We start from the raw sequence: 57,671 nt of genomic DNA, 5'->3' as shown, positions 1-57,671 counted from the left end.
AAAAATGGATGGCTATCTCAGGCTGCTCGAAGAAAATCCTGGCCTTGAATCTTCAATGCAGTGGATTGAGGAATCAGTGTTGTTCAAAGCCGAGCACTGCCAGGGGTTGCCGCCAAGACGTGAGCGGATCGCAAGGTCGTTCGACTGGTTTGTCGCGGCGGCGGATGGCGGGCACATGCTGGCGATGCTGAGCTTCTACAAGGATGCGATCCGCCAATACCATGAGCTCTTCATAAGAAATCCGGACATGCTCTATGCCTTCCACGAGCGCTCACGCGAATACATTAACCGCCTTCTCGAAACGGGTCACCCTGAGGCGTTTGAACTTATGGCTTTGGCAATCCATCAAGACATTGTTTTCCAATACGATGGAGTTCGATCACTGGCCTTTCTCCTGGTGGCCAATCAACAAGGGTTACCGCAGATGAGCACGCCTTGGAGTCTGCAGGATGAAATCGAGTCGACGCTTTCTATAGAACAGCAAAGGCTTGCCCGTGAATTGGCCGACGAGATTTGTGAACGGTATTGCGTTGTGTCTGCTTATGATTAGCCGCGGCGTAGCTCAACGGTCCGAACTCATAGGGTATAACCCCGCCTTCTGGTATTGGTTTTTGCGCTTTCGTCTAGCATTTCTTCCGCGATCGTTGACTTTGAAAGAGTCAAGGTAGTTCACAAATTACTCTCGCATCCTGAGATCATGATCTGCCTTGTGTAGCAAGTCGATGACCTCTTGGATCTTGTTGGCGCGTGAGCAGAACCGCCAATGTTGGTCGGCTTTAGCTTCGGCTTCCTTTTTCATTTCCTGGAGGGTAATTAGATACCCGAGGCTCAATTCCGGGTAAGGGATCAAGGTGTAGAGCAGGAGAAACTCTCCCGAGAAACTCGGGTCGTTGAGCAACGTGAACATTCTTGGAAATAGTTTCTGAGCGACGGGCTCTGCCGGCTTGGTTTGCAGCACAGCGCCCAAAGCCTGATGCACTAACGCCAAATCTGTCGCGTTTAGGGCAATATCCACCAATTGACGTTCGACATCCGCAATGGCAATACCATCTCTGGCAAGGACGCTTGACGGCCTGAGCCACCCAAGCACTTTAAGGTTTGCGTTGCTTTTGAGTATTTCCAGCAACCGATGCTCCATATGATCGGCTTCTCCGACCGGCCAAGCTTCGTTGAGTGCGTACGCCGCTAATACTGCGAGCTCCGGGTCATCGGACTCCGCAAGGTCATCAATGATGGGTCGAATGCGAAAAAACTCACTGGTAGCTCGTTCGGTTTCGGACCCCCAAGACCCATGAAGTGCGGATGGATCGAGTGACGTACCGTTTGGCGGTGGCGGACCCCTTGGCACAACGTCTGAGGTTCTAAATCCGTAAAGCGAAGCCCACTGCTCGAATATGAAAAGTGCGCGCTTTTGCACTTCGATATCTGGGTACTGGAGAGCGACTTCAAAGAAATCGATTGCAGTGGCGCCCGCCGCATCAGTTCGCATCTCTCGAGCCAGCCTGAGTACTGCTAAGGCTCTTCGAGGCTCAGCATTTTTCAACTCCTCGATTGCCCACTCGAGCCCGGCAATCTCTAACCAGGACTGTCTCGACTCCCTTCTGGGGTTCAACAACTCGAAGATTTTGTCGGGCAGAGCATCGAGACATGGATGAACATCTCTACGTCGACCCATTTGCCAGATGTTCTCTACCTCGGCCAATGCGTCAACGCATGCCCCTCGTGCTGCAAAAAAATCTGCCGCACCGCCCGATGCCGCCACAAAGCGTCGGCCAGTTTCGGTGCGGCCAGGATCTAACCGGTCGAGATCCTCGGTAATGAACATGCCGTCGGGTTTCACCACAAAGACGACGGGGTTGAGATGGTTTTCGAAAACAACGATCAAGTGTCGATTCTGGGTCGCCAAATCGAATTGCTCGAATACGCTGATCTGACCAAATCGACTAGGGGCTGAAGCTTCCTCGGACAACCGCAGCGGATGTTCTGCGGATACGACCTTTTCATTGATCATCAATTGACCGACCAATACGAAGAATCCCTCGCTGCTGGTTGGCTCCCGGCTTAGCTCGAGTATATCGACGGTGACGTTATCGAAATAGACCGGAAAGTAACTCGGCAGACGCCAACGGATCGTTCCGCCTGGAGAGGCGGAAATTCTCGGAGGTCTATCAGATCCCATAACCTCCGAGATGGGTGCCGGTGCTGAACCAACGGCCACAACCGACAGCAGGATGTACAGCAACGCTTCCATAGGTCTGTTGAGTGAGAATTCGAACGTTAAGTTCCCAAACGGCCGGAAACGTTGAGCGGGTCTTCCGATTTGGACGAACTGCTCAAATAATTGCTATTCGACTGTCGAATTGCTGAAACACCGTGGTGTCACGATGCTAGCCCTGAAAAAGTGTGGCCCAGTCCGTGAACCAAGGCGGGTCTTTTGAATGACACACGTTGGCCCTTTAGTCTGAATGCACATCTCATGAATTGCTTTGGGTGCGCAAGAATCGTTGGCGTCGTCATTGTGTTGGCAGCGTGCACGGCTTCTGGCGAGGAGATCAGCGTGAAAAAGAGTGCGGACATTACTGACCAAATTACTGAGCAGGTTTCAGATGAAATTCGTCATCTGCTGGAGCGATACTTCTTCGAGTCGCTCGAGGCCATGGAGCTCACGCTTGCTGTTGCCAGTGGCGGCAGACGCACTGTGGGATTTCGTTTTGCCGGTCCGAGCGGCGAGCTTGGAGTCGACACGGAAGTCCACGTCTTGGTTTACTCGATTGATGATGCCCCTTGGGAGGTCAGCGAAATCAATCTCTATGGTGAATACCTCTTGCCGGGCGAAAACGACCCGATTTCTTTTGTGGGTGCTTTCACTCCTGAGTCTCTAGGAGAGGTGGTGGACCATTCCAGGCGATTTTGGTCCAAAACCGGCGGGGGAGAAATCAAGATTGAGCAGGTGGCTACGAATCGGCTGCCGCCCCTTCGATCGCTTCCTGCATACCTAGAAGGTAAGAGTCCCAGAGACGTGTACTCCGTTTCAGCATCTAGCGTTGAACCACCGCCGCTGCCGGAGGTTGCCCACAATACCGCAATGATCGGTATCAGCGGTGGGTCGTCGCTTACCCTCAGGCTCGAACGTGCAATAGATGACAGCCTGGCCGTCACTGACGCGAATGCGGGTATATACCCAAATCCAAACCCTTCATTGCTCCGACTAATTCAAGCAAACCTGGAACGGCCGCTGAACCAAAAGGAAACCACTGAACGAATGACGGCCGCTCGGGCGGTACTTCCCGAGAGATTAAGAGAAGCTGATGTGGATTTGGGTTGGATATTACTGCGGGGCCAATGGGATCAACTCTTTTGCCATGTTGAGGCCGATCAGGACCCGGGTAAGTTTGTGATTCATCAGCTCCACTGTAGCCGCTTGGCAGGCACTGACGAGCCTTGGCGGTGTGGCTATCTGGAGATACCCCGCGACTTCGGTATTCCTAACTCTCGGTAGCCTCCCGGCAACGAAAAAGTGTGCCGGTGTTGCTTGTTGTGAAGTGGTATGCCGGTTCGGAGAAAAAATGAATAGTCTCGAGAAAGCACCGGGCGGTTACGGGCAGTTCCTACTATTCGGCATCATTCGGCGATCCGCTGATTGGATACTTTGTGTTTGCCTTCTAGGTCCCGTAGTCGCCAGTGCGCAATGCAGCGACGAACAGCAGGTCATCGACCGTTACTTGTCTGAGGTTAAGCCTGAACGGGCTGGGCCAGGTCATGTAATCGCATTTGACCGCGGACCTGTCGCCGGTGCCTCGAGAGATGCTCTGGTGCTTCTTTACACTTTTCAGATTTCATCCCAGCGAGAGCGGTTCCCTCAATACCTCACGATCTTCAAGCCACGAGATGGTAACTGCGTTGCCAGCCAGGCAGTTTCGGTGGGCTTTCGCGGTGTCCAGCACTTCACCGAAATCGACTTTGAAGACAAGAAGGTCTGGCTGTCGGGAATGCAATGGGTGTCCGGTGACGCAATGTGTTGCCCCTCGATTCCAATAAAGCTTGGCTTTTCTTACAACGGCAAGGGGGCGCCAATCCCTCTTGCTGGCAAAAGGTAGCTGTGACCTAAGATCAGTTCGCCCGGAGCAGTCACTGCCCATTTCCTGGGAAGTCGAACTTCAACGTAAAAGGCACGCGTACCGGCTGACGATCGGAGTTGGACGCCGTAGGTCGAAAGCGCATGCGCTTAACTGCCGTTACCGTAGAACGATCAAATATACCTTCCGGTACAGATTCGACGATTTCTATGTCCCTGGCTTTGCCCTTAGAGGTGATAGTGAATCTGACTTTGACATAGCCCGAGGTTTGATTGCGGATCGCCTTCCGTGGATAGGTGGGAGGTTCATTGCGGCTCCATTCCCAGTATTCGGTGAAACCGTCGAGGTCTAGCGGTTCATTCTCAGCTGCCGCGCCAGGTGAGCTGGTTCCCGCTTGCAGTCCCACGACCATGAGGAAAGTGAATAGCCAATGAAGGTGGCTCGCAGGCCAGAGTAACGAATTCTTCTGTTCTCTCATTGCGATCCTTAGTCTGGCCAATCGATTTCGTTGTGGCCACTTCCCATGATTTTGTCAGGGTTCTCGTCCAGGATGGCTGAAACTCTGATGGTGTGATCAACCGAGCCTCCGCCGTCACTCACGTTTAGGCGCCAGAGCAGAATTTCACCTAGTTCTGATGACAACTTGATGTTGGGTTGCACACTGAGAGAGGCGCCGAAGGCCCTTCCGATTTTCAGCGGGTTGCCAGCAGAGGTTGCTCCACTTGCTAACGAGTTAATGCCAACCCGCAGCCAGCTTTGGTCGTCGTCGACGGGTTCTATCTTCAATATCAAATTAAACTGGCCAGCGATCCAGCATTTGCCGAGTCGGATTTTCTCGACTTGCTCATCATCGATGAGGTGAGTGGCTTGTATGCCAAGACAAAAGTCCTCTTCCGTCTCGAACTTCATGATGGCTACGTGGACGTCTCTAGGGAGCAAAACCTGAAGGTCGCCAATATCTAAGGGCCCATAGTGCTGCAATTCAAGATCGACGGCGCTGGCAGGTTGGAAGAGCAGAAACAGCAAGAGAAACAGTAGTCGACTCATTTGAGAGAGTTTCCACGCGATTTGTGTGCACATAGCGATTGCGTCCTGTCTTCTCTGAGAATCATTACGTGCTCTATTCTGCTTCAATCGACTCAAGGACTGAAGATAGGGGCTCAAATGATTGATGAAACATGCGTATGGGAAAGTCAAAGTAGGCATAGACCCATCCATCATCTAACCGCAAGAAATAGTGCGTGATGAAGATACCGTTATGACTTCCTGAGCAAGCCCTCTTGTTGGTGCCGGTCTCAACACACGTCAGGCCTAACGACTGCCAGTAGGCCTTTTTATCTTCATAAACAGGTCCGGACAGTCGAACCGTTAGCGCTGAGTTTTCCCCGATCGGGGCATTCAGCACTTTGACGCCATGATCATTCGATCCGTAATACCAGCCGGTGGGAACGAGAAGCTTGAATCCCTGATGGTCTAACACTGTTGGGGCTTTAGAGAGGCACAAAAGCGGATCGCCTCGGCCACCGCTAATTGGCTGGTCACAGCCTGCCGCCGACAGCTGGAGCGATGAAAGCAGCAGAAGCAAGGAAGTTACGCCGCTCCATTCGCGGGCCTTTGCGATCGCTGGAACACGTCGCGCTAGTTTTCGTCCCACGGACATACCTCTTGACTCAAGCCCCATGAGCCAATTGTTAATTTGTTTCTGATGTGACAGCCTTCTGATCTTAGCGTTCGCGCTTTCTATGAATCCGCCGGTGGACTTGACTTCGAATGACATTTTCATCTTCGATCTGGACGGCACTCTGGTTCAGAGCGTCGAATTCGACGACGTCCTCTATCAGGAAGCGGTGTCAGAAGTAGTCGGAACTCGCAATTTCGATACAGATTGGGAGTCTTATCGGCATGTCACCGACTCCGGTCTGCTGACGGAACTGCTTGCGCGGCTTGGACTGGAGGCTAATCTTCGGGTCATTAGTGAAGTCAGAACACTGTTTACAAGCAAAATACGCTCGCACCTCGAATCCGGCGGTGAATGTCAAGCTGTGCCAGGCGCGATCGACGCGATCGGCACCTTGCGACAAGCCGGCGTCCCGTATGGGGTGGCAACCGGCGGCTGGGGCAGCACAGCTCGACTAAAGTTGAAATTTGCTGGGTTTGACGTCCCGCGGTTTATATCCAGTGGCGACGACTCATCATCGCGCACAGGAATCATGCGCCATTGCCTGCGGCAGATCGGCGGCAAGGGCGAGCAAGCGGTTTACTTTGGTGACGCGGTCTGGGATGTCAAGGCCACCCAGGAGCTGGGCTGGCGGTTTGTCGGCATAGGGGATCGGGTGAGGCCATTGGCCGAGGTCACGTTGGACGATTTCAAGGATTCCACCTGGATGGACTCAGTTGTAGCGAAGCACTAAGGCAAAGCAATCGGCGTAACTCTGAAACTCAGTACATCCAACGATTTTAGGGCTTTTCTGGTCCTAGCTGAGATGAATCAGTTCTGATCTGATAGACAGTGTCAGAGTTGATCGAATCCAGTCCCTAAAGCAGACGCTCACGATTCCTCGCCCACTCCTTGATTGATAGCAGACTTCGGACGTAAGCGGCTAGTCGGGTTCTCGATTCTCGTCCGCCGCTGCGAAATAGGCTAACTGGTCAGCGTAAGCTTTCTGGAATGCGGGTCGATCAGTCGCTCGGGCAACATACGCACGACATGCGGGATAACCTTTCAATCCGCCAAATCGGTCGACTAGCCGCAAGACGTCAGACATGAGGATATCGGCTACTGAAAACGACTTGGCTAGCCATTCTCGGTTATCGACGTATTTCTCCATGTGATCGAGACGCCCAGAAAGAAACGCGTCCAAAGTCTGTCTTCCGGGCGTTTCCATCTCATCGTTCGATATTTTGAAGATGAAGAATGGTATCGCAGCCATCTCTACTGAGTTCAGTGCTGCAAACACCCACTCAACGACCTCGCTCCGACCCTTTGCATCTGAAGGCAAGAGAATGTCGTTCTTCTCTCCGATGTATAACAGGATTGCTCCGCTTTCGAAAATCGACACATCGCCATCAAGCAGCCATGGAACCTGTCCGAAAGGGTGATGAAGAAAGTGTTCCTCGCCTCGACTATGAAATGACGTACCTTCTACCCGGTAGGGAATACCAGCTTCTTCCAATGCCCAGCACACTCGAAGATCGCGGACAAATCCTCGCGGAAACTCCGGTACCCAGTCGTACGTTTTAACAATTAGCTGGCTCAATTCGTTCTGTCAGACCGTTCAAGTAGGCTTCGCTCTGGCATGGCGGGAGATCGAAATCCAATTAGATTATGGTCTACCAAGGTCAAGGTTGATAGGGGTGCCCCCATTTCCTGCTGAACGCATTATGGGCGCGCAATTCGGAATGCGATCACCTTCCCTGAGTTGGCTTCAATGGCAAAAAACACCATGCCGTTTCTCACCCAGCGGCCCGTTAAGGCGCTTCCCATCTCCCGAGCGCTGCGGGCGAATAGCGGCCCCATTGGGTCGTTGATTCGAAGATCGATAACCTCTGTAGTATCGGGTAAGTCATTCCAGTCCAATCGAGCCGTGAAAAGGCCCTCGGGCCCTGGATCCGACGTCTTAGTAATTTCAAGGATGTTTGGGCAGCTCAAATCTGAAGCGCGAAGCACCCTTCGTTCCAATACCTGACCATTCTCACCGTCGAGGAGCTCAAAGACGGTCCCAACCGCTGCCAGGCTCTCGCGGGTTTCGTTGGCCGGAGTGCTTTGCAGAGCGGTACGAATCCATAAATCGGTTGCGTCGCCGGAAACAACAGGTCGCACCCAACCTACCGATTCGGTGCACTCTGCGAGACCGGAAAGCGAAAGCGTTCCGGCATCAGCTTCCGCGACTAGTTGGAACGTTTGTGCGCGAAGCTGGTGAGTTTGACTGTCGGACTCTCTGACGGACCAATAGACTTGCACGGTCCCTTGTGCGACGCGCGCGGTAAGGAATGAATCACTGATTTGATTCTGGGAGCGAAAGCGCGGATCACGTGCCAGTACCAGTTCCCCGTTTCGGCCGACAAACTCCCCCGAGGCATCCAGCACCACGGCAACCGTACCGTTCTGTGACCCGGGTTCCGGCAGTCGCGTCGTCCAGAACGCTCGAATCTGATCTCCCTGAACCACCACAGAGCTTAGTTCGTAAACCAGTCCAGGGTTACTGCCGGATAGTTCTGCAGAGATAAGTTCACGCGGCGCTGTCCATGGTTGGACTAGGCTGCCGTCCCTCTCTCGTAGCAAAATGGCCGGTGAGAAGCAGCTTCGGTCGTTACATCTCGTCCCCACCTGAACCAGGTGGCGTCCCAAAAGAGCGCCGTGCAAAAGCTGGCTACCTCCGCCGAAGTTGATGGGTTCAGTGGTAAACATGCCCGTTTCTGCGTCGTACAGTTGAGTAGCGGTTCGGAAATCGTCCAAAGACTCGTCAAAACTCGTGTAAGACCAAGCTATCAAGTTTTCTGACACGCTCACTGCCGGGTGGAACACCAAATCGCCGTCGACCTGATCCGCAGTGTCGACAGGTGTTGATTGCCCAGAGCCAGGATCAAACAAGCCGAACCGCCCGACGATTATTCGAGTGGGGCCTGCACCAAGTGCCAGTGAATTGATGGCGAATGCGATCCGCCCATCTTTTATCCAGGCGATCTGAGGAGCGTGGCCTCTCGTGCATGCGCTGACCGGCGAACCGCTGCTTACGAGACTTCCGTCGGTTGTAAAGATGTCAATTTGACATTCGAGAGGGCCGAATAGCCCTACGCCAATGGTCCCACGAAGTACTGCGATCTGATTGCCTTGAGCGGAGACATCGAGAATGTCGGTTTCCGGCGACGAAAGGGGAGCCGGTTGAAACGAGTCCCTCAAGATTCCATCGGCTCCGAGAACGTCAACTCGATATCTTAGGCCTGCTGAATCCGACCGGATTTCCCAGACGACCCAGCGCAAACCATCTTCAGTTTGAATCCAGCGCGGAGCGGCTTGGCCGTCGGCGCTGCCAAGTAATTGCGGGTCTCCGACAGGTTCCAGGTTCGCTAAAGCAGTGCCGAGCCAAAATACGCCGAGCAAAAACGATCGCCATTTCATTTTCTTACCCTCGATTGATGTCCGGACTGTACTCTCTGATTATGAATAATCACTGAAGACTAAACCGAACCTGGGTCCAAGAGGACCCATCGCTGGTAAGGGTTCAGAGCGTTGAATTCATCCTGGGTTTGGGCGCTTCGTACGATTAAAAAGGAAACGGTGAGTTAGCCAGAATGCTCGTTTTAAAACGAGCATAGACTGTGCGAGATTTGTGCGAGTGAGTTGTGTTTAGTGCTGCTCAGTGGTGCATTTGCAACGGGCGCCCCTGATTTAAAAGATAATTAAAACAATAAGTTAAGTTCCGAAAATCGTTCTCCGGAGGCAGAGGTCAGGGGTTCGAATCCTCTCGGGCGCGCCAATAAAATCAATATATTACCGCTTCAGCATTGCATCTACTAACACGCTTTTGGCACGCAACTGGGCAAAAAAAGAGTCGATGGCTTTGGCCGCGTTCTGTAGGTATGTGGGGTCGTACGGTGCGTAGATCTCCGTGATTGAGAGGTCTTGGCGCTTGTGGCCCAGTTGGGCCGAGATCTCCCAACCGGACACACGCTCCTTTCGCAGCCAGCGTGCCATAGTGTGACGCAACGAATACGGATTGACTTGGTTGTCGAGCTGGGCGTTTTTCCGTGCTGTGCGCCAGGACGTTCGCACGCCTTTTAGCGGTGTGTCCCGTAACCCCACTAGGTACAGTGGCGAAATCTCAGTTTCAATACTCTCGATCAACGGCACGATGCTCTCCGGCATGCGCAAAGTCGGGCGGTACTTTTTCGTTTGCGGTCGGTCCTCCGGGTTGAGGACTATCAGGCGATCCTCCACTTTCATGCGATCGCGCGTTAGACCGAGAACGGCATCAGGGCGCGCGGCAGTGGCGAGCATCAGCGTGATAAACATGGTGAGATTCGGGTTCTTGGTATTGCTATAGAGCGCTACAATTTCCTTGAGCTCAAGGGGGCGCCCTTTGGGGGGTGCTGCTTCATTGGAGCCAGTGGATATCGGCATAACAAAGGGCGCACTGGCAATTTCGCCACGTTTCCAGGCGTAGTTAATAGCGGCGCGGCCATCGGAGACGACACGCTTCGCTGATGTTTTTTTCATCCCCTTATCGAGAAGCCAGGTGTGGAACTCCCGTTGTAATTCCGCGTTGCCTATCTCTTCAATTGTTTTCGTGCCGAAGAAATCTAGCCAATACGCCAATGAAATACTGATGCGCTCCGCGGATACGACGTGTTGCCCGTGCTGATCGTAGTAGCGCGCCGCCACGTCAGCTAAGCGAACATCGCTGGCTGCTTGTTTTGACGCCGAATGGTTAATAACAAACCAATCAGTCAAGGCTTCTTTGGCTTCTTCAAGATCCGTCGTGCTGAGGCTAACGCGCTTTGTTTGTCGAGTTGCTTGGTCGAACCAGGTTCGACACCAGGCGCGGCTATTTCCTCGTCGGGAGAGCCAGTAGTCGCCGATTTGGAAGGTTCTGTTCGTGTACTTGGCGATGATACATTCTCCAGCAGGTACTCGAGTAACTGAAACCCAAAGTACGCTAGCTTTCTCTCAGAAACACGGATGTAGGGGATTTTACCACCAGTCCGAATTCGCTTTAATGTAGCTGGCGAAATATCGAGTAGCTGAGCAGCTTGGGATTCGCTATAGCGTCGATATAGCGGTATTTCCATTTCGCGCGCCATCTCGACTAAGCGGTCATCATCTCCACTTTCTGCCATGTACTAGGCGCGCTCATATCTGTAGAGAGTAGTCACTAAGCATAACAAATAGGCGTACAATTGGCGCCAGGTGCACAACCCCAAATAGGGTGCGAGGTTGTTGTGTCAAAGGAGAATGAAATCCTCAGTGCCAGTGACGTAGCTAGCGCCATTACCGCGTGTGATCAGAGAAGAAGTGATTTAGCAGGGCGGCTTGCCAACCTGCGTCTATCACTTCACCAGCATGAGTCGGTAACCAATGTCCTCTCGCTGGATTCGATTGGCCCCGAGTACGGTACGTCAGACGAGGTAAAGATCGGTGAAAGGATACTCCATCACAGTGTTGTTGACCGGCTTGAGAACCTTTCCGATGCAGAAATCAGGCGCGGACTGGAATCTGGTCTCATGGGCGAATCTGATGCCAAGGCTGCGCTTCGTTTCAAACGGCAAACGGAACTGGCCGCCCGAATAACGGATCACGAGCGCGAGCTGGATGGTAATGATCCAGACCGGATGCGATAGACTCATGAGCTTAATCGGTTTACCTGGCCGCGAGAGCCTGGCAACAAAGTCTCCGTCCCAAACGGACCTAGGTCGGGGGAGGGCACTTACGGATTGATGCCCGGAAAAACTCTGCGCGAAGCGGCGGAGCAGTTCTAGCCTCACCGGGCGCTAGGAAAAATGCGTGAGGCGAGCCGGGATTTCGATCCCGAAGCGGAAATGGCGAAATTGCGAGCTGAGCGGCTAGAGCAGGCCTGCAGGGTCTGCGATCGGGATGCCCACGATCAAAAAAGAGTTTCTGGTCACGATCGTAATGACCGGTGGGAGCGTTATATTCGCCTAGGCCTGGTGGCGAGCACGGTAGCGAACCATGAAAAAGACACCGAAGGTAAAAAACCCACCGTTTAAGCCTTCCGAAGCGTCGTTCACACTTTTCTTGAACACCCAATCGTTTGGTCCAAAGGGAGCAGATCCAGGGCATCCGGATCCACTGACTGCGACAATTACGACTGAGATTGCGTTGGAATATCGTGAGCTTGCCGCGATCCACGTCGATCTGAGGTTCTGCCAACACGCCTGCTCGCGCATGCTGGATCAGCGCCAGGGTCTCAAAAAGACTAAATCTCTTTTTGACAGCCACCTGCCATACATGGATGAGATGCGTCTGACGATGATGGGCGCGTTTGTTACCTATGCCCGGTGTTTTGGTACAGGTAAACGACTGCGATTGGACTATAAGCAAATTTGGGGAGAAAAAGACCCGGCCCGGGACGCGCACCAATATTTCAAGGATATCCGTGACAAATTCATCGCTCACTGCATAAACGACTTTGAAGATGTTGGTGTTGCGCTGACGTACGTGCTCGAAGACGAGAAGCCTGTTGTGTTCTTGCTCACAGATGCCTATTCCACAGCTTTCATTCCGTCCGTCGATCTAATCAAATGGCTGCGGCGCCTATCGAAGCAAGCACAAAAGCACGTGGAAAATCGCATGGATCAACTGCGTGCACAGATTTTGAAAGCCGGAAAAGAGATGACCGCCGAAGAGCTGGGCGCATTGCCGAACCTCAAGGTCAGGGCTGGTTCTTTCGGACAGGCGAAAAACGTGAAGCCCCGTTAGCTCGAGTTTTCCTTCGAAATCCTAAACTGAGAGCGGCGACGGGACTCGAACCCGCGTCTCCCCGGCGGTAAGATGTCGTTTCTGACCGCGACATCGTTTCTACCTCGAAACCAGGGGCTTTATCCCACTAAGCTAGACCGCTATTCGATGATCTGATTTCTTTCCCGAGGTAGAGTTTCTCACCTCGGCTGCGTACGTACCCAGATCGCGTGCGTATGTTTGAAGCCGGGCAACCAATGGGCCAATATCGATCTCTCTTATCGACCGATACTCCCCGCTTTTTTCATCCCGAATACGCATGATCTTTCGCGTGATAAGCCCTTTTTCCTGGATCCTCTCCAATGCCCGTTGCACTGTCCTTGCGGAGATTCCCATTCTCTTGGCGATCTGATTATTTGAGGGGAATGGGTTGCGATCAGGTGACCACCGGTGCAGGAGCACATTATTTAGGACCATCATCTCGGTCGAATTGAGCTTCATCCGGTTTTGGCAGCGAAGAAAGACTTCTGGGATCGCCAAATAGCCGGTCAAACCACCTTTGCCTATGACACTTGGCCACCTCTCCCGAATGACGCCTGGGATATTGGTTCCGTCGATGGATACAGCAGTATTCATGTGTTCGAACTCTACAAAAAAAATTTGAGCAGCTACATACTTCGTATGTACTACACGACATATTTGTCGTAATTTTATGAGATATTTCGCCTCTATTTCGGGGGTAATCGGCTTTGACGAGGCCAAAAAGATAGAACGCGATTACTCGATAAAATCGGTGGTCTATGTCGTTTCGTGTGCGCTGAGCATGGTCTGGGGTTCGAGCAAGCTGGTCAGCGTACACCGGGCATGATCAGATTTATTCGGGAAAAAGACCATGCAGGCCTGATAAGATTCGGCAGCATAGAAAAATTTGACTCAAAAGGGCTTGAGCGTGGCAACTGGGATAGCGGTTGAGGGGACACTAACCCTAATCTTTTTGGTGTGCCACCAATTGAACGAGCGTGGTTGCGGTGCGCAGCTTATACAGGAACGACACTCACCTCGCGCCAAGTTATCGGTGTGAGAGTCGGTACAAACCAACAGGACAAATCGACAGAGGGCAAGCCCTGGCACACAGATGCCAGGAAATCTCAGAAAAGGAGACAAGAATGCCAGCGGAAAAAGATGTACAAGCAATTGTTGACCGCGTAAACGCGGAAGAGCTTACTGAGCTGATATCCGAGTTGGATGGCTCTGACTTTGGCGCTCAGATACCTGTATACGATGACAACGGAACCATTCGCATGATGCTGCAAGGGTACTCTCAGGTAGAGCGTGACCTTGTAGTTTCGGTTGGCCGCAATGAGCCAGATGATGATGCTCTCCAGATAGGTTGGTTTGGAAGACAGGATGGAAGGGATTCAAGCTGTCAGCATGATGACCATGATAGATGCAGGCATTGCACTGGTCACACCGGGGCCTGTAGGCACTGTACCCACCCGCGTGGTCAATCAAACGGTCTGCCGAATGCACCAGGTCTGGATTATCATCAAGCGATACAAGAACTGGCAAACCGACAAGAGCTGCTTGCGGCCCTTGCGGAGGAGGGGCTCGGATTGACCCTAGTCCATGGCCACAATGATGAGCATATGTTCACTAGGTTGCCCGAGGACTATGTTTCTGTGGTCGCCGGCGGCAGGACGGTGTTCAGGGAGACGACTACCGTTGCGCAAGATCCAACTTTCGTGCCTAACACGTGGCGGGTAGTCAATGGTGAGTTGAATGTGGCGGGAGGTCACTCCCAGCTTACTGATGATTGATGAATGGCTCTTGGCCGATCTCAGCTATCCAAAACGTGGTCGGAAAAAGGAGAGCTTTCCTTGAGGATGTCTTTTCTTAGTAAGAACTCCAAGAGAAGGATAGTCGACCCCTCCATAGCGTATTCTCTTAAGGCAAAGAAGACCAACTGTGAAAACATTCTGGACGTATCTTTTTCTACTCACGTTTTTGGCGCTTGGTTCCTTTTCTGAAGTCTACTCACGGGAGTTTTTCGGTCGTTTCTCTGGTGATCCCAACTTGCAAGTAAGGACAAAACAACAGGGTCCCGCTACTTTCATCCTGTTGGACGAGTTTCGTTTCACAGACCCCAACGGTTTCGATCGGACTACACCGGCTGGCTGAGAAGTTGATGGTGCCAGCATTCCTCGAGCCGCTTGGGCGCTAGTTGGGGGACCTATGAGTGGGAGGTATATCCATGCCTCCATCATTCACGACAAGTATTGCGATACCAGGGAACGTACAGCTCATGACACCCATCGCAACTTCTACTATGGAATGCGTGCTAGTGGGGTATCACCATCAAAAGCAAAATTAATGTATTGGGCGGTTCGTACGTTTGGTCCTAGTTGGACTATTGAAGTTCGTTTCAAATCCACAAAAATCGGCCCCGTCAAAACGGAAATTCCCGAAATTCTTTTTGAACCTGTGCAGTCTCCCAAAGTCTCGGATAAGTCGCTCGAGTTGACCGTACCCCCGTTATTCGAGCCATGCAGTATGTGGGATTTCCTTGTATTTTGACCCAGAGGAGGTCCCCAGATGAAGCGCAAGCGGTACAGCGAAGAGAAGATCATTTCGATCCTCAAGGAGCACCAGGCCGGAGCCACGATCGTGGACCTTTCCCGCCGCTACGGTATTGCTGAGAACACGATTTATCGTTGGAAGTCCAAATTCGGTGGCATGGAGGTTTCGGAGGCCAAGCAGCTACGTGAGCTCGAGCAGGAGAATGCCCGTTTGAAGCGTTTGCTGGCTGAAGCAGAACTCGACAAATCGGCGCTGAAGGGACTGGTTGAGGGAAAGTGGTAACGGCCTCGCAGCGACGTCGGGCCGTGGAGCACCTCAAGAGTCGTCGCTTTTCCGAACGTCGGGCCTGCCGGCTGGTGGGCTTCAGTCGTTCTGGGATCTGGTATCAACCCAAGGGGCCGAACGACTCGGTGCTGAGGCACCGCCTGAAGACGCTGGCGGAACGTCATCCACGCTATGGCTATCCCACGCTGCACGACATGCTGCGGCTAGAAGGCACCGTGATGAACCGCAAGTGGACGTATCGGATCTATTGGGAGGAAGGGCTCCAGGTACGCACAAAGCGCCGTAAGAAGCTCACCAGACCGCGCGTACCGATGCCATTGCCGACTGCTGTTAATCAGCGCTGGTCGATCGATTTTGTGTCCGATCAGCTGGCCAATGGGCGACGGTTTCGGGTGTTCAACGTGTTGGATGATTTCTCTCGCGAATGCGTACTCCAGGTCGTCGATTTCTCCATCTCCGGAGTACGACTAACGAGAGAGTTTGATCGGCTGGGCCAGGTCCGGCAACTGCCTACAACCATCGTTTGCGACAACGGACCGGAACTGACCTGCAAGGCGATGTACTTCTGGTCCAAAGCGACTGGTTTAAAAATCCAGTTCATCCAACCTGGAAAGCCAACCCAGAATGCTTTCGTCGAGAGCTTCAACGGCACCTTCAGAGAATACTGTTTAGACCAACACTGGTTCGCCAGCATTGAGGATGCCAGATCGACTGTTCAGATCTGGAACCACCACTACAACCACGTCAGGCCACATCGGTCTCTAGGAAAAATCCCGCCGGCGATGTTCGCCCAGCAGGCAGCCTGATATGCTCAATTTCCCACATAAAGCACGGCTCAAATCCTGGGGTACGGTCAAGGAACCCTTGCCAATGGCCAACAATGCGCTTTTATGGATTCCCGCGCCACAGGGCAGGAAGTCGATAAAGCACGTTCCTTGTGTCAATCCAACATGTGCTATCAGGGCCCAAGTGATCGAAGCTTGCAGACGGAGTGGTATTGCATTCACCCGAGAAAGAACTGCGCTTGGCAGGGCAGGAATGGTCTCCCTTACAAAACCCGCAAAAGGCTTGGCGGCCGACCGTACGAGTGCGTTAATCCGAAAGACGGAGGGTATGCGAAAATTGTCCCTAGTTAGTCAAGCTTAGGTTGTTCTCGTTGCTGCCTTTACTGCCTGTTGTTGGCTCCCTTTTGTGTGTTGCTTAGTAGCGATTAGGATCGCCTCTTTCTGTTAGTGAAAACCGCAGTGTTACTTTTTTTGCGCCGGCCTCCGGGCCTGGTTTACCCAGGAGGCCGTGCCGCAAGTTTAGCTTGACGAATTAAGATCAACGTTTCCTGGCGAACTCGATCCACTAGAAGTCGAGGAACAAATCGGTCATAGCATCACACTAGTTAAGCTATTGCCCGATTTCCTCGTAGTCATCCGATCGCCTCAGATGAGTGCCTCATACTGCTACTCGCAAACCGCGGGTGCAGGAGGGCAGCCAGGACAACACTTTGGCGTAGTTGCTAGGAATTCCGCTCTATCTTTGGATACCACCGCGTAGATCGACAATGCATGTCTTCGGGCCGTCTTGTAGTCAAGCACAAGATTCTGCTTCACTAGCTTAAGTAGCTCTTGGCTAGACAAATCTCGGTTACCCTCGCGGTAAATCAACTCTGAGCGGTGAAATTTTCCCTGATCGTCAAATTCAATTCGAGCAACCGTGGTCCCAGCGTTCACCCAGCGCTCTGAACTAGCGAGTGAGACTTCCGGCAGTGGGATTTCTCGGCCATTCATAATGTGCGGGATGTGGTCAACAACAAGAACTTTCTCATCGCCAGTTAGACCAAGACACTTTGAACGGTTGATGGCATGAGCGGTTCTGCTGGTTCCTTCGACCGCCGCTTGACCATTTCGTGTGCCGAAAAGAGTCCAGTCGCTAGCGACCGCTGTCAGCCCACTTTCATATTGCCGTGGCGATTTGAGCACCAATTGCTCACATTCTTCCAATTCGGTGGACCGTGAAAATTTGCTTTTCGATGTCGACCTGGTGTCTGCCGAGATTGAGATCGTATCGGTAGCACTGCTAAAGCCGAAACAAATAAAGACCGAATCATCTTCGCAACTCGAACAACCAGAGCGGAATGAACCGGCGCAGCAATAGGGCTTGTTTGGATCAAGCACTGCAGTCTGGCAACCCGAGCCCTGAGCAATGGGGCAAAGGGTACTTTGTGTTGGGGGATTCTTGCAATTACCGTGTGCAAATTCCTGACAGTTCGGACAAAAATCGTCGCAACCAGAGTCGACGATCAACGCTTTGGTTTCTTGCAGCAGCTTACTGCTCGTCTCTTGATTCGCCATCGACTCAGACAGTGCTAACACACTTACATCTCCGCGTGGCCGACCGTCATACCCAACAGAGTCCTTTACCCAGACCCCGCCACATTTGTAGATTTCGTTGTCTTCTCGGCATTCCGTTGCGATCTCAAACATGGCATTGGAAGACGGCCCTGCTGGTACAGAGACGAACAGATTGACCAGCAAAAGCTTTTCGCTAGGTATGTACCTGATCCGTGACCTACTCTTACCCACGTTGGCTATCTGAGGCGAGAAAATCCCCTCACCAACACTGAGCAGTCCGCGCACTGACGCGACATAATTGACTATGGTTTTGTCAGTTGATGTAGATGAGGGTCCTGGACTCGCAACAAGGTCTAAAGTCCAAGGAGACGGTTTCTTAAGCCCGTCGTCCGAATAACCTGAAAAGAACAGGGGAAAAGCGCCCACACCTTCCTCCGTTTCACCGCAAGAAGGGAGACCGTAGCTTTCTGAACATAGGTGTTTCTCGATGAGCTGCTTGCTACCGACAGAGCCAAGAGAATTTGAGGGGCTTGTCAGAGAGACTACGGCTGGTGAAAAGGTCTCCAATCGCGGTGAAGGTGAACCAGTAGGCTGCGAAGTAAAGAGTTCAGATAATAAGATGTCTGATTGAATCGCTCCGTTTTTGTTCGAAGCCGGGCTAATCGAAAAAAAGTCGTGTGCAACTAAGCCAACCCCATCGCCATCGACAGAAGTTCCGAATACTAGCAACGCATGTGCAAATTTGCCGGTCTCTGCATGGCTTAGCACTGCCGGGATCTGAAAGTGTAGGTCGGAAGAGTCGGCAGAGAAGCGCGCTGTAGGGTGTAACACGTTCATGTGTTCCTGCGCGATATCAATAGTCCAGGACCCTTCAAGATCTGACATTTCAATTTGACCCGATTGCCAGTCCAGGACTGCCGCATGAAATCCGGTGTCGGTAATTTGCACCACATCATCGACAAGAATCGAGGCGTTAAACTTAAACAACACTGGTAGCGCCTTCTGAAAGCCCTCGATATCAGGTAATTGCCCGACAAAGCTCAATTCAAATTTGTTGCCGATGATGCTCTTCGGTTTCTTGATTTTCCCCGGGGTTTTGCGGTCAGCGCCGTCGCTTACTAGCTTCACTTGGGCCGTGTTTAGTTCAAATTCCCAATTTTTCGGCTCGCTGGCTGATAGTGGTAGAAATGCTAATGCAAAAAGAATTAGGACAAAAACTTTTAAAATCTTCATAGATGTTCTCCCGGCAATTCTCCCTATAATAAATGAAGTAAATTAAAAAAATATTAATAACCATACTAACCGGATCTCTACCACACCGTTTTCTTTCGTGAAGCGCAAGTTCGTGCGAAGAAGTGGAGCTCTTGACCACGTCGCGAACCAACCATCGGTACTCGATACTGCGATACAAACAATTGAGGGGCTAAACTCCCGACCACTACGCTGCAAACTCAGAGGTTAGTCAAGTAAGTTGTGTGTAAGTTAGTCATCGTGACTTAACAGATTACGGTCGATTGAGCGACAGTTCCCGCAACGACCAGCTGGCCCATTAGGGTTTCCCGGTCGGATCCGCGCGAAGGCATGGGTGCACGTGCCCACGACGCAGGAGACCGCGGAGGCTGACTCTGACCGCGCGGGTCGATCGTCGGCTCGGGGGGTAAGACACAGACCGAGGGGAACCCTGCCGCGCTATCCGCGGACACTCCAGCGGCGCCGACGCACCGCCCCCAAAAGAGGCTCAAGGTGCGTAATCGCTTGATATTTTTTTTCGGTCATTTTCATGCATGGCAAAACGGCAGGCCCGGCCCTCCTGAGGAAATGAATCGCTCTTTCCAAGGTGGTTGGAAATCAGTTGCTTTTGTGCACCCGTTCAATGGCCCGATTAGCCACTTCATTGTTTTACAACGTCTTAACCTGCAAATAGGCGGTACAATTGTCTCGGACCCTGCCAACAGCAAACTTATACCAACCCTCTGCAGGGTTTTTACGCGGGTTGGCGCTGGATCGATACGGTAGTAGCAGAAACACCTTTTAGTGATAGCCAATAGATGCTGTATTTGGACTGGCCTCGTAGCTAATGCGCCGTTCATCGCCGAGATTCGGTCCGCTAAGGGCCATAAGTGACCATGGTTCGGGCATGAATCGCAATTTGGTTTGTAACTCGAACGGCTTCTTTCGCCGCTGAAAGATGACGCTGTTAGATAGGTATTCGCGTTGCTTTTCGCCCAGATTGAATTCGGCGTACCTTGACTGGCCTGCGGTACAAAGCCGGAAGGTAGGTGTGATATGGGAAATGGTCCTGGGTATGATTGCCACATTATTTTTACTGAGCAGGAAGCCCGTCAAGTCTTTCGCGAAGGACGTCATACAGAGACTTCGCTGATACCGATCGCAGCAGCAATATCTTGGTTAGTAACTCTTCCCCCAACCGGCTAACTCAGAATGTCTAGCAAGACCGGCCGTGAAGGCGTAGCGCGCCAGCGTCGCTGGCGTGAAAACTCGAAAGCGACCGACTTGACACAGCGACTCGTGAGTTTGATTCAGAGATTCCGTTGGATTCTTGCAGTGCAACTCACCATTTCTGCCTTGCTCATCGCAGCAAGTCGAGACGACCGACCGGCGCTCTATTCTCTTCTCGAGGCCGCAGCTAGGGGGTCACAAGAATTCTTGGAATTAAATTTCTGGGGTCAGGGTCAAGGGACAGAGTAAACCGACAGCGAATTGCGGCGCGTTCTCACTGGGCTTTGGTCGTCGGTTATTCAGACTGAGTGACCTTCAGGCCGACGTAGACATTGCTCATGCCAAGACGACCCCGATTCTGTCCGGCGGGTCTGCCGGTTCATTTGATACAGCGAGGCAATAATCGACAGATTTTGTTCACCTGTGATTCTGATCTAGCGGCTTATTCCAATTGGCTGGCCGATGGCGCCGAACGATTTGGTGTTTCGGTTCATGGCTGGGTTTTTATGGCTAACCATGTGCACCTGCTGGCGACCCCTGACGAAGAAGACAGCCTCTCGAGATTGATGCAGTTTCTTGGGCGCCTGTATGTGCGCCACTTCAATTACACCTACCAACGCAGTGGTACGCTGTTCGAAGGACGATTCAAATCTTGCGTTGTACAGGACGATCAGTATCTTCTGAGCTGTCTTCGCTATATTGAACTGAATCCAGTGCGAGCAGGGATGGTTGCCGACCCTGGTGATTACCTGTGGTCAAGCTTCCGCGCTCATGCTTTTGGCGCGCTACCGCGGATGTGGTCTTCCCACGACCTCTACTTGAAACTTGGATTAGATGAAAAGCAACGCGCGAGGGCTTGGCGAGCGTTGGCCAGCGATACCCTGGACGCTGAGGTGTTGGCCAAGCTCCGCCTTTGTGCCAACACCGGGTTGGTTCCGGGTAGCGAAGCATTCCGACGACAGGTGGACAGACTCAGAATGTAAACCACTCAGTTTACTCTGTCCCTTTGCTCTGACCCCATATTTTCCGATGCGAAGAAGGTCGACATCGATCCCGACTGCGATGATTCCGACGAGTGATTGGCCGCTACTAGCGTGAATCTCCCGTGGGAATAGCCAGGGGCGGTTTGCTTAGCTCTCAGCGTTGTCTTCGAAACAAGTAAACTACTACGGAATTCGCAACCAAAAATCTCATTGCGTGGGGGGAAGCTGTTTTGTCGGACGCCGAATTACTTGAACTTTACTCGGAGTACTCCCAAACCTTTACCGGCGAAACCTCCCTTCTGATTTCGCTGGTCTTCGCTTACGTCGTTGCCATGTTTGTTGCCGCCCGCCGATTGACCAAATACCAATACGTCAGTATGGCCAGCCTTTTTGCCCTCTTTGCGTTAAGCGTGACTATGGGATTGCGTGGCACCTGCTACCGTGCGGTCAGCCTGCAACAGGAGATTGTGCGCCGTGTACAAGAGCAGGGCTCTGAGATTTCATTCGTCGCAACCGACGGATTTCCATCGTTCCTGCCTGAGCTCATTGCTGCGTTGTGCTTCGCCGCCGTGATCGCTGCCTTGTTGTTTGGCTACCAGCAGCGTCGACAACTGCCGAATCCGGGCTGATTGTCCACCGCCTGTAGCCGGGACATGCCCGACACGCGTCTGGCGCCTGCGCGACAGCGCCGAGCGGCCCCTTGAGGTCGCGCTGTCACCTGACTTTGACACCATATTTTCGGCGGAAACCCCGATGCTAGTGATGAAACGTTAGAGGTTAAGTTGGACGAGGTAAGCCTGGGCCAAACCGCGCGACTGAAAACGGGTTTGAACCCTAGCTAGACACTCAACTCATTCATCGATGCCGACGTCACGGTTCAATTGAAGGAAGCCGAAATGATTCACTCAGCCACCAAGCTCCTCATCGTCTTTGCCCTGGGATTGGCCAGCCAATTGGCGCTGGCCCAGGATGCAGAGTCCGGGATAACCCGAGAATCTCCCAGAGCAACGTGGAGAAGCGAGCGAAATTTCAAGGCAACTCAGAAAGCGTGGGATTTGTTAGCCGACTCGCGATACCAGAAAGCGCAGGAGCAGTTCGCCAAACTCTCCAAGCGATTCCGCAACCCCTATGAGAAATCCCAAGCATTGTTTGGGCTTGCGCAGGCCTACATGGCTACGGGCAACGTTGACGGCGCCCTGGCAGCCTACGAACAAGTCCTGCAACTCGATGCCCTACCCAACAAACCTCACTTTGAGGCTCTGGCACAGCGGGATCGTCTGCTGGAAATTCAGGCCACCGGCTCAGCAGCTTCGAAAACACTTGGGGCGGGTCTTTTGGTCAACGCTGAACCGATTGTTAGGGTTCAGCCCCTGTATCCAAGAGATGAAGCGATCGCCGGCGTTGAGGGCAGTGTGACAGTGGAGTTCACCGTGACCAAGACAGGCGACGTGGTCGATCCCGAGGTGATCAAATCCAACCTTCCAATCGCGTTTGCCCATGAGGCTATCCGGGCTATCCAAAAATGGAAGTTCAAACCTCAAATTAGCGCAGGGCAACCGGTATCAATGCGGGCCAAGCAGACGCTGGATTTCAAACTTTAGACGATCTGACAAAGCGCTCAGCTCTATCAATAGGGGGCCTTGGGGTCAGGAGACCTTTGGGGTCTCGACCACATATCAAGTCCAGTGGGCTGCCTTACTCTCTGGCCGCTCTCTGAGGCGATGCTGCTGGGGTCTACCGAGAACGCGAGGATGTTAGTTTTAAACACCTGAGCGAGCGCGCGGCCCAATAGAGCGCCCCGCGCGCTAAAGGTTTACCGCTCCCGGCCGTTAGGAGACACAGCGTAGCAATGCGATGACGATCCGCCGTGAAACTCCACGCCCTTCTTCTAGCTGTCTTGGCTGCCGCCGTGGTAACCCCTCCGGCTGCCGGCACCACCTTGCCGCTCCTGGCCGATTCGCCGTTTCGGATTTACTCGGTCGCCGAGGGGCTGAACCAGAAGACGGTTCATGCGGTCGTTCAGGACAACGACGGATTCCTGTGGATCGCGACGTTTGGCGGCCTCAATCGCTTCGACGGTCGCACTTTTGAGAGCCTTACGACCCGTGAGGGCCTACGCCAAAACCTGATTCAGGCGCTGCGTGTCGACGCCCAAAATCGTCTCTGGGCCGGTGACGCCGGCGGCGGCCTGACGCTGATTGAGAACGGCAAGGTGGTGCGCACGTTTGAACCCGACGAAGCCTCACGTGGCGTAGTCCGGGCGATTATTGACGTGGGGGATACGCTGTACATCGGCTCGCAGCCAGGCGGAATCCGGACCTTGTCCCTCAACGACATGGATAGCGGTTTTCAGCATCTTGAGAGCGCCCCAGACGAAATCTACACGATGGATCTTGCCGGCGACGACACGCTGTATTTGATCAGCCCGGCCGGCCTGCAACGGCTGAAGGTGACGGGTGGGACGGTGTTCGAGGAAGTCGGTAACAACCTGACCGCGGTTGCCACAGACCGGCAGGGTCGGGTCGCGGTCGGCGACGCCGACGGCCGCATCGGCTGGCTGCAGGGCGATCGCATCGACTGGCTCGACGTCAACTACGAGGATCGCATCTCTGGGCTGGTCCTCGATCAAGGAACGTTGAAATGGGTCTTTCTTGAGGAACTGGGTATGTTCCGGTTTGGCGACAAGGACCCATCTGAGCTGGGCCTCGCCATCGCCGGCACGGCACAACCGCTGCGAGATCAGGAAGGCTTGTTCTGGGTGCCGACCCGAAGCGGGCTGGCCCGTTACCTCGGTCCGCGTTTTGACCACTACTCGCTGGAATTTGAAGGCAGAAGTCCGGAGGTGTTTGCTGTCCGTCCCGGAGTCGGCGACGGTTTCTGGTTTGGCACCAACTTAGGCCTTTTGTATCTGGACGGCGGCGGCGAATTGATCAACGTCTCTGACGAGCTGGGTATCGATCGTCGCGAGGTGCGCGACATAAGAATAACGCGCAACGGCAGTACGTTGTGGTTTGGCCAGGTTCAGGGTGCCGTCCACGGCATCGACCCGGTCACAAGGGCGTTGCAAAAGACGTTGGCCGAAGACACATCCCTGACCGTCGGTTTGACGCTGGATCACCGCGAACGGCTCTGGATTGGTTCATTCCTGGGTACGCTGACGAGGTATGACCCGGAAACCGAAGAGACGCGAACGTACACAATCGGCAAGAGCGCCAGCGTGTATTCGCTGGATATGGCCGACGACAGCCACCTCTGGTTCAGCGCCAATTTCGCAGGCGTTTTTCGCATCGACACGGACGATCCGGACGCCGCGCCGGAGCGGATGGCGTCCGACGAGCGATTGCAGCAGGAGTACTACACGCATGTTGTCGCCTCTGGCAGCGGCGCAGCAACCGATGTCTGGTTCGCCGGCATCAAGGGCAGCGTGTTCCGGCTACGCGATGGTGAGCTCAGCAGCGTGTTTACCGAGTCGACCCTGTCCAATGTAACGATGTACTCGATTCAGCCGCTGCCGGATGACAATCTCGTCCTGGCGACGAGCCGGGGCGCGTACCGCTATGCGCTCGCCACGGACACGCTGGAGCGCTACGGCGCGCTGGACGGCTTCGTGGCGCTGGAATCCAAAGTGCACGCGATGTACTACGACGGCGGCGACGATCTCTGGATCGGGACGAGCAGCGGCCTCACGGTGATGGATCTTACCGTGCCGTTCGACGGCGTCACGGCACCCGCAGTGCAGATTACCGCCCGCCGGGTCGATGGCGTCGCGATCAACAGCATCGCGGTGCTGGACAGCCTCAGCTTCGATGAGGTTGTGATCGACTTCACCGCGGTATCGACACGCAAGCCCGATGGCATTGAGTACAGCTACCAGCTTGCGGGGCACGACGCGGCATGGAGCGATGCCGCAAGAACCACGTCGATCTCGTACTCCAATCTGCCGCCTGGCGACTTTACCTTCGGTGTTCGGGCGCGCTTGCCCGGTGGCGAATGGAGCTCGCCAGCCAGCTGGCCGTTCACGGTACCGACGCCGGTGTGGCGCATGCCTTGGTTCATCGCGGCCGCCGTCCTCGCCACGCTGGCGCTGGTATGGTCAGCCGTGCAGCTGCGGCTTCGCTCGATCGCCAACGCCAACCTTCGGCTCCGTCAGGAAGTCGCGGAACGGACAGAATCCATCGAGGCGGGCCGCCGCGAGCTCGAGCTGACCAATGAGCAGCTCAGCAGTGAAATCTTAGAGCGAAAAAAATCCGACGCGCTGCGCGCCGAGGTTGAGGCGCGCTTTCACCAGGCCTACCAGAACTCACCTATCGGTATGGCGCTGGTCGACACCGACGGGCTGGTCTATGACGCCAACCCGCGGATGAAGGCGTTGTTCTGGCCCGAGTCTGACCGCGAACAGCGCAAGCCGCTGCTAACCGTTGTCAGCGACGAGGATCGCGCCGAATTTTCCGACTTTCTCGCTGACTACGCCGCCGACAGGGCGGAAGTTGCGAGCATGGAAGCGGGATGCCTGGCCCATGACGGTGCGATCCGCCGTATCGACTTTCACCCGTCGGCCGTTCGTAATCAGGACGGCGAGTTGCGGTACATCGTGCTGCTTGCGCATGACGTTACCGAGAACCGGGCGATGACCGACCAGCTTGCGTACCAGGCGCGCTTCGATGAACTGACGGGACTCTTCAATCGGCGCGCCTTTGCCGAACGCCTGACCGCGGTCGGCGAGGAGGAGAAACCGAGCGCGTATTTGATGTTCCTTGATCTTGATCAGTTCAAGGTCGTCAACGATACCTGCGGGCACGCCGCCGGTGATGAGCTGCTGTGCATGGTTGCTGATGCGTTGCGTGCCTGTGTGCGCAAGGCCGATACGGTCGCACGGCTTGGCGGCGACGAATTCGCCATGATCATCGTCGGTTGCTCCGAAGAAACTGCCCTGAGGCGGGCCGAGACCGTCCGGCAACACATCCAGGATCTGAAGTTTTTCTGGGAGAACGACGTATTCCGGGTCGGTGCAAGTATCGGCGTCGTGCCGATCGGCGCCGGATCGCGGGATCTCAATGAACTTCAGCAGCTGGCTGACGCCGCCTGCTACGCCGCCAAAGACGCCGGCCGCAATCGCGTGCACATGGTCACCGGGGCTGAGGATGAAGTGCACGCGCATCGCGGCGAGATGCGCTGGGTGCAGCGACTTAACCATGCGATCGATAACGAAAATTTCGAGCTGTATGGCCAGCGTATCTTGCCCCTGGCGGACGACCACCGGTCAATCGAGCGTATCGAGATTCTGCTGCGCATGCGTGACCCAGTCACGCGTCGGCTGATTCCGCCGGGCGCATTCTTGCCGGCCGCCGAACGTTATGGGTTGCATGGGCGGCTCGACCAATGGGTGGTCGGCCGAGTCATCGAATCGATGGCCGGGCAACTCGCCAGCGAAGTCGAAAATCGCGAGTTTTGGGTCAACCTCTCTGGCGCCAGCGTCGGCGATCCGACGGTGTCGCGCGAACTGATCCGCATGGTCGAGGCGGCCGACTTGCCGCGCGGAAGTCTGAACTTTGAGATCACCGAAACCGCCGTAATCCGTAAGATCGGCGAGGCCAAGCAGCTCATCGCCGCGCTGCGGGCGATGGGTTGTCGATTCGCACTGGATGACTTTGGCAGTGGGCTGTCGTCCTTCAGCCACCTGAGACAGCTAAGCGTCGACTGCCTCAAGGTCGATGGTCAGTTCATTCGTGATATCGGCAAAAACCCAACCGACCGCATTTTCGTTAAATCGATCATCGACATCGCGCACACGCTCGACATGACGGTCACCACGGAGTTTGTCGAGGACGATGACATCCTAGGTATCGTGCAATCGCTGGGCAGCGACTACGCGCAGGGCTTCGGTATCCACCGGCCTGAACCGCTAAACGCGATGGTTTCAGAGACGACGGAGGTGCGCGTGAGCGGGCTCAATCAGTCGGCCTGACTGTGCAAGTCACGCGGCTAGACGCTCGAAGTGCATCGCCAGCGCTGGACCGAGCTTTCTGAGCAGCGCGGTCTGATCTTCTCGATATACGGCGGAGCGGGAGCCGAACAGCAGCACCCCCTGCCAGCCTTTCGGAGAAGTCATCGGCAGTGCCACCAGTGATTTGATCTGGGTGGCCCTGACGAGGTCTCGCAGAAAAGCATCTTGCGTGTTGGCCATGGCCAGTGCCGGTAGGTCGTCAATCAGCACCGGGTCGCCGCTCAGCAGTGCCTGCCCAAGCCGCGTACCCAGCTGTGACGCGGCGTCGCAGCTGCGGTCGTGCCACTGCTGCAGCGTCTGCGGCGGGAGGGCGTTGCTCACGTGATAGCCGGTGCCGTCCTGTTGCGGCAGTAGCAGGCCAGTCCAGGCAACCGGCAGGTAGGTGCCAGAGGCGCCGATCACCGTGGCCAGGCAATCTTCGACGCGCTGCGTTTGCTGAATCTCGCTCAGCAACTTCACCACGAGCTGAGACCGGCTTGAGACCAGATTGAAGGCGCGGGAGAGCAGCGTGATTTCATCGTTGCCGGACACCCGGAGGCTGTAGCCGAAGTCGCCGTTAGCGACGCGAATGCACGCGTCAGTGGTCTGGCCAATGCGGCGCACTACGCGCAGATAAAACCTAACCAGGCCCAGCAGACCAAATACCGCGAGCGTGCCGGCAAGGCCAAAAACCACCTGCTGGCTTAGCGTCGACTGGGTGCCCAGGAAGGAGCGATAGGTCTTAACCATCGTCATCACCTGCTCTTCGAAGCCGGCGCGGTTTTCCACCACGAACTCAGCGCCCCACTCCAGCCGCGGTTCGTCCGGATCGTCGCCCATCTTCTCTTCAAAGCCGGCCCGAAAGTTGCTCCAGGCGCTGCGGGTAGCTTCCAGCGACGTCTGCACCGCCGCAAGATCTGGCGAGAGGTTAAGCAAAGACTGAACAAATGCCGGCAGCGCCAGCTTTTGATTGTTGGCAAAGCCGCTCTCGACGTTGGAGAGCTCAACCTCAAGCGCCTCGAAGTCGCCACGGATGTCATGCAGGAATACCTTCAAGTCCCGAGCGTAGCTTTCGAAATCCCGCGGTGCATTCGCCAGATAGTTTTTGCTGCTAGCCGCCAGCGCGGCGGTCTGGTCCTCCAGCAACGTAAGCTGACCCAGCCGTTCGAAGTTTTCCTCGGCGTTTTGCAGCACGTTGATCTGATACAGCGAGGCGAGCACCGCCAGCAGGACAAAAAGTATCAGTCCGAAGAGTGCTCTAACTCGCAGTTGATATGACTTCTTAGCGATGTTCATGGGCAAGTTTCACAGTCGGTCTTCACGAGGACCATTGATCAAGAAATTTTCTGCGGAGCCGGGATTTGGGGATTTCCTCTGCCAGCAGATGGACCAGTTCAGCGACGCTGATGGCGTTTTCGGCGTGGCGATCGACAAGCTCTGTCACGTTGCCCCGCACGTAGCGCGCCAAACTCTCTTTGAGCTCGCTGAGGAAGGTCTCGTCGAGGGCGCTGGCCAACCCGCTGTTCAGCGTTGTATTCCCGGTATCGGACATGGCACTGGAGATGATCGACACGTTTTCGTCCGTTGCCACGACATGGGGCGCCTGAACAACCGTGACCGCCTGCTGCTGGGAAGTGGGCAAAGTGTCCGGCCGATGGTCTTTTCGGATCTCGACCAGCGCCTGTTTGATTTCTCGGGCAAGTTGTTCTGCATCCCGATGACGCAGGTTGCGGTCTGGGCTGAGCCCACGCCGGAGCACCGGGTGTAAGGCGTTGGGAATCGGCGCCGAGGGGTCTAGGCGCAGTGATGGCGGTAGTCCGGGAATCGGCTCCAGCGGTTTGCAGGGTATCGATTGGGGTATGCGGGCGTACGCCAGCATTTCGTGCAGCACTACGGTGGCGGAGAAAAGGTCGGCGCGGTGGTCTAGCTGCAGCGCCATCGACTGCTCCGGCGGCATGTAGAGTGGTGTCCCGACGATTACGCCGGCTTTGGTCAGCGAGCTGTTCTCCACGCGGGCGATGCCAAAGTCAGTAAGCCGGGTAAACCACTGCTGATCCACCAGCACGTTGCCGGGTTTAATGTCCCGGTGCACGATGCCAAGTCGATGGGCAGCGCGCAGTGCTGACAGCATCTGGGAAAACACCTTGAGCACCTGCCTGAGCCCAAAGTCCGATCGCTCCCGCATTGCGATTTCCAGCGAATCACCCTCGACGAAGTCCATCGCGATGTATGGCGTGCCGTGCGACTGACCAAACTCCAGGATGTGCACAATATTTGGATGGATACACGCCGCAGCGGCCTGGGCCTCGCGCCGAAAGCGCTCAAGCTCGCTGACGTTGTCCTCGTCGATGAGATGTGGGTGTAGCGTTTTGATCGCGACCTGGCGCCGCACGTCCGGATCAAAACCCTCGTACACCACGCCCATACCGCCGCGGCCAATTTCTCGGCGGACTTCGTACTTCCCGATGTGCGTGATGGTTGTCACGTCTCTGCAAGACCTGGCTTCCTTTCCCGGACAGTCGACCCGGCAAACCCAAAATTGATTTCGTCTTGATTGTGACTAAGTGCAAAACGGGCCTTGGGCTGCTTGTACCCTCGACCAGGCTGTGGAGGTCAGATCACCCCGGCACGCGATGGCAAGAGCGGGCACGCCAGGTTCGAGCTGAACGCCGACAAAGTGCAAGAAGACGCTGGCCCATAGCGCACCATGAGCGCAGTAGGGTGGCGAGAAAAGCGCTTTAAGAACGGTTCGCTACTGGCCCAGGGCGCTGACTAGCCCCATTTCCTTCCCGTTTCTTCAAATAGCGGGAAGCCAGGCTCATCGCGCCGACAGCCACGAGGCAGTACCCGCCTAACCAGTTCATCTGCCGGGGCAGATCGACGCCCCAATCGATCAGCGTGCCCGTGATGCCTGGTCCAGCGGCCGTTGCTAGCACCATGGCAGACACAATGACTGACCGGATGGCGCCGAGATTCAGCACGCCATAGATCTCGGGCCATAGCGCCCCAAGGAGCGTTGATGAAACGCCGTAACTGATGCCAAGCAGGAACATCGCCACAAACAGCGACCAGGCTGGGCCGCTGAGCGCCATGGCAAAGCAGGCGCAGGCGAGGGGCAGCAGGTAGAGTGGAAGAACACGCACCGCACCAACGCGATCGATTATTCCCCCGGTCAAGAGCGCCACACAAACCGTCGTGATTGCCATGGGTATCAGTGCGCTCGGAAAGAGCTGGGGCGCCCAGCCGTTCAGCGTGGCGAGATAGTCCTGGTGATAAAAGATTGTGGTGCCGATAAACGGCGGGGCCAGCACGCCGATTAACAGCACCCAGAATATCGGGTCACCCAAAACCTCGGCTCGCGTCCAGTTGCGGCCTACGAATCGTGGTTGCGGGTCGTCAGCGTGCTCGGCGAGTGGCGTGCGAGGCTTCCAATAGGCCCAGGAAGCTAGAGGCAGAGCTATCAGCAAGAGCATGCCCGCCGCGGCCAGCCAACCTGCGCGGTAACCGAAAGCCAGAGACAATCCTGCAAAAGACAACGGTAGGGTGGCTTCGCCCGCCTGGTGGCCAAGCACCACCAGCGAGACGGCGCGTCCTCGGCTGGCTGAAAACCAACGTCCGGTGGCGGTCAGCGCGATATGGGTCATCATGCCCTGACCGAGCAGGCGAAGTAGGAAAATACCTACCGTCAGCATCGCCACGGAGCTCGCGAAGCCTGCCAGCACCGCTGCCCCGGCAAGGGAAGTCACCACCAGAGCAACCAGCCGGTGTGTCGGCATCACGTCGACGAGGCGGCCCACAAACGGTAGACAGCAGGCGCTGGCGAGGGTCGCCAGCATATACAGGCGACCGAACTGACCCTGGCTTAAGGCAAAGGCTTCCTGCCACTCCGCGACCGACGCCGAAACAAAATAGGTTTGTCCGAAGCTAGAGAATGCTGTGAGGAGGAAGCCGCCCGCCAGCCAGCGGAAGTTGCGCTTTGCGAACGCGAGCATGGCGCGATTCTACATGAAGGATGGTGCCAGACCGCGGACGAAAGCCTAGATGATGGCGCCTCAGAACCGCCGGTTCGTCACCGGGCGCCAGCTATCAACCGCTCCGGAGCCCAAATTGATCAAGCCGCCAGCGGAGCGTTTCCACTCGATCCTGCCCAAAAAACGGTTCACCCCGAACCACCATCGTCGGGACGCCCCAATGTCCGGCCGAATCCAGCCCAGCGTGGTTGCGCTCGACTTCATCAAGGTGGTCTCCATGCACAATCGCGCGCTCCATGGCAGCCAGGTCAAGGCCTGCCGCCGAGGTTGCTTGCTGCATAAGGTCGCCCTGATCCCAGTCTTTTGTTCCACTGAAAATCAGGTAAGAGATTTCCTTGGCAAACGCCAGGCCCTTGCCTTGTCTCTGGGCCTCCACACCCAGCATCGCCAAACGCATGATGAGCGGCTGTTCCTCGGCTACCTCGAATGTTTCGAGGTTCTGCGCGACCGGATCTGGGGTTGGGGGAAAAACCAAAGGCATCCCCAGAAACTCAGCCCGACGCATGCTATCCATAAGTAGATACATCGCGGGCTTCCGGTTGGAAGCGTCAAACAGTTTCGCTTTGGAACGAACCGCCATGGGCAATACGACGCGAAGGTTCAGCTCCACCCGGTAGTCTTCGGCGAGTTTCGTCAGGTCAGGCGTTGCGAGGTAGGAGTAAGGGCTCCTGAACGACCAGTAAACGTCGAGGGGTTCTAGGGAGTTTTGGTTCACGGGAAAGCCGGTGTCCTCAAAAAGTACAAAGCGAGCTTTGTGATCAGGATCAAGCGTCGTGGCCAGTTTAGAGTCTGGTGCTCGCTACTGCTAGCGGCCCTAGGATTTGAGCAGGCCGTTAACCTCTAGCCGATGTGATCGAGATAAAATAACGATACTGAAATACCTCAGAGAAAAGCCATGACCGACGAGACCCACGAAAATTCGAACCTAAGAGCGCTGGAGGACGGCTACAAACTTTGGAGCGCGAAAGATCCCGCGGCGGTGGACTACTTCCTCAAACTGGTTCATGAAAACGTGTCCTGGCGGTCGCTCGCTGACGGCGCGGAGGCGGTGGAATTTACCCGCGCCCAGACCGGCGTGGATGGCGTTCGGTCATACCTGGAAGGCCTGATTGCGGACTGGGAGCTCGAGTCTTATCGAGTGGATGAGTATGTAACCCAGGGCGACACCATCGTCGTGCTCGCTCACTGCAAGTTCACTCACCGACGCACCGGCGTTGTTCTGGACACACCCAAGGCGGATATCTGGAAGTTTAAGGATGGCCGGGTCATCAGTTTCTTTGAGCTCTACGACACGCACAATTTCGTGATGGCAGCTCGGAGCTAGCCACGATCCTTCGCTAGCCCGGCATGGGAGGTCAGTAGTCCTGCTGGGTTACTTTGTCTAGGCTTGGTTCCTGTCGTCGCGTACTTAGTATGTTGGCAATGGCGTGGGGCACGTGGGTCCGCTGCAACTGTAAATCAGGGGGCCAGAAAAGCCCGAGGCACGATAAGACGCAATAAAAGGTGTGCCATCTGCGCGCAGCACCGCCCGGATAACCCGTCCCGGATTAGACTGGTCGTCAAGCACTCTCGATGGAGCGCTCGCACAGGTCGGGTCCAAGCACCGCGTGAACCAGAGTCTCGAGTCCCCCGTGGATCCGTACCAGACAACCATCGTCGGCTGACCTTCGCCAGCCAGGACTGTGGCTGAAAAGCCCGGCCGGCCGGCGACGTCCTCTTCGACACCGGCGGAACACTCAGCGTCGCTGCAGGTGTACACGGTCAACTCGCCGGCGATGGCATCTCTAAATGCCAGCACCGGATTGCCGTTGCCTTGAATAGCTACCGAGGTGGTCGACCAGGTTGCCGTGTCGACAATTCCGGAAACCACAATCTCCCGTGCGATCCGGGAACCGCACAGGCTAGTTCTACAGATCAGCAGCCCTAGCTTGCCGTTGGTATTGCGGTAGGCAACCCGAGCAAGGCCATCGCTGGTTACGGCCACCGGGCTGATCAGTCCCGAATAGTCCTGGACCTGCAGAGAAGAAGACTGCCCAGAAACTGAGGAACACAGGTCATCGTCGCAGATCAAACGGCCTAAATTGCTGCCCGAAGTGAAGAAAACCATTAACTGACCGTCGCTGGTCTGGGAGATCGGGCCGAGCTGGGGCAGCGCTGTGATTCGAGCCGTTCCGCTTACGCAGTTCACATCCGCACAATCGAAGACATAAACCTGCCCCGATTTTTCATAAAGTACGGCCGGCAGACCACTGGTTCGAAGGTAGGGCCTAAGGTTGCTTCCCTCGCTGTCGAGCAAGCGCAGTTCGCCCTGTTCGCAGGAGTTGTCGAAGCAGTCGTAGGCCAACACCTGGTCAGATGCGTCCGTGCTCATAATCGCCAGAAACGGGCGGCCGTCATTTCTCAGCACAATCTCGGCGCCGGCAAATCGCGTTAGCAGTGGACGCAAAACTGCTTGAGAGCGCGACTCGCAAACGAGCGTGCCATCAGCGTTGACCGCCGTAACAAAGGACCCTGCCTGGCAGGCGTCCGCGATACGCCGTTGAACCTGCGAATCGTCCAGTGAAATCTCATTGGAATTGAGTAATATCCCGGAGCCGGCGGTATAGGTGGTATCGGAGTCGACGCCGCAGGTCAGGGCCCCGCTTTCCTGCACCGCCCGGACATAGTTCCCCGGGGAACAAAGACCCGCAATTCTCTGTTGAATCTGGCTCGTATCAACGTCGCCCGCCTGAACCGTGCCGTCGGCGATGTTGATGCTGGTGACCCCGCCGGTAGAAATCTGCGTGCTGCCAATCGCCCCTGCTTCCACCTCCAGCGCCACCAACGCCAGCGGCACCGCGCCGATCTGCTGCCGCGGCTCAAGGGTGGTAAACGCCCCGGCGGATCCGCTCTCGCGAACGCGCACCTCAAGCCACAGGTCCATCGATCCGAATACGCCGGGTCCAAAATCCAGGTCGATACTAAATGTACCTTCGGCTACACCTTGGTCGAGCAGGGTGAGGGGGCCGGCAAATTCGGTCGTCTGGAGGAAGTCCGGCGAGTCAAATAGCGAAAACTGAAAATCGAATAGCCCGTCTGCAGGAGCGCCGCTTTGGGAAAGCTCACCTTGGTAAGTGAACGGCGGCGACTGCGCGAGCGCCATCTGAGCTGTCATTACGAGGAATGCAAGCGTAAGTGTGGCGAAGGTCTTGGTCATTGGCTAGGCGTCTCAAAACTGTCTGCAAAAAGAACACTGCTGGCTGTCGGCGTCGGCGAAAAGCCACCTACGACGGAGAATTCTCCGCCGGAGATGGCGTTGAGGCGGGCCTGGCCGGTGGTGGTGTTTGCCGAATAAGGCTGACGTTCAACTCTTCCGCCGGCATTGGAAATCCAATCAGCTCGCACCGAAAACTCGCCGCCACTTAATTCGCTCGCAGCGGCACTTACGCCGGCGAGTGTGATGATCAGCATCAAGAATCGGTGAAACCTGGTGTCCATTGCGCCCTCTTTACTAACCACAGCCGCGATCCGACGATGGCCTCTCAGCAAGTAAAGATCGAAAACATGGGAAAAGCCCGCCATGGAGTGAGCGGAATTTCTGATAGCTAACAAGAAACGTCTGGCTCTTGAGGCAGAGGGCAGGAGTTCGAGTCGAGCCCGACAACCGCTTAGTCCGGGTAATCGCGGTTATCTGGACAAACCCGCGTTTGGCGATGCATCATGATTGGCGGGAGGTGCCAGGCGGCACTTAACAGGCTGCGGCCGAAATCAGGGAAGGCTTCGCGCCAGCAGGAGCGGAACCATGCCATTGATTCGCTTCCTTTCCCTTTCGATCCTCGTGACCGCGTTCACCTTCTCAGCGGGCCTTGCCGAGCCCTACCGATGGGGGCCGGATACACCCGGCCCGCTCGCCGGTCATCTCACGCCGCTCCCGAAAAACGCGCGCTGGCAGGAATCACCCGACTCACGCACTGAACTTGAGATTAACGTTGTGCTGCGCCGCAGCGACGAGGCCGGTTATTTGAAGTACCTACAGGCCCTGTACACGGGCAATCGCGACAAGCGGCCGCCCTTTCTTTCTCCGACTGAGCAAAGCGAGCGATTTGGGCCCAACCAAGATGCGCAGGAGACGGTGGCGAACTATCTGGGCGCTCACGAGCTTCAACACGTCCATACCGGTCTCGCGGGGCAGCTCCTGACGTTCGTCGGGACGCAGGCGGCCGTGGAGCGTGCCTTCGGCGTTCGTATCGATCATTTTCAGGGGGGCAGCAAGCGTCTGCTCGCCAATGATCGGGAGCCGACACTGCCTGCTCACGTGGCGCCCCACGTGCTTGCGATTATTGGCCTTAGCAGTCCGCAGACGCCTCGTGGTATTACGCGAGAACACCTTCCGCTGCTGAACGCCTGCAGCGCAGCCGCGGTGGTCTTTGGCGTGATTCCGGGGTTCATCATCCTGGCGGTGTACGTTGGCTTCGCGTGCACCATCGCACAGCTCCAGCTCGATCCCGGCGGCGCATCCTCCTACTGCTTCTTGTTTGGACTGTGGCCGCCGCTGGCCGCCATCTGCACCGGGTTTGGGTTGGCAACCAGTGCGCCAATTCCCAAAGCCGGCGCGGCGGTGAGCCGGGGCGGCAACGCCACGCCGCCGCTTCCGAACATGGCGACCGGCCTTGCTCCGCACAACCCGCCACTGGCCGTCGCAGGCTTCCCGAATGATCCTGCTTCCGCGGGTGGTTGGCCGACCGGGGCCGGGCAAACCGTTGGAATCACCTCTTTCACGGGCTTTACGCCGCAGGACGTGGCCGACTGGCTGGCGCTGATGCAGATCGGTGAGGAGCGAATGGATCAGCTGACCCGAGTCCCGGTCAACGGCGGAGCGCCGATTACGGCAGATGAAACAGAAATTTTGCTCGACGTCGCGGCGGTGTGGAGCGTTGCGCCAGATGCAGCGATCCGGGTCTACGAGGCGCCTTTTTCCGGTGCCGGCGTGAGCTTCCAGGCGCTCTTCAGCGCGATGATTGACGACGGCGTGGATATCATCAGCAACAGCTTTGCCTACTGCGAGAGCGATACCTACGCCGCGGACGTCGCGAGTATCGATGCCATCCTGCAAACCGCGGCGGTTGCAGGCATCAGCGTTTTCAGCGCCAGCGGGGACCGGGGCAGTACTTGTCTGAACGGTCGACCCGACACCGTGCATGTGCCATCCAGCTCGCCACACCTAACCGCTGTCGGCGGCACAACGCTGAGCTTTGGGCCGGGTTTTACCTACGGCGGTGAAACCTGGTGGGACGGTTCGGCTGACACACCTCCCAGCGGACAGGGTGGCTTTGGTGAAAGCGCATTTTTTCCCCGCCCCGCCTACCAGGATGGCCTTAGTCCTTCCTTGCAGCGATCCATCCCCGACGTCACGGTTAATGCCGATCCCGCTACCGGCTACTTTTTGTGCCAGGAAAATGACGGCGGTTGCCCCACCGGCAAACTGTATGGTGGCACCAGCGTCGGCGCGCCCATCTGGGCGGGATTTACCGCCCTGCTGAACGAACGCCAGGGCAGTAATCTCGGATTTCTGAATCCTCAGCTTTATCCGCTCGCAGCAACCCAGGCGTTCCACGACGCTTCCGAGCTGGGGTCAGACTTTGCCCGCGTGGGTCTGGGTTCACCCAATCTGGACTCGCTGTATCGTCTGCTCAACAGCATTACCCTGGGTGCGCCTGATCCGGATCGGTCGGAGCTAGGCCTCGCTGGCACCGCGGTGAACGGCATGAGTCAGCCACCCCTTCTGGGCCTGCCGGCGGATGGCGACACGGCGGCGATTGTGGTGGCGACGCTGCGCGATTCCGCTGGCCACACCATGAGTGGTCGGCCGGTCACGCTGAGCGCGGACGTCGGCACCGCAGTCATCGAGCCGCCGACGCCGCTGATGACCGACGACAACGGCCAGGCCGTATTCTCCGTAACCAGCCTGGATCCGACGACCTACACGCTCACCTTGACCGACGAAACCAGTGGCACCGTGCTGACGGCCCAGCCGCTGCTGGAGTATTCGGTACCTCCGGCTGTCAGCGCCGGAATCAACGCTTTCCCGGTGACGCTGAATGCGGACGGCGTGTCGGAAACGGTGATTACCGTTACGCTGCGCGATGCGCTCGACAGGCCGACCCCGGGGAAGGAGATACGCCTCGACCAAGCGGGAGGGCGCTCGGTGATCACAGGGCCTGAGCCGCCGGTCACCGACAGCCAGGGACAGATCGAGTTTCGGGCGACCAGCGTCATCAGCGAAACGGTTCGATATACCGCCAGCATTGTTCCGGATTTTGATCGTGCCGTGCCTGGTGCGATCGAAGTCACATTCGGCAACGGGATAGGCGGCTGCGCGAGTGACGAGCCGAGTGGCGTCAATGGTTACCAGGTCACGCCCTTTGCCACCGGTTTCGACGTGGGTCCGCTGTTTTTTGGGAACATTAATCAAGGCAACTGCAACGGGGGAGCCCTGCCGGTGTTTGTCGGGCAGCGTGCGCTGATCGCTGATTCACGCAGCGGCCGACTGTTTGAATTCCCGGCAAGCGGCGGCGCGGCGATTAAGTCGCTCAGCAATCTCGGGCCGACGCTTGCTACGGAAGTGCGGGGACTGGACGGTCGCGTTTATGTACGCCGGCTTGCGACGACCGGCGACTTTACGACCGGCGCGATCTTCGAGATCAATCCGGATGACGGCTCGATTCGGCGAACGGTCGCCGCACCTCTCACCTGCCCCCATGGACTTGTTGTCGACCCACTCAGCGGCGATCTGTTTTTCAACAACGTTTGCAGCGGCGCCGGGTCGGCCAACGCGGCGATCTTCCGCATCCGCGATCCAGCCGGGCCGGCGCCGGTCGTTGAGAATTACGCCACCCTGCCGCGAACGCCGAACGGCAGAATGGCCTTTGCCCCGGACGGAACGCTCTATGCTGTATCGGGATACACCGATCCGCAGCCAGCGGTGGTCCGTATCTCTGGCAGCAACGGGCCAACGCCGCACACGGTAGAGACCGTCGACGGAATCTACTCGTTTTTCTGGTTGACCATTCTTGGTGCGGATGAAAACGGTCAGGCCACGTCTCTGGGCATCCTGCAAGAAGATGGAATTAACATCGTGGCGCTGGATGCTGACATGAGCCAGGAAGCCATCGCCGAGGGGCTTGGTCCTGGCCTTGTGGGCCCCGACGGATGCCTCTACAGCACGCTTCAGCACACCGTTTACCGAATTGCCGATCCTAACGGCGACTGTCCGTTTTTTCCCTCGCTTGCCGACCCATTCCTGATGCTGGAAGCACCCGAGCTGGTCCAGCAGGGGGAGGCAGCATCCTTCAATGCCATCCTGCGTAACGCGTCGGTAGCCGGTGGGCAGCCTGTCACGCTGGCGATCAACGGCGTGAATACCGGTTTTCAGATGCAGCGTACCGACCCGGATGGACGCGTGACGTTTACTCTTCAGGGCCGAAATTCGGGTACCGACACGCTGGTGGCCAGGACTCAGCTTGATGGCCTGGACGTAGTTTCCAACCCCGTCACGGTATCCTGGGAACCCGGGCGTGAAACCAGTTACGTCAACCTGAGCGTTGCGCAGCTCACGGCGCTTGCCGGTGTAGACACGTCCTTTAGCGCGTCTTTGCTGAACCTTACCGAAGCACCGCCAGTGCCGGTGAGTGGGGTCGAGATTACCATCAACCTCGGCAACCAGGTTTGCGCTGCAACCACCGACACGCAAGGGTTGGGAAGCTGTCTGCTCACTCCTACACAGGTCGGGGACCTCGCGTTGATTGCCGAGTTCGCCGGCAACGCCTCGCTTGCGCCAGACACCGACGAAACCCTGTTTCGAGTACTCGATCCGGCAGGGCCAGACCTGCTGTTCCGCGACGGCTTCGAGGCGTTGCTGCGGTAACGGTGCAGCTTCCAAGTCTAAGCAACTCTGCGTGGATAGGGTCGAGTACGGCATTGTTGGCCTCAATTCCTCCTCTTTTTCGCTGAGCGACGGGCTTTTTGGCCGCCGATTCGCCTCCAGGCGCGGAAGCGGCCGCGGCGATGTCGATCACGTTGCAAAGGCTGCCTGATGACGGGCAAGCTAGGGTGATCCGGGATTTTGCTCGATTTCGCCTCTATACACTGAGGCCACCAAAAACAGGCACGATCAATGCGATTAACGTTTCAGCGTCAGGGACGACAATTTCGAACTTTCTTCGGTCTGATGGCCGCCAGCGTAGCGTGGCCGCTGGTCTGCATGGCCCAGATTGAGCGGGTTAGCGTGCCCAACGGCGGCGGTCAGGCGGACAGCGACAGCTATGTCGCTCAGCTATCCGATGATGGCTCGGTCATCGTCTTTCGGTCCAACGCGGAAAATCTAATCGTAGGCGACACCAACGGATGGTCCGATATCTTCGTCCACGACCTGAACGCCGATACGGTGGAACGAGTCAGCGTGTTAACCGACGGCAGTCAGAGCCCGCGTTTCTCGTCACATCCCTCAATTTCGGATGACGGCCAGCTGATCGTCTTCGAAGGCCGCCCTGTGACGAACACAGCCTGGCCCACAATCTTTGACCGCAGTGACGACAGCGTCCTGCAGCCTCTTCCACGGCTGCAGAGTGGCAATCCGGCAAGTCCCCAGCGTGCTCGAAATGAGCCCCAGATTTCCGGAAACGGGGAATTCCTCCTCTTCCATACCTTCCAGACACTTCAAAATCTGTTCGACGTCGACGCGCGCCCGCCGAATGACGACAGCAATAGCGCTGACGACGTCTTCGTTTTTGATCTAACGGCCGACCCGATTGAGCCTCTCGACCGTGTCAGCCGCGACTCCAGTGGCAATAGCGTCAATGGCGACAGCCTCTCGGGTTCGATGTCCGACGACGGCCGCTACGTCACTTTTTTCTCCTATTCCAACGAGCTGGTACCTAACGACCTGAACGGCCATGAAGACGTCTTTCTTAAGGACCGCAATACGGGGACCCTTGAACTGGTCAGCGTCAGCACGGGCGGGGGTCCCGGTGATGCTGACAGCTATAACCCGATGGTTTCAGGCAACGGTCAGTTCATCGTATTTCGTTCATTGGCCAGCGACCTGGTGACCGGAGACAGCAACGAGAGCTGGGATATCTTTGTGCGCGACCGCATTGCCCAGGTGACGCAACGCGTCAGCGTTTCCAGCGCGGGTCTTGAGGGCAACAACCACAGCTTTGAAGGCTCGATTTCCGACGATGGTCGATACGTCACCTATCGATCGGCAGCTTCGAACCTCGTTTCGGGCGACACCAACGGCCGCTACGACATCTTTGTGCACGACCTGACCCGGAGTCTGACGGAGCGCATCTCTGCGGGCACAGCCGGGGAATCGAACGGAAATAGCTTTGAGCCGGCGATTTCCGGCGACGGGCGCTGGATTGTCTTCGAATCGGACGCCACCAACCTCGTTTCGGGTGACAGCAACCAGGCGCGGGACATCTTCCGAGCGCCGAACCCGCTATTCCAGGTGACAAAAAATCAGAACACGGGAGCAGCGCGATGAGTAAGGTCACCCAACGCCCCCGCCGTTTCCTGCACGTCGTCATTGCGGCTCTGTGCTGCCATCAGGCCCACGCCATCGACTGTGGAGAGATTCTGAGCGACGGCTTCGAAAATGACACGGCGCTGTCGCTACCCCAGATCGCGGCTATTCCCGATCAAGTGACGCCAATCGGCGAGCGGATCGAATTCGATATCGATACGGCAATCCCGTCTGAGCAGACCGGCAATACCTTTGCGCTCGTCGAAGCGCCCGACGGCATGACGATCGATGCAAGCACCGGCGAGGTGGCGTGGACACCCTCGTCCGCCCAGGTAGGTACCACGCTTGTTTCGGTCCAGGTGACAACGGGTGCGGGCATCAGCAATTCGCGGTGCTTCGCCGCGCAGGGGATTGGCACGTCAGGTTCCCCGCTGATCGATTCTATCTCGGACCAGGTGGCCCTCGTCGATCAGCCGTTCAGTGTGACGGTGACCGCCACAGATCCCGATCCGGGCGACGTCCTGTCTTTCGAGCTGATCAGCGCGCCCGTCGGTATGGATATCGATCCCGCCAGCGGCGAGGTGAGCTGGATGCCCATGCCGGGTGATATCGGGGCCGTTCCGGTACGCGTCAGAGTATCCGATCCTGGCGGAGCTGCGGATGAAGAGGCATTCCAGCTTCAGGTGGTGGCGCAGAATGCGCCCCCGGTGCTGGAGGTCGTTCAGGACCGCGGAGGCGCCCCAAATGTTCCGGTGGAAATCGACGCAAACGCCGTCGATCCGGATGGTGATGACGTGACCTACGCACTGTCTATGCGGCCCACCGGCATGACCATCGATCCGGACAGCGGCGCAGTCCGCTGGATGCCAACCTTTCAGCAGCTGGGGCCACATGACGTGACCATCGCTGCCCGGGACTCGCTGGGCGCCAGCGACACTCAGTCGTTCGAAATTCTCGTCGACCTGAATCGTGCGCCCGTTGCAGTGGATGACTCCGGCTTCCGGGTTGAACGTGGGGATACGCTGACCGTCCCGGCATCGGGCGTTCTCGCTAACGACACGGATCCGAACGGCGACCTTCTGAGCAGCTTGCTTGAAACAGGAGCGTCAAGGGGGGATCTGTCGCTGGGCAACGACGGCAGCTTTGAGTACACCCCGGATAACCCGGCTGGCACCATCGGCATGCAGCTTAAGTGGGAAAACATCAGCACCAATGGCGGGTCCTCGGGAGGCTGGCAGCCGCTGATCGGACAGCTGGACGATGACCCGGCTTCCGAAATCATTATTCTTGACTCTGGCGGCATATCTTCGGTACGAATTGATGCTTACGACGGGGACACCGGCGCGCAAGAGTGGGTCCGCGTATTCGGCAATCGAGACCTTGGAGCTTCCAGCCAATGGGAGGGGGCCCTCGCGGATATCGATCTTGATGGAAAGCCCGAGATTCTCCTGGTTGGCGGGGATCCGGACATTTCGCCAACCCGGCTGCTTCGTCTTTACGCGCTCGAACACGATGGCGGGCTGAAGTGGATTAGCGAATCGCTGCCGAAACGGGGGTACGACCCAACGCGCGACGATATTCGCAACGACGCCAATGGCGATCTCTCTGATTCTGCGATCAGCGTGGCCGATCTGGATGGCGACGGCCTGCCGGAAATCATCGTTGCCCCCAATAACGATTTCACGTCCTACCAGGTTTGGGATGCGAACGGCCGAAAAGTTGACTATGCCTTTGCGCCGGGTGTTAGAGAGAGCACCAGAGGGACCCGGGTCAGCGTGGTTGATTTGGATCTGGATGAGGTCCCCGAGGTTGTGGTTTCGAATGCCGCCTTCACCAACAAGGGTGAGGTGATTTGGACTCGAGACGATGTCGAAGACAGCCTCGGGCCATTCGCCCATCCGCAGGTTGCCAATCTCGACGACGACCCCTACCCGGAGCTGGTCCGCCGTCTCGGAGGCTTTCGCGAAACCAACGTTGTGCTGGCGCTGAACCACGACGGATCGACGCTATGGGATTATGAATTCCCGGGTGGCAACTCGTCCCTCTGGTCGCCGATCACCATCGCCGACGTCAATAATGATGGTCAGGCTGAAGTGCTGGCCGCGGGCGGCGTACTCGCAGACCGGTTCGACGTGATCAACGGGCAAGACGGCACGATGCTCTGGTCAAACACGTTACAAACTGGCCGGTCGGGTGCAACGGTGTTCGACATGGATCGCGACGGATTCAACGAAGTGATCTACATCGACGAAAATAGTGATCTTTATGTGTGGGACGGCCGCGACGGGTCGGAAAAGCTGGTGGTCGACCTGATCACGAACGATACATTTCCCACCGAGCATACGGTGCCGGTTTTTGCCGACATTGATGCCGACGGCCACGCGGAGCTGATCCTGCCCATCGGTTTTACGTTTAGCCCTACTCCTAACCTGCAGGTCTGGGAGAGCACCAGTGATGACTGGGCGCCGGCACGCGGAGTCTGGAACCAGGCTCGCTATTACGTCACCAACGTCAACGATGATTTGACGGTGCCGGCCAAGTTGCGACCGCACTGGCTTCTGCCTGGCCTGAACGTCGCGATGGTGAACGAACGGCTGCCCGAAGATCGCATCGAAGATTCCGATCAGTTCAGCTATCGGGCCAGTGACGGTGAGCTGATCTCCAACGTGGCCACGGTCGATATCACGATCCTGCCGCCCAACACCGCGCCTCGGATCCTGTCCTCGCCCCGGCTAGCGGCCTCGCCGGGCTTTGAGTACGTCTACCGTGCTCTCGCTGTTGACGCGGACGTCGGTGAATCGCTTACCTGGTCTATTGCTGAAGGGCCGGCCGGTATGGCCGTAGACGCGCTGGGCACGGTGACCTGGACGCCGACCGCAGGCGACCTCGGCTCAAATCCAGTCGTGCTGCAGGTCACCGACAGCGTCGGTGCCGCAGGTTTTCAGAACTACGTTATTGAGGTTGAGGCTCCTGTGTCGGTGCCCGATATCAATGGGCTGACTCAGGCACAGGCGGTCGACGCGATCGAGTCAGCAGGCCTTGCCGTCGAATCGATCCGCGAGGCGTTCAGTGAAACCGTGGCTGCTGGCCTGGTGGTTGCGCAGCAACCTGCTGCGGGCGTGTCCGCTGCCGCCGGTGACGGTGTGGTGGTTGACGTATCGCTGGGGCCTGTCCCGCTGCGAGTCCCGGATGTGGTTGCCCTGACCTTGGACTCAGCGACCGCCGATATCGTTGGCGGGGGCTTAAGCGTCGGCACCGTAGAATTCGTGAACGACAGCCTGCAGCCCGCCAATACGGTGCTGATCCAGGATCCGGCGCCCCGCGCATTTGCGGCCCCGGGGAGCCCCGTGGACATCACCGTGTCCGGCGGCCCGAGAGCCTCGATCGATATCACGCCTCGGGTGATCGCCGCAGGTAGTACCGCCGAGGTATCGGTTGTGGTTCGTGATTTGGATGGCACCCCGCTTGATCCGCAGCCGGCCGTCTCGCTGTCGCTCGATGTTACGCCCGACGATGTCGACGGGACGCTGCCGACGCTGAACGCGACCACCATTACCACCGCCATTGACAGCCAGGGTTCGTTTGAGGTGACCGCAAGCTTCACCGGCAACGGTCCCGAGACGATTTCCACTGTGGGTGTGATCGCTCAGCCCATCAGCGACGGTGACGGTGCTGATGTGTTCAACCTGTTTGCTACGCAGCTCAGGTCTTTTGAGGTCTTGATCGGCGATCTGATCACGGCCGTCAATGCCAACGACAGCGCCACCATTGTCTCCATCGATAGCGATTTAGGCGATCTGCTCGACGAGATCGATGTTGCGCTGCTGAGCGTATTGAGCCCGATTGCCCCGGTCGGCGGTGTTCCGCCTAGCGCGGAGACTGCGGCCATGAACGGCTTCCCGCCGGCGCCCGACGATGCAGCGTACGTTGGGGCCGCGCTCGATCTGTTTGTTTCCCTTGAGCAGACAGAGCAGGTGATTACGGAAGGGACCGCGCCAGATGCCGTGATTAACGCGCTCAACCAGGACCTGGCCGACGTGGCTTCGGTGGTCAGCTCACTGGATCCGAGCGTGTACGGCGTGCTCGACGCCTCAGAGGTGCTGATCGCGCTGCTGGGCACGCGGGCGCCGCGTGTGCTTGTCGCTGATATCCGTGCGGTACGTCAGGCCCTACGCGACCAGGGTCTGATCGCCTCAAAGGAGGGCCCGGCGGCGCAGAAGTTCAGCCTGATCGGCATCATGTCCGCCACCCAGCTTCGCTCCAAGATCATTTCGGATATCTACGTGCCGTACCTGGGCCAGGTGGCTAAATCGATTGCCACGATTGTCGGGGCCGATCTGCTGGGGCCGTACGCTAACCAGGGCGCCATCGCCGGCATCATCACGGGCGGCAGCTTGGCGCTGCATGTGTTTGAAATCGAAAACTCCGTGATTGAGGGAACTGGCTTCGACACGCTGCTGCCGGAGGGCAACTCGGTAATCTTTTTCGGCCCTGAATTGATTGATGCCGTACTGGCGATCGTGACCCAGGATCTCCCACAGGCCAAAGACCTGAAGGATCTGAACTCAATCAAGGACGCCATCAAGAAGCAGATCGATATGGCCAATACCGTCCAAAGCGCGATCGACAACGCGGTCAGCAGCCCGTCATCGGTCCTGCGTGGCTGCATCCTGGATAATCTGCCGGACTGTCGTCAGCTGGTTTATCCCGATGGCTTCAAGTCGGTGTACAAGATTGATTCGGGGCTGGCGCTGCCGGCGTCCGTAGGCATCGTGGTGCATAACCTGGCTGGAGGCGGCTTTGCGGTGACCGTCGCCAATTTCTTCCCAACCAGGGAGTGATATGCGATTGGTGGCAGGCTAGGGCAAAGTAGCCATGGCCGACGAGGCCGCTTGCCGCCTATTCAAAGCCATCTGAAAACAGCTCATCGGTTGCGCCAACCTCCACCGCGCCGATGTCGCAAAGGCCGTCCGTTCGGTTGAAGTAGCGCTGATCGAGGGCTTGGCAAAAGGCGCTCCCGGCGTCGATTGCCGGGCTGGTCGGCAAGGGCATGCGGGTCAGCGTTGGCCCGCCGTTGTCCTGGAGTGGGCCTAGCAAGGGGTCGGTAAACAGCAAACTGTCCTGATTGCTGGTGCAGTCGCCGTCGGTATAGATGTTGTGGCTGTTTTCAACGATGGTGGCGTTTGACTCAATGCAGTCACCCTCCAATTCGCTCACAACAATCGAGTTGGCGATGCGTCCTTCGGCCTCGCTTGAGCCGAAACGAACTCCGATGCCCTGGGTAACCGAAACCGTGCTGTTGAGCAGCTCGAGTTTGGTGCGTACCTGAATGCCCCGGCTTCCGGTGATGGTGGAGTTTCGGATGATCAGCTCCGCGTCGCCGAATTCCACCCCGCCGTCGATCGCAAAGCCGCCTGGCCCCTCTGAGGCGTCGTGAACCAGCGAGCCGATGATCTGAACGATGCTGCTGTCAACAAAACCGGTGAAGCCGATCTGAATTAGGCGCTCCCGCTGCGTCCGGCTGTTCAGCAGGGTGCTCCTCACTATGGAAACGTCCGCAGATTCGGTCTGCACGCTCGCGCCGGAGCGGGTCGTATTGTCGGCGACCACCGTATCTTCCAGCGAGCCGTCGCCCACCGCCAGGAGCGCACCGCCGAAGTCGGCCTCATTATCGCTGAGGTTGCTGTTTTGGATAAGGAAAGGCCCTCGGGCGTAGATTGCACCACCGAGCCAGCTCGCTGAGTGGCCGCTGAGCTCCGTGGACTGAATCGTCAGCAGTCCGGGGCCATCGGTGGCGATTGCGCCGCCGGAGCTGTTATTGCCGTCGGCGGTCGAATTCAGAATGCGACTGTCTACGACCGTCAGCGCGCCGTCGGTGAAGATGGCGCCGCCGTCCAGATCGGTCCTCCCGCCCGTCAAAGTCAATCCCTGGAGGACCACTTCGGCGGCTGACGTGATGTTAAAGATCCGGCTGGAGGACGAGCCAGAGATTTCAAAGTTATCCGCGCCCGGCCCCTCGATAATCATGTTGGTCGTAATGTCGAGCTGATCGATAAGGAATATCTGACCGGGCACCACCGACGCGTCAAACCGAATACGGTTGGTGCTCGAACCCACGCGCAGCAAGCGCTCGCAGTCGCCGACATCGGCACCAGAATTGTGGCTTTCTACCGCCTGACGAAGCGAGCAGCCTGACGCTAGGTTCGCGTCGGAGTTGGTGCCGACCACAACCAGGAAGTGGGTTGGCAGAATCACCTGCGCCGCTGCTGATATGCAGGCCAGAGCGAGGGCTGTTGCTATGCAAACCCGGGTCCAATGAGAAATGAGTCGTGTCCTCGTCTTGCTCGCTTTGTTTGGGCTTTCTCTCACGCTACTGATCCAAACTACATACTGCCTATTAAAACGATGCTGTATCGGAAAGCGCACACACTCGCCAGAGTCCAGAAGAACTTGGTTAGGATCTTGCGACCTGGCAATTATTTAGACCGACGGCGGCGTAGCTGCCGACATCGACGGGGGCTTGCAATAGGACGGCTTTGGCGTCCGTCTAACGCTCAGTTGCGTCTAGCGGGTCCAGGCCTTGCGCTGGGTCAAGCGCGTCGTTGGGAAACACCGGCAGGTCGAAGCTCGCTTTGAGATTAGGGCCCGCGACGTTTGCTTCCGCCTCCAGGCACCATTCAACGCGTCGCGCGGGGTCGGTCACGTCGCGCGGGGGTTGGTCTGCGGGCAGTAGAAAATCCACTGGCGCCAAGCGGAACCCGGCCGGACCCGGCTGCAGCAACACAACGAGCTCCTTCTCCCAGATAACATCAATTCGGGTCTTTTTTTCTTTGCGCCCGACAATACGAATCTTCAAGCAGCTCAATCGCAGCGTCACCTCTTCAGTGGGAAATGCGCTGCTGATCTTCACTTGCCCTAAGAGCCGTTCACCCAGGCGCGCCGGAAGGTCCCTCATCACGAATGCGGTTCCGCCATAGCGCCGCCAGCGCAACACCTCCAGGATGGCCCAGACCGCCAGCGCCGCCCCCCCGACAGGGAAAACCAGCGCTACCAGGGCGCCCCGGTTTCCGGCCGCAAGCTCTGCGGGTAGCATCACCCAGACAAAGCTGGTGGCCGCGTTCCAAAGCACGGCAAAACCCACCGAAACCCACAGCAGGGGATTGCGGCCGCTCGGAAGTTCCCCGCGCTCCCAGTCTGGTTCCCAGCGCCAGGGCTCTCCAGGATATAGTGCAGCGAGCTTTCGCGTTTGCCGGTCCCGACGAATGCTAATTGATGCGGTTCCAACGAAAAAAATGCCGGTGCCGCCAAAGACGATGCAAACGGAACCCAGCAATACGATCGCCCCCCAGCGCAGCGCCCGTACAACGACGGCCTCGTCGGGATCATCTGGATTGACGAATACTTTGAGGGCCTCCGCCTGATTGAGCAGCGGCTGCAGCTTTTTGTACTGTTCCTGGTGGTAATCGCCGACGTTGTCGTGGCCCCGGGCAAAGTCGATTTGCTCGCTTTCAAACGCCTCTCCGGCGAAGCGATAGCGATAGCGGCCCCTGAGCTTGTAAAGCTCGCTGCCGCGGGAGTTGGAAGTGTCGATGGAGATGTCGAGCAGGGTGCCGCTCGTTGGCACCCATTTTTGGACTTGCCAAGCCTGCAGCAGTTCGCGGCTAGCCAGGATGCCGGTCAGAATTCCCAGGAGCAGGAAGACGCTGCCAAAGATGGAGAGGCAGCCTGTTGCCGTTTTGCTTGGCGCATTCGATTTGCCTTCATCCATGGCGGGCGTCTACTGCTTCCTTCGTGCCACTCTTAACTGTCCCGAAACAGCGAATCGGTCTCATCGACATAAACTGGCCAGAAGCCCCCCGTAAGCGTGAAGCCGCCCCCAGGCAGGTCCAGTGACTCAGTGCTATTCGAGTGACCAATGGTGCCGGATAACTGCCAGCGTTGATTGGCCGACTCCGATCGAATCACGCCGCCACCGTCGATCGTATAGAAGTCCAGCGTTACGCTCTGCGTCACCGCAACCGGAGGCACTAAGCCTTGCGACAGTATGGCAGCATTGACTAGTCGATTCGCTAGTTGCACTGGTTTTTCAACCTTCTTATCCGGGGTGCTCATGTTTAGGGCTGACTCGCTTCGGCAATACGGGGCATGCGTAGTTTTCCAGTCTCCCGATCTCATTCCTAAATCAAAGAATTACTAACGATACTTCTGCGCTGCCCGTTGTGTAACTACGGAAATGGCGACTAATGCAAGTTCGACACACAAGAGAAAGCTCCACGTAACCCATGCGCGGGTGCTCGGGCTTTGGAACATTTCACCGTCTGGTCCTGCCATGATCCCGATGACTAGAGGTGCGGGAATCAGTAGCAGAACGCAAACGAGAATTCGCATACCTGACCCAAAACCTGCGGTCCAGACAAATTGCCCTCCTTGGTGCTGCCAGCGGCGTACGTCCCGAATGCTTGCTAGCCAGAGGCCGACGGCGTCGACGATGACCGCCAGCAGCAGGCCGGTGCGCCAAAGCTCTTGAACTCCGGCGACCCAGGCTGCCGGCGCCTGGGCGGGGGCAAAACCGCCTTCAGCTGGAAAGCAGGCCACGGCCAAGCTAATAAGGCCAATTAGCAGCGTGATAATAATCGTGCTCGAGAGATTGTCCGAACCAAAGTCGGGGCAATCGACGAGAGTCCGACTCAGGATGATGGCAGTCCACAAGGACAGCAGAATTTCTGCGGCAAGAGGTACCAACAGAAACGCAGCGGAAACCTCGTGCACCACGATAGCCCGTGCCATAAGGCCGAAGGCCAGGACGAGCGTGATCAATCGGATTAACGCGTTGCCTTGGTCTGTCTGTTGCGTAACCTGCAACGCGCTGACGAAATTCTTCTTGAAGAGCGCAGCATCTACTTTCGAAGGCTTCTGGTTCACGACAACTCTAGCGGACAACCCAATGTGCTTAGTCTAATCAAAACACAAAGGTTGATTGCTACCCACGCCACAGGAGCCAGGCTCTACTGGTACGATTTCTAAGAGCATCGGGGCAGAATGGTCACAGCGAAGCAAAACCCAGGGCAGGTATTGCATCGCCGCATTCTTTGTAGTCAGGCCAACTAGTGTTGCAATGCGAGGCTTGACCTTGACGTCTCCACTCTTGCATCTCGGGCGAGTCTTGCCATGGCGCTGAGACAGGCGCTGGTCGTCGTGAACAATCAGCGCAGGCACCTGGACATCCTGCGCTGGTCGCTTATGGCGTCTCACCCAAAGTCAGTGCGGCGCGACTGACGGCGGCGGCGATTTCTGACAGGCCATCATCCAGGCCAGAGATATAGCCCGCGTAGTCATCAGTCGGCAGAGGATTGACGATTGAAAAGCGCTCAATATGTCGCACCGTCCGTCCGTCGCCCGAGCTGAGCACAAACTGGCCGCCAAGCTCCGCGTTACCCCTTGGTACATGCCGGATAAACCGATCAAATCGCACCTCAACTTGCAGGCCTGGGTTAAATCCTCGCGGAAAGGGCTCAACGAGGACAACCGCGGACAGGCGTCGGGAGATGCCTGCGGCCAGGTGTCGAGCGACCGCGTCTGCCGGCGACTCAGCCCAGCGATTGTTCTCGTCCTGCACAATGACGGCGCCGGCGAGCAGGCTGGCAATCTTCTCGCTGTTCGCGTACTCCGGGAGCGATACCATCTGTAAGCCAATTCGGTTGTATTCGGGCTGGCCAGCGGTGATGGAGCCGGCGGCGGGCAGGTCGAGCAGAAATCGATTTGGCGCCCCGCAGGCGCCAAGCCCTAATGAGAGAAACACAACAAGCCATTTGGCGGCCAGGTTCTTGGAATAGTTCACAGACGTTCCTCCAGTTGCTGCGCTAGTTCGGCCACCTTTCTCGCTGCTGAACTTAGTTCGCTTAGCGTCAGCTCCAGCTCTACGTAGAACGGCGAGCTGGGCGCCAGCCCGCCGAGCGTCTCATCCGCCTGACCCGACAGGGCGTTCAGGCTGCTAACCAGCGCCGGGAGATCGACGCTTGCGGCGTCAAGGTTGCCAGCTGCGGAGGACAAGGCGTTGAGTACCGCAGAGAGCTCCGCCGGCAGCCGGCGCGCGTCGTCACCTGCAACCAGAGCATCAACATCGGTAAGAAGCTTGGTCGCCGATTGGATCATCTCATCGAGCGGCAGCTCGCTTAAGTTTCGCACTAGCGTCTGGACGTTGTTGGTTAGAGCCCGGCTGCTGGAGGCAATGGACGGAAACTGCGGGTAGGGCCTGGCCTCGAGGTCAATCCCCACCTTAGGTAGGTCTGGTTTGAGGACCATGTCCAGGCGTTTGGCCCCCGTTAGCAGGTTGGCTGACGCCAGCTGCACCCGAATGCCGGATTCGACCCAGAAATTGATACCGGTCTGCAATTCCTCCAGTGACAAGTCCTCAAAGCCAACCCTCGTTGGCTGGAGCTGAAATATGGCGTAGATTCGGTCCGGCGAATCGGGGCCCAACGTCGGCTCATATATCACGTCGATAACATTGCCCAGCTTGATCCCGTCGTACATGACGGGCGCCCCGGGCCGCAGGCCGTCTACCGATTCATTCAGCACCGCAATAAACCGGTGCTGTTCGGCGTGCACCGGGTCGAAATAAAGGCTCTCGTTGGCGTCTCGCCGATGACGGAAAATGGGGAAGGTCTCTCCGTCCGCCTCAATGCGAGACGCCATGTCTCCGCCGATCGACTCAAACGCCACGCCGCCCGAAAGCAATGCGTCGACGGATTCCAATTGGACATTAAATCCATCTGCGTCGGCGAGAATATCCACGCCGGAGACGTTCCAGAAACGTGTGTTCTGATTGATGTAGCGGTCGAAGGGGGCTTCGACAAAACCATCAAAGGTGATCAATCGGCCATCCTCTCGCAGCTCCCGTTTTTCGATCTGTCCAACGCGAAGCTGACGGTAGTAGATCGGCGCGCCGACGTGGATTGAACCCGCATAAGGCGTCGTCAACCTGACGTGCAGCCCTGGGGTTCCTGGCTCAGTCTGGGGTGGGTCGCTGAGCCCAATAAATTTCAGCTGCTTGTTTTCAGGTCTGGCGGTCCAATCCACTTCGATATAGGCGCCGGAAAGGATGGTGCTCAGGCCAGACACGCTGCCTCCATCAAACCGGGCGCGAACCACCCAGAATCGTGTCGTCTCGCCAAGAAAACGCTCAACGCTTCGGTCCATACGCGCATACACCAGCACCGATGCCAGGTCCTCGGCCAACTCAACTCTCTCAACAATACCGACCACAACGCCTAGGTGTTTAATCTCAGTCTTTTGAGCCTGCAGTCCGGCGCTATTAGTTAGGTGGATTTCGACCAGCGGGCCTTTCTCGCTGTGCGACTGCCATGCGACGGCAAGCGCGAGCACCGCAGCTAGTACTGGTACCAACCAGACCACGGACCAGCGCGAAGCGCCAGCTTTGCTGATCTCCGGTGCCTTGATGGGCTCATTCATGCGTACGTTCCTGATTGTATTCGTTTGAAGAGTCCCAGATCAGACGTGGATCCAGGGCCATGGCGGACAGCATGGTGAGCCCGACAGACAAAGCAAATGCCACGACTCCGGCGCCGGGTTTGATGGTCATAACTGATCCCAGCTGAATCAGGGCGGCGAGTGCGGCCACGACAAACACGTCGATCATCGACCAGCGGCCCACAAGCTCGATCGCCTTATGGGCCAGATGCCGGCGGTGGTCGTCCTTGATGGAACCGCGCTGAATGGAGTGAGCCAGCGATGCGATCACGATGAATTTTGACACCGGAACCAGAATGCTGGCGCCAAACACCACCGCTGCAACCACGTAGCTGCCGTGGTGCACAAGCGCAATCACGCCACCGATGATGGTCGAGTCGGAGCCGGTCCCCAGCGATTCGGTGCGCATAATCGGCAGTAGGTTTCCGGGGAGGTATGCAATCACGCCGGCCAGCAAATAGGCCCAGACGCGTTGTAGACTGTCGGGCATACGGCTGTTTACCTGCGCGCCGCAGACGGCGCAGGTGCTGCCGGGTTGGTCCGTAATTTCGCGGCAGACCCGACAGACCGCCCAGCCCCGCTGCAGCGCCGTTGTCTTCAAGAGCGCCGTTCCCGACGAATTATGGACCAGGCCGTATCGCGACACAGCACGTTAGTGTTGTAGCTCATGATTAGAAGCAGCACCGCCAGCGCCCAGAACGCCGGTCCAACGCTGATTGTCGCGAGCTTACCAATTTTGACCAGCGACACGACCACGCCCAGCATGAAAATCTCCACCATCGCCCAGGGTTCGATCTGCTGAGCCAGGCGAAATCCAACAGCCCAGCCCGTTTTAAGCGGGCGCCCGCTGCGAAGCTGCGCAAATACGCCAATTAGGAGCACGTTGCGCACAAAGGGCAAAATCAGGATCAGCATACCGGCGGCCAGAGACATGCTTGCCATGCCGTTGATCCAAAGAACGCTAATCGCGTCTACGACCGAGATCTGATTGGCCAATCCAGAACGCTCCATCGAAAGAAACGGAAAAGAGACCGCGGAGATCAAGAGGATCAAGGAGCCGACCAGGGATGCCAACGTGCGGTCAATGCTGTTGGTTTTTCGGGTCAGCAAGACAGAATGGCAGCGGCCGCAGCGAGCAACGTCGCCTTCCTTAAGCTCGGGCAGGAGCCACAGCGTGTCGCAGTGTTCGCAGGCGACGAAACGCTGGTTGATTTGCGCGCGTGTGAGGGCATCCTCATGGGAGCTCGATGCGGCGTTAGCCGCCAGCGGTGGTTCCATATTTCTCTCTCTTGAACGGCAGACCCGCGCGGAATGCGGCCATCTTGTCGGATTCAAGGCTGACGCCCTGCGTTAGCGTGCGAAAAGGTCCGGGGTCCCCGCGATACGACTGTAAGCTGCGTCGGCGGCGCCTGAGGAGCCAGACTTCTTTGGACAAACGTTTCTCGACGGTGTTTGGCCTCGGGTAGACAGTCATAGGCCGATGTTACCCTCGGTTTTTGCTATTCGTCACGCTCTTTGATGAACCAACTGAAATGCGCATTACGTGTGCATTTTCTAGAGAAGGCCCAAACGCTGTTCTGTGCTATCCTGAACGGTTGGCGCAACCGCGGACTTACAGGCGCTTAATCTCATGTTTGCCGTCATGAGATTCTAGAGTTCCTTCGGGTCATAGCGTTTTAGGACCTTTTATATAGACTGGATTGTCGATAAGCGTCTTGAAGCCGCAACGGACTCGCTGGCCGCGTGAGCTTAAGAGCGGAACGTATGCGCTCTTGCAGCGGTCTATGTCGAAATAACCCATGTCAACTTGCTTAGCCTCGCGGAGAATCCCTGTGATATTGCATCAACGACTTCCAGCAATAACCTTGGTGGGTTGACAAGCCGGGGCATTGGCTCAGCTATCGCCCTGCGCCACGACTTAGGAGGAGCGTCATTCATGAATCGGCACGTCACAGCCTCACTCTGTCTGCCTTTCGTTCTCGTATCAGCGTTGTTCCAAACTGCGGCTGCCGAAATGGATCCCGCCGCCTCGGGTGACGTGTTTGTGCAGCTGTTTGAATGGCGCTGGGACGACGTCGCCAAGGAGTGTGAGCGGGTGCTGGGGCCGGCGGGCATCCGTGCGGTGCAGGTTTCACCGCCCAATGAGCATATCGATCATCATGCCTTGCCCTCGCCGTACCAGGACGCTTGGTGGGCGCGCTATCAGCCCGTCAGCTACCGGCTGGACAGCCGCTCGGGGAGCGAGAAGGCGTTTCGTGAGATGGTCGAGCGATGCGCGAAAAGCGGCGTCGAGGTGTACGCGGACGCCGTGCTCAACCACATGGCCAACAACGGCCAAACCGGCGTTGCCGGCTCAACTTTCGACCGCAAGGCGCGCCGCTATGAGGACTACGCTGATGCCCAGTTCCATGAGTTCTGCGTCATCGACGGGGAAGACTACTGGCTGAGGGACGAGCCATCCGACGCGGTCGCAAAGGAAAGGGCCAGGCGCGTGCGTGACTGTCAGCTTGGCGAGCTGCCGGACCTCGCCACAGAACGCGAAGACGTCCGTGCAACGCTGCGGGCTTATCTCAACAAACTGCTGGCGACCGGGGTGAAGGGCTTGCGCGTCGACGCGGCCAAGCACATGCAGTCCGCGGACATCGCCGCGATTGTTGCGGACCTGGATCAGTCGGCCTACCTCTTTCAGGAAGTGATCGACACGCGAGGGCAGTCGGTCAACGTGGAAGAGTATCTCCCCAACGGCGCCATCACAGAATTTCTCTACAGCCTGCGCATCGGCGAGGCTTTTGCGCAGGAAAAGCTTTCTGCTTTGCAGAGTTTGACTCAAGCAGGCGGTCTGCTGCCCTCGTCAGCGGCGGTGGTGTTTGTTGATAACCACGACAACCAGCGTGGTCACGGCATGGCCGCGAGCACCACGCATCGCGACGGCGCCCGCTACCAGCTCGCCACCACGTTTATGCTGGCCTGGCCCTACGGTTATCCGCGACTGATGTCGAGCTATGAATGGGGTGGTGTGGACGACCACCGTGGTCCACCGGCTGACGACTCAGGGGCTACGCTGCCCATCTATCGTGCCGACGGGTCGTCGGACTGCGGCGCAGGCCGCTGGATCTGCGAACACCGCTCAGCTGAGACGCTGCGCATGGTCGATTTCAGGCGCCGCGCGCACGCCGTGGATGCAACAACGGTCGCGAATTGGTGGGACAACGGCAGCACGGCGGTTGCCTTCTCGCTCCGCAGCCCGGAAGCCGCGTTTGCGCAGGTTGTGATCAACAGCTCGAAGCAGGCGCTGGAGGCGCAGGTGTCGACCTCACTCCCGGATGGGGGCTACTGTGCGCTGGGCGATGTTGAGACGCCCTGCAAAAAACACGAGGTGAGGGACGGGGAGCTAGCGATCAGCCTGGCGCCGGAAAGCTCGCTGCTGCTGGAGCGATCTAGGGCGACGCCCTAAACAAGCCGGTCTGCGGTTTTCCTGCCGAGGTTCCGCCTCGTCCCCTGGCATCTTGGCGGGCACGAAAACCGATAGCTCAGACAATAAAAAGGGGCCCTCGCAGCACGAGGGCCCCCAATCCCTCTCGGGACGTTAGTACGCGTAGCTCAGGCCAACAAACATCTGACGGCCGAAGAAGGCGTTGCTGCTGACTTGCTCGGGCTGACTGAAGTAGGTCACAACCGGTTCGTCGGTCAGGTTGTTCACCTGGAACAGGAGCGTGAGCCCCGCCAGGTTGCCGCCCTCGTAGAAATCGTAGGACGCCTGGAAGTCGAACACGGACTCTTCGTCGTTGATCGGCAGCTGCTCGCCAATGCCGCGCTGACGAGAAATGAACTCGTCTCGATACCGGTAGCCAAGACGGGTTTCGAATCCGCCGTTTTGGTAGAACACCGTGGCGTTGAAGACGTTTTCCGACAGGCCGGGCAGCGTGATGTTGCCACCGCGGCCGCTCTGCGTGTCGGGCAGCGCAATCGAGCTCTCCGTGTACGAGTAGTTGGCCGTGACACCCAGGCCGTTGAACGGCTCGGGCAGCAGCTCGTCAAACGATTGGGTAAAGGCGAACTCGATCCCGCGGACAAAGCCACCGTCACCGTTGGCGGGTGAGGTGAACTCACCGATCGGGTTCAGGGTGACGCCGGGATTCAGGTTGACGTTATTCGGATCGATGAAGCCCTGCGCCACGAAATCCTGCTCCAGGGTCTGCGAGATGATGAACGTCTTCAGATCCTTGTAGAACACGGCTACGGTGTAGATGCCACCATCGTCGGTGTAGTACTCAAACGAGAGATCAACCTGGTTGGCCTCAAACGGGTCGAGATTGGTGTTGCCGCCGTTGCCGTTGACGATACCGGTGTTGGCGTCGACGTTGACCGAGTTGCCGGCGCGCAGGTCATCCAGATCTGGGCGCGCAATCACCTTGGACAGACCCAGGCGGAGCTGGTGGTTATCCGTCAGCTGAAACGCGGCGTTGAACGACGGCAGAATGTCGTCGTAGTCATAGTCGATGCTGATCGGTACCGGCGAGCCGTTGAGGATGGTGTTCGAGTCTGAGCTCTGCTCCGTGTCGATCGCACGGATACCGAAGTTACCTCGAACCGGGATGCCGAAAAGCTCGACGTCGTAGTTCGCCTGCGCGTAGGCGGCCGTCGTGTCTTCCTCCACCAGGAACGACTCGGTGATCAGGAAGTCCAGGTTGCCACCAGCGATAGCCGCCGCACGACCGGCCAGCTGGCTGGGCGTGAGCCCCGGAAACAGACCGGTTACGGCGTCAAAGTCGATGGCAAGATAGTTCGGGTAGCCGCTGAAGTCACCGTTGAACTGCTCAACCGAATAGAAGCTCGGGTCGACAAACACCGGCGAAAAGCCCGGGATGTCGTTAACAAACGGGTTGGGGTTCGCTTCCGGTGAATCAGCGTTGTTGCGCGCGAACTGGTAGAAACCCGCCTCGTTGCCAACTGCAAAGCCGGTACGCTCCTGCGAGGTCTCGCGGCTGGAACGTCTCACGCCCACTTCGACCGAGGTGATGCCCGAAACCCGTTCGAAGTCATATTTGACGTCGAAGGCAGCGGCATCAAGCGTGTCGTCGTTTTGGGTGGGAAATGACTGATACACGCCCACGTAGGGCTGTGAGGGGTCGTCACCGAAGTTGTTGCCCAGCGTAAATGTCTGAGGCACGTCCAAACCGTTCAACAGGAAGTCGAACTGCACGTCGCTGTTCAGCTGGAATCCGTTGTTGACCTGATGGATGACCACACGCGTGTCCGGCTGGAACGCGTCGGAATCAGAATAGGAAAGGTCGCCGGAGAACGTCCAGGGGCCGCGGTACCACTTGGCGCCAAGGCCGAGATTGAGAATCTCGTTGTCGAAATCCCGCGTCTGCGTATCGCTGCTCGGGGTGATGGCAAAACCACCGCAGCAGGCGCCGGTAGAGAACGGATTATTCGGATCGGTGATCGGCGAGCCCGCGTCGCGGGTGTAGGTGCCGCCGATGATCACGTCGTTCGACACCCGCGCGTTGGTCAGCGTGGTGC

Annotated in this window: 41 protein-coding genes and 1 pseudogene (2 of these 42 running past the window's edge); 18 read left to right on the top strand and 24 right to left on the bottom strand. The window is 57.1% G+C overall.

Annotated elements, in window-relative coordinates; all coding sequences use genetic code 11:
• Positions 1–550, top strand: partial view of a hypothetical protein gene (locus AAF358_04655; protein MEM7704818.1) — the 3' portion only. It extends 215 nt beyond the left edge of the window; the window shows 550 of its 765 coding nt (coding positions 216–765); the start codon falls outside the window, past its left edge; it ends in the stop codon at positions 548–550.
• Positions 551–676: 126 nt separating this feature from the next.
• On the opposite strand, the gene AAF358_04650 is transcribed toward AAF358_04655, so the two are convergent.
• Positions 677–2,251 (bottom strand): hypothetical protein, encoded by a 1,575-nt coding sequence (locus tag AAF358_04650; GenBank protein ID MEM7704817.1) that lies wholly within the window; start codon positions 2,249–2,251, stop codon positions 677–679.
• 306 nt (positions 2,252–2,557) lie between these two features.
• On the opposite strand from AAF358_04650, the gene AAF358_04645 reads away from it, so the two are divergent.
• Complete coding sequence (locus AAF358_04645) at positions 2,558–3,499, top strand: hypothetical protein (protein ID MEM7704816.1); 942 nt, start codon at positions 2,558–2,560, stop codon at positions 3,497–3,499.
• A gap of 67 nt (positions 3,500–3,566) precedes the next feature.
• Complete coding sequence (locus AAF358_04640; GenBank protein ID MEM7704815.1) at positions 3,567–4,097, top strand: hypothetical protein; 531 nt, start codon at positions 3,567–3,569, stop codon at positions 4,095–4,097.
• 31 nt (positions 4,098–4,128) lie between these two features.
• Here AAF358_04640 and AAF358_04635 read toward each other — a convergent pair whose 3' ends face one another.
• The 3 genes from AAF358_04635 to AAF358_04625 form a co-directional block, all read right to left on the bottom strand.
• On the bottom strand, positions 4,129–4,554 hold the full coding sequence (locus AAF358_04635; GenBank protein MEM7704814.1) for an energy transducer TonB: 426 nt from the start codon (positions 4,552–4,554) through the stop codon (positions 4,129–4,131).
• A gap of 8 nt (positions 4,555–4,562) precedes the next feature.
• Positions 4,563–5,123 carry a hypothetical protein gene (locus AAF358_04630; protein ID MEM7704813.1) on the bottom strand — a complete coding sequence of 187 codons (561 nt, stop codon included), beginning with the start codon at positions 5,121–5,123 and terminating at the stop codon, positions 4,563–4,565.
• Positions 5,124–5,196: 73 nt separating this feature from the next.
• Positions 5,197–5,853, bottom strand: a complete 657-nt coding sequence (locus AAF358_04625; GenBank protein MEM7704812.1) for a hypothetical protein — start codon at positions 5,851–5,853, stop codon at positions 5,197–5,199.
• On the opposite strand from AAF358_04625, the gene AAF358_04620 reads away from it, so the two are divergent.
• Entirely contained in the window at positions 5,819–6,487 is a 669-nt protein-coding gene (locus tag AAF358_04620; GenBank protein ID MEM7704811.1) for an HAD family hydrolase, read from the top strand. The genes AAF358_04625 and AAF358_04620 overlap by 35 nt on opposite strands.
• Positions 6,488–6,676: 189 nt before the next feature.
• On the opposite strand, the gene AAF358_04615 is transcribed toward AAF358_04620, so the two are convergent.
• From AAF358_04615 to AAF358_04605, 3 genes are all read right to left on the bottom strand, one after another.
• The gene (locus tag AAF358_04615) at positions 6,677–7,333 is read right to left on the bottom strand and encodes a glutathione S-transferase family protein (protein MEM7704810.1); all 657 of its coding nucleotides are present in this window, start codon (positions 7,331–7,333) and stop codon (positions 6,677–6,679) included.
• A 122-nt stretch (positions 7,334–7,455) separates the two neighbouring features.
• Positions 7,456–9,195, bottom strand: a complete 1,740-nt coding sequence (locus tag AAF358_04610) for a hypothetical protein (GenBank protein MEM7704809.1) — start codon at positions 9,193–9,195, stop codon at positions 7,456–7,458.
• A 372-nt stretch (positions 9,196–9,567) separates the two neighbouring features.
• Complete coding sequence (locus tag AAF358_04605) at positions 9,568–10,527, bottom strand: tyrosine-type recombinase/integrase (protein MEM7704808.1); 960 nt, start codon at positions 10,525–10,527, stop codon at positions 9,568–9,570.
• A 488-nt stretch (positions 10,528–11,015) separates the two neighbouring features.
• Between AAF358_04605 and AAF358_04600 the strand changes: the two genes are divergently transcribed.
• Together AAF358_04600 and AAF358_04595 are read left to right on the top strand one after the other, a co-directional pair.
• A complete protein-coding gene (locus tag AAF358_04600) occupies positions 11,016–11,414 on the top strand; it encodes a hypothetical protein (GenBank protein MEM7704807.1) in 399 nt (132 codons plus the stop codon).
• 349 nt (positions 11,415–11,763) lie between these two features.
• Positions 11,764–12,513 (top strand): hypothetical protein, encoded by a 750-nt coding sequence (locus AAF358_04595; protein MEM7704806.1) that lies wholly within the window; start codon positions 11,764–11,766, stop codon positions 12,511–12,513.
• Positions 12,514–12,645: 132 nt separating this feature from the next.
• On the opposite strand, the gene AAF358_04590 is transcribed toward AAF358_04595, so the two are convergent.
• Complete coding sequence (locus AAF358_04590) at positions 12,646–13,128, bottom strand: helix-turn-helix domain-containing protein (GenBank protein ID MEM7704805.1); 483 nt, start codon at positions 13,126–13,128, stop codon at positions 12,646–12,648.
• Positions 13,129–13,658: 530 nt separating this feature from the next.
• Between AAF358_04590 and AAF358_04585 the strand changes: the two genes are divergently transcribed.
• The 3 genes and pseudogenes from AAF358_04585 (at position 13,659) to AAF358_04575 (ending at position 16,160) form a co-directional block, all read left to right on the top strand.
• Entirely contained in the window at positions 13,659–14,309 is a 651-nt protein-coding gene (locus AAF358_04585) for a hypothetical protein (GenBank protein MEM7704804.1), read from the top strand.
• 376 nt (positions 14,310–14,685) lie between these two features.
• Positions 14,686–15,066, top strand: a pseudogene (locus tag AAF358_04580) (DUF1353 domain-containing protein).
• Between the two features lie 18 nt (positions 15,067–15,084).
• A protein-coding gene (locus AAF358_04575; GenBank protein ID MEM7704803.1) for an IS3 family transposase occupies positions 15,085–16,160 on the top strand; the annotation gives its coding sequence in 2 pieces (ribosomal slippage) (positions 15,085–15,340 and positions 15,340–16,160; 1,077 coding nt in all).
• 645 nt (positions 16,161–16,805) lie between these two features.
• On the opposite strand, the gene AAF358_04570 is transcribed toward AAF358_04575, so the two are convergent.
• Positions 16,806–18,929, bottom strand: a complete 2,124-nt coding sequence (locus tag AAF358_04570) for a hypothetical protein (GenBank protein MEM7704802.1) — start codon at positions 18,927–18,929, stop codon at positions 16,806–16,808.
• A gap of 1,565 nt (positions 18,930–20,494) precedes the next feature.
• On the opposite strand from AAF358_04570, the gene AAF358_04565 reads away from it, so the two are divergent.
• The 4 genes from AAF358_04565 (at position 20,495) to AAF358_04550 (ending at position 27,104) form a co-directional block, all read left to right on the top strand.
• Positions 20,495–21,139, top strand: a complete 645-nt coding sequence (locus AAF358_04565) for a transposase (GenBank protein ID MEM7704801.1) — start codon at positions 20,495–20,497, stop codon at positions 21,137–21,139.
• Positions 21,140–21,369: 230 nt separating this feature from the next.
• A complete protein-coding gene (locus tag AAF358_04560; protein ID MEM7704800.1) occupies positions 21,370–21,768 on the top strand; it encodes a hypothetical protein in 399 nt (132 codons plus the stop codon).
• A 267-nt stretch (positions 21,769–22,035) separates the two neighbouring features.
• Complete coding sequence (locus tag AAF358_04555; GenBank protein ID MEM7704799.1) at positions 22,036–22,740, top strand: TonB family protein; 705 nt, start codon at positions 22,036–22,038, stop codon at positions 22,738–22,740.
• Between the two features lie 308 nt (positions 22,741–23,048).
• Entirely contained in the window at positions 23,049–27,104 is a 4,056-nt protein-coding gene (locus tag AAF358_04550; GenBank protein MEM7704798.1) for an EAL domain-containing protein, read from the top strand.
• Positions 27,105–27,113: 9 nt separating this feature from the next.
• Here the strand turns inward: AAF358_04550 and AAF358_04545 are convergent, their stop codons facing one another.
• The 4 genes from AAF358_04545 to AAF358_04530 all read right to left on the bottom strand — a co-directional run bounded on the left by AAF358_04545 (position 27,114) and on the right by AAF358_04530 (position 31,868).
• A complete protein-coding gene (locus AAF358_04545; GenBank protein MEM7704797.1) occupies positions 27,114–28,418 on the bottom strand; it encodes a HAMP domain-containing protein in 1,305 nt (434 codons plus the stop codon).
• Positions 28,419–28,440: 22 nt separating this feature from the next.
• Complete coding sequence (locus tag AAF358_04540) at positions 28,441–29,607, bottom strand: serine/threonine-protein kinase (protein MEM7704796.1); 1,167 nt, start codon at positions 29,605–29,607, stop codon at positions 28,441–28,443.
• Positions 29,608–29,860: 253 nt separating this feature from the next.
• Positions 29,861–31,114 (bottom strand): MFS transporter, encoded by a 1,254-nt coding sequence (locus AAF358_04535; GenBank protein MEM7704795.1) that lies wholly within the window; start codon positions 31,112–31,114, stop codon positions 29,861–29,863.
• 94 nt (positions 31,115–31,208) lie between these two features.
• Entirely contained in the window at positions 31,209–31,868 is a 660-nt protein-coding gene (locus AAF358_04530) for a DsbA family protein (GenBank protein ID MEM7704794.1), read from the bottom strand.
• Between the two features lie 180 nt (positions 31,869–32,048).
• Here AAF358_04530 and AAF358_04525 point away from each other — a divergent pair, with 180 nt between their 5' ends.
• A complete protein-coding gene (locus AAF358_04525; GenBank protein MEM7704793.1) occupies positions 32,049–32,477 on the top strand; it encodes a nuclear transport factor 2 family protein in 429 nt (142 codons plus the stop codon).
• 84 nt (positions 32,478–32,561) lie between these two features.
• Here AAF358_04525 and AAF358_04520 read toward each other — a convergent pair whose 3' ends face one another.
• A complete protein-coding gene (locus AAF358_04520) occupies positions 32,562–34,349 on the bottom strand; it encodes a hypothetical protein (GenBank protein ID MEM7704792.1) in 1,788 nt (595 codons plus the stop codon).
• Positions 34,346–34,630 carry a hypothetical protein gene (locus tag AAF358_04515; protein MEM7704791.1) on the bottom strand — a complete coding sequence of 95 codons (285 nt, stop codon included), beginning with the start codon at positions 34,628–34,630 and terminating at the stop codon, positions 34,346–34,348. The genes AAF358_04520 and AAF358_04515 overlap by 4 nt, the downstream gene beginning before the upstream one ends.
• Before the next feature lie 304 nt (positions 34,631–34,934).
• Here AAF358_04515 and AAF358_04510 point away from each other — a divergent pair, with 304 nt between their 5' ends.
• The 3 genes from AAF358_04510 to AAF358_04500 all read left to right on the top strand — a co-directional run bounded on the left by AAF358_04510 (position 34,935) and on the right by AAF358_04500 (position 45,496).
• Positions 34,935–39,056 carry an Ig-like domain-containing protein gene (locus AAF358_04510; protein MEM7704790.1) on the top strand — a complete coding sequence of 1,374 codons (4,122 nt, stop codon included), beginning with the start codon at positions 34,935–34,937 and terminating at the stop codon, positions 39,054–39,056.
• 249 nt (positions 39,057–39,305) lie between these two features.
• Positions 39,306–40,676: a hypothetical protein gene (locus AAF358_04505; GenBank protein ID MEM7704789.1), complete on the top strand. Its 1,371-nt coding sequence runs from the start codon at positions 39,306–39,308 to the stop codon at positions 40,674–40,676.
• Entirely contained in the window at positions 40,673–45,496 is a 4,824-nt protein-coding gene (locus AAF358_04500; protein ID MEM7704788.1) for a putative Ig domain-containing protein, read from the top strand. Before AAF358_04505 ends, AAF358_04500 begins: the two co-directional genes overlap by 4 nt.
• Positions 45,497–45,554: 58 nt before the next feature.
• On the opposite strand, the gene AAF358_04495 is transcribed toward AAF358_04500, so the two are convergent.
• The 8 genes from AAF358_04495 to AAF358_04460 all read right to left on the bottom strand — a co-directional run bounded on the left by AAF358_04495 (position 45,555) and on the right by AAF358_04460 (position 53,423).
• The gene (locus AAF358_04495; GenBank protein ID MEM7704787.1) at positions 45,555–46,910 is read right to left on the bottom strand and encodes a choice-of-anchor Q domain-containing protein; all 1,356 of its coding nucleotides are present in this window, start codon (positions 46,908–46,910) and stop codon (positions 45,555–45,557) included.
• Between the two features lie 292 nt (positions 46,911–47,202).
• Positions 47,203–48,423 (bottom strand): DUF3592 domain-containing protein, encoded by a 1,221-nt coding sequence (locus tag AAF358_04490; GenBank protein MEM7704786.1) that lies wholly within the window; start codon positions 48,421–48,423, stop codon positions 47,203–47,205.
• A 32-nt stretch (positions 48,424–48,455) separates the two neighbouring features.
• Positions 48,456–48,683: a hypothetical protein gene (locus tag AAF358_04485; GenBank protein ID MEM7704785.1), complete on the bottom strand. Its 228-nt coding sequence runs from the start codon at positions 48,681–48,683 to the stop codon at positions 48,456–48,458.
• Between the two features lie 165 nt (positions 48,684–48,848).
• Positions 48,849–49,577, bottom strand: coding sequence for a hypothetical protein (locus AAF358_04480; GenBank protein MEM7704784.1), 729 nt, complete (start codon positions 49,575–49,577; stop codon positions 48,849–48,851).
• Between the two features lie 316 nt (positions 49,578–49,893).
• Positions 49,894–50,493, bottom strand: coding sequence for a PqiC family protein (locus tag AAF358_04475; protein MEM7704783.1), 600 nt, complete (start codon positions 50,491–50,493; stop codon positions 49,894–49,896).
• On the bottom strand, positions 50,490–52,127 hold the full coding sequence (locus AAF358_04470; GenBank protein ID MEM7704782.1) for an MlaD family protein: 1,638 nt from the start codon (positions 52,125–52,127) through the stop codon (positions 50,490–50,492). Before AAF358_04470 ends, AAF358_04475 begins: the two co-directional genes overlap by 4 nt.
• Positions 52,120–52,746, bottom strand: coding sequence for a paraquat-inducible protein A (locus AAF358_04465; GenBank protein MEM7704781.1), 627 nt, complete (start codon positions 52,744–52,746; stop codon positions 52,120–52,122). The genes AAF358_04470 and AAF358_04465 overlap by 8 nt, the downstream gene beginning before the upstream one ends.
• Entirely contained in the window at positions 52,743–53,423 is a 681-nt protein-coding gene (locus tag AAF358_04460; protein MEM7704780.1) for a paraquat-inducible protein A, read from the bottom strand. The genes AAF358_04465 and AAF358_04460 overlap by 4 nt, the downstream gene beginning before the upstream one ends.
• Positions 53,424–54,081: 658 nt before the next feature.
• Between AAF358_04460 and AAF358_04455 the strand changes: the two genes are divergently transcribed.
• On the top strand, positions 54,082–55,599 hold the full coding sequence (locus tag AAF358_04455) for an alpha-amylase family protein (GenBank protein ID MEM7704779.1): 1,518 nt from the start codon (positions 54,082–54,084) through the stop codon (positions 55,597–55,599).
• Positions 55,600–55,731: 132 nt separating this feature from the next.
• Here AAF358_04455 and AAF358_04450 read toward each other — a convergent pair whose 3' ends face one another.
• A protein-coding gene (locus tag AAF358_04450) for a TonB-dependent receptor (GenBank protein ID MEM7704778.1) crosses the window boundary here: on the bottom strand, positions 55,732–57,671 show its 3' portion. It continues 1,018 nt past the right edge of the window; the window shows 1,940 of its 2,958 coding nt (coding positions 1,019–2,958); its start codon lies beyond the right edge, outside the window — the gene reads right to left on this strand; the stop codon is at positions 55,732–55,734.

This window comes from Pseudomonadota bacterium (genome assembly GCA_039033415.1).
In the GTDB taxonomy this organism is placed as follows: domain Bacteria; phylum Pseudomonadota; class Gammaproteobacteria; order Xanthomonadales; family SZUA-38; genus JANQOZ01.
This window is presented reverse-complemented; position numbering and strand designations above follow the sequence as displayed.

Bases quoted from the DNA above. Each gene is read 5' to 3' on its own strand.
- AAF358_04650 (MEM7704817.1), bottom strand. From the start codon at position 2,251: ATGGAAGCGTTGCTGTACATCCTGCTGTCGGTTGTGGCCGTTGGTTCA.
- AAF358_04455 (MEM7704779.1), top strand. From the start codon at position 54,082: ATGAATCGGCACGTCACAGCCTCACTCTGTCTGCCTTTCGTTCTCGTA.
- AAF358_04590 (MEM7704805.1), bottom strand. From the start codon at position 13,128: ATGAATACTGCTGTATCCATCGACGGAACCAATATCCCAGGCGTCATT.
- AAF358_04610 (MEM7704809.1), bottom strand. From the start codon at position 9,195: ATGAAATGGCGATCGTTTTTGCTCGGCGTATTTTGGCTCGGCACTGCT.
- AAF358_04555 (MEM7704799.1), top strand. From the start codon at position 22,036: ATGATTCACTCAGCCACCAAGCTCCTCATCGTCTTTGCCCTGGGATTG.
- AAF358_04525 (MEM7704793.1), top strand. From the start codon at position 32,049: ATGACCGACGAGACCCACGAAAATTCGAACCTAAGAGCGCTGGAGGAC.
- AAF358_04565 (MEM7704801.1), top strand. From the start codon at position 20,495: ATGCCAAGACGACCCCGATTCTGTCCGGCGGGTCTGCCGGTTCATTTG.
- AAF358_04510 (MEM7704790.1), top strand. From the start codon at position 34,935: ATGCCATTGATTCGCTTCCTTTCCCTTTCGATCCTCGTGACCGCGTTC.
- AAF358_04570 (MEM7704802.1), bottom strand. From the start codon at position 18,929: ATGAAGATTTTAAAAGTTTTTGTCCTAATTCTTTTTGCATTAGCATTT.
- AAF358_04545 (MEM7704797.1), bottom strand. From the start codon at position 28,418: ATGAACATCGCTAAGAAGTCATATCAACTGCGAGTTAGAGCACTCTTC.
- AAF358_04460 (MEM7704780.1), bottom strand. From the start codon at position 53,423: ATGGAACCACCGCTGGCGGCTAACGCCGCATCGAGCTCCCATGAGGAT.
- AAF358_04515 (MEM7704791.1), bottom strand. From the start codon at position 34,630: ATGGACACCAGGTTTCACCGATTCTTGATGCTGATCATCACACTCGCC.
- AAF358_04620 (MEM7704811.1), top strand. From the start codon at position 5,819: ATGAATCCGCCGGTGGACTTGACTTCGAATGACATTTTCATCTTCGAT.
- AAF358_04535 (MEM7704795.1), bottom strand. From the start codon at position 31,114: ATGCTCGCGTTCGCAAAGCGCAACTTCCGCTGGCTGGCGGGCGGCTTC.
- AAF358_04595 (MEM7704806.1), top strand. From the start codon at position 11,764: ATGAAAAAGACACCGAAGGTAAAAAACCCACCGTTTAAGCCTTCCGAA.
- AAF358_04505 (MEM7704789.1), top strand. From the start codon at position 39,306: ATGCGATTAACGTTTCAGCGTCAGGGACGACAATTTCGAACTTTCTTC.
- AAF358_04625 (MEM7704812.1), bottom strand. From the start codon at position 5,853: ATGTCATTCGAAGTCAAGTCCACCGGCGGATTCATAGAAAGCGCGAAC.
- AAF358_04585 (MEM7704804.1), top strand. From the start codon at position 13,659: ATGCCAGCGGAAAAAGATGTACAAGCAATTGTTGACCGCGTAAACGCG.
- AAF358_04635 (MEM7704814.1), bottom strand. From the start codon at position 4,554: ATGAGAGAACAGAAGAATTCGTTACTCTGGCCTGCGAGCCACCTTCAT.
- AAF358_04500 (MEM7704788.1), top strand. From the start codon at position 40,673: ATGAGTAAGGTCACCCAACGCCCCCGCCGTTTCCTGCACGTCGTCATT.
- AAF358_04640 (MEM7704815.1), top strand. From the start codon at position 3,567: ATGAATAGTCTCGAGAAAGCACCGGGCGGTTACGGGCAGTTCCTACTA.
- AAF358_04470 (MEM7704782.1), bottom strand. From the start codon at position 52,127: ATGAATGAGCCCATCAAGGCACCGGAGATCAGCAAAGCTGGCGCTTCG.
- AAF358_04520 (MEM7704792.1), bottom strand. From the start codon at position 34,349: ATGACCAAGACCTTCGCCACACTTACGCTTGCATTCCTCGTAATGACA.
- AAF358_04630 (MEM7704813.1), bottom strand. From the start codon at position 5,123: ATGAGTCGACTACTGTTTCTCTTGCTGTTTCTGCTCTTCCAACCTGCC.
- AAF358_04490 (MEM7704786.1), bottom strand. From the start codon at position 48,423: ATGGATGAAGGCAAATCGAATGCGCCAAGCAAAACGGCAACAGGCTGC.